This is a genomic window from Cryobacterium sp. TMT1-66-1 (genome assembly GCF_004403435.1).
Taxonomy (GTDB): Bacteria; Actinomycetota; Actinomycetes; order Actinomycetales; family Microbacteriaceae; genus Cryobacterium; species Cryobacterium flavum.
Genome location: NZ_SOGP01000005.1, coordinates 1 through 57,228 on the forward strand (window position 1 = coordinate 1; position 57,228 = coordinate 57,228).

Here is a 57,228-nt window from a genome sequence, read left to right on the forward strand (position 1 = left end):
GGCTACGATCTGGTCCCACATGAGGCCGAAAAGCACTGCGGCTTTTCGCACCTTTGGGGTACGTATAGATACATTACGGCCACCACACCCACCCGTCAAAACGCACCCCACCCGGGCGTGTCGCACCGGTCCGCACCTACCGGGCCCACCCTATGAACACGGGCCCAGTTTATAAACTGGGCCCAGGGACGGGGCCCGGGCCCCGTCCGCAATTGCACTGGTGGATGAGGGAGGTGTCGTGCCGGTTTGACCCGCGCGGGAGGAGACTGGGGAGGTGAGCCGATCCGGGAAGACGAAGCAGCAGCATCCGTTTGAGCATCGCGCGTGGATTCTGCGCCTGGGGTTTCGCCGGAGCCTGCTGCGGCCGGCCGATTCCGCCCGAAGTGACCGGGTCACCTACATCGAGCTGTTCTTCGACCTGATCTTCGTCTTTGCCCTCACCCAGCTGTCGCGCTACCTGTACGCCAACCAGTCCTGGGTCGGTGCGCTGGAATCGATCATCCTGGTGCTCGCGCTGTGGTGGCTCTGGGTATACACGACGTGGGTGACCAACTGGCTCGACCCGGCCAAGCTGCCGGTACGCGGCGTGGTGATCGGGCTGTCCCTCGTGGGTCTGGTGATCAGCACGTCGATCTACGAGTCCTTCGGCGATCAGGGGTTGGTCTTCGCCATCGCTTATGTCGTTCTGCAACTGGGCCGCACGGTGTTCATGGTGCTCGCGCTGGCCCGCCACGATCCGGCCCTGCACGCGACCTTTCTGCGTATTCTGCTCTGGCTGTCCGTGGCCAGCGTGTTCTGGATCATCGGTGGTCTCATGCCGCTGTCCGTGCGGCTGCCGGCCTGGCTGATCGCCCTGGCCATTGAGTATGGTTCAGCGAGCCTCGGATTTCGCATCCCCGGGCTGAAAGCGCCGGGCGTCGACGATTGGGATGTCTCCGGGCCGCACATCGCCGAGCGCAGCGCCCTGTTCGTGATCATCGCCGTCGGTGAGTCTTTTCTGGTGACCGGGTTTGCTTTCGTCGACCAGGAGGCATCCGCTCTGGGGATAACCGGGTTGTTTCTCGCCTTCGTCAACGGGCTGGCGATGTGGTGGCTGTATTTCGATCACGGCGAGCGAGCCGGCAGCAGGGCGATTGCGGCATCAAGCGAGCCGGGCCGCATTGCTCGGCTGGCATACACCTACGTGCATGCCATCATCATCGCGGGCATCGTGCTGACCTCGGTCGCCGACAAGTCGGTGCTGGAACACCCGGAGGATGCCATGACGCTGCCGGTGGCCGTGACCATCGCTGGCGGGCCGCTGTTCTACCTGGTGGGACTGTTGCTGTTTCGCTGGATCGTCACGCGCACCCTGCTCGTGTCGCACCTCGTGGGGATCGGGCTGCTCGCCCTGGCCGGTGCTGCGGGTGCTCTCTTGACCCCGCTCGGGTTGGGCGTCGTGACCTCGGTTATCTTGGTGATCGTCGCGGCCGGGGAGACGATCTCGCGCGTTCGCGCCGGCACGACCGACGACGACGCTGGCTGAGCGGATGCCGGGCCCACCTTGTGACCGCGGGCCCAGTATAGAAACTGGGCCCAGGGACGGGGCCCGGGCCCCGAACGTGGTGCGGACGGGGCAAGTGAGGACGTTGGACCCTACTAGTGCGGGCGCGCGAACGTAATACTGAGATGAGTTGCATCGCTGAAACGGACAGGAAAGCAATCATGGGTTCACTTACGTATGACCGCGTCGTCGTGGAGATCGATGATCGCACCCTGGCGCACCTTCAGCTCGTGATTGCGCAGAAGCTGCGCCGGAGCGAGAGTTTTCTCCTGTCCTGGCAGGACTCCGCCGCGGTCGGTTCCGGTCGCAGCTCGATCTGGATGAATCCGGCGATCCCGCTGTACTTCAAGTACGCCGGCGGACACGCGGCCAAGCTCAACCGACAGTGGATCGAAGACCTCAGCTGCTCAGCCAACAGCGCCCAGGGACTCGTCATCGTCAGTGAGGCCGGTTCCTTGCCCGCGACGACCCCAACCTCGCGGCCGAAGACCACGATCGAGGCGCGCGCGACAGCGCGCACCGACACCGTACTGGTGTAATCCGCGCTTCGCCCAGGTGCAAGCTGGATGACGAAAGCGGGCCCATGATCTTTGCGCGGGCCCGCTTTCGAACCCCTACCTAGTGCTTGGCGACCAGGGTCAGCACGTCGTAGGAGGCCACGAGCTCGTCGTTCTGGTTGGTCAGCACGGCGTCCCAGCGCACATCGCCGTACTCGTCGGTCTCGCGCGGGGTGATCTGCTTCGCGGTGAGGGCGACGCGGATGCTGTCGCCGGGCGACACCGGCGTGACGAACTTCAGGTTCTCGAGACCCGAGTTGGCCAGCACCGGCCCAGGCGCCGGATCGACGAACAGACCGGCGGCCCAGGAGACCAGCAGGTAGCCGTGCGCCACCCGGCCCGGGAAGAACGGGTTCGCGGCGGCGGCTTCCTCGTCCATGTGGGCGTAGAAGGTGTCGCCGGTGAACTGGGCGAAGGTTTCGATGTCTTCGAGGGTGACCGTGCGGTAGTCGGACACGATCTGGTCGCCGATCACGAGTTCGGCCAGGCTCTTTCGGAACGGATGCGTGTCGCCGGCTCGCGTAGACGCGCCCTGGTGCCAGATTCCGGTGATGGCCGTGAGCATCTCGGGCGAGCCCTGAATGGCGGTGCGCTGCATGTGGTGCAGCACCGCACGGATACCGCCGAGCTCTTCACCGCCGCCGGCCCGCCCGGGTCCGCCGTGCACGAGCTGCGGCACCGGCGAACCGTGCCCGGTGGAGGTGCGGGCGTCGTCGCGGTCGAGCAACAGCACCCGACCGTTGAAGGCGGAGATGCCGGTCATCAAGGCGACGGCCACTGACGGGTCGTGGGTGGCGATACTGGTCACGAGCGACCCGCCACCCCGGCGCACGAGGGCGATGGCCTCATCGAGGGTGTCGTAGCCGAGCACACTCGAGACCGGGCCGAAGGCCTCGACCTCGTGCACGGCGGCAGCGGAGGCGTCGTCGAAGCGCAGCAACAGCGGCTCGACGAAGGCGCCGTCGGGAGCGAGCGCGGTCGTGCCGTCTGCGTGGAGAACGAGCGGAGCATCCGTTTGGCCGACGACCAGCTTGCCGCCGGCCTCCTGCAGGCGGGCAACCTGCTTGAGCACCTCGAGGCGCTGCGCAGCGGAGGCGAGCGGGCCCATCGTGACTCCCTGGGCGCGCGGGTCGCCGAGGACGATGCGCTCGGTGATGCGCGCCTGCACGGCCGCGATGACGTCATCCATGGCCGCACGCGGCACGATGACGCGGCGGATAGCGGTGCACTTCTGGCCGGCCTTGACCGTCATCTCGGTGACGACCTGCTTGACGAAGGCGTCGAATTCGGGGGTGCCGGCGGCGGCATCTGTTCCGAGAATCGAGGCGTTGATCGAGTCGGTCTCGTTGGTGAAGCGCACTCCTCCGGTCTGCACGGAGTCGCTCGCGCGCAGCTTCTCGGCGGTGGAGGCCGATCCGGTGAAGGCGACGAGGTCGCCGAGGCGCACGTCGTCGAACAAACTGGGCACGCTGCCGGAGACAAGCTGCAACGACCCGGCCGGCAGCAGGCCGGAGTCGGCGAGGATGCGTACGAAGGCCTCGGCGAGGTAGCCGGAGGGCGTCGCGGGCTTCACCAGAGTCGGCACCCCGGCGAGGAAGGCCGGTGCGAACTTCTCCAACGCGCCCCAGACCGGAAAGTTGAAGGCGTTGATCTGCACGGCCACTCCGGGCAGGCGTGAGTAGATGTGGCGGGCGATGAAAGAGCCGTCCTTGGAGAGCGGCTCAACCGGCCCGTCGACGTAGACGCGGGCGTTGGGCAGCTCGCGGCGTCCCTTGGAGGAGTAGCTGAACAGCACGCCGATGCCGCCGTCGATGTCGACCCAGGAGTCCACCTTGGTGGCGCCGGTGCGGCTGGACAGGGCGTAGAGCTCCTGCTTGTGCTCGGTCAGCAGCAGCGCCATCTGCTTGAGCAGCACGGCACGCTGGTGAAAGGTGAGCTCGCCGAGCGATTTCTGGCCGACGGTGCGGGCGTACTCGAGGGCGGCGGCGAGGTCGAGGCCCCGGGTGCTGACGCGGGTGACGACCTCACCGGTCGAGGCGTCACAGACGTCGACGGCGGCGTCTGTGGAAGTCGGGGTCCACCAGGCGCCCTGAACGTAGCTGGGCAGGATGGTCATTATGGGGTCTCCTTCAGGTGCGTGCGGGGTGCGGTATCGGTGCGGGCGGGCATCAGGCCTCGTCCCAGCGGTAGAAGCCCTGGCCGGACTTGCGGCCGAGCTTTCCTTCGGCGACGAGTTTGCGCAGTAGCGCGGGCGGTTCGAAGCGGGCGCCGAGCTGCTGGTGCAGGTATTCGGCGATGCCGAGCCGCACGTCGAGCCCGACCAGGTCGGTCAGTTTCAACGGTCCAACCGGATGCTTGTAGCCCAGCATCATCGCGGCATCAATATCCGAGGCGCTCGCGACACCCTCTTCGAGCATGCGGATGGCTTCGAGGCCGAGGGCCACTCCGAGCCGGGACGAGGCGAATCCGGGCGCGTCACTGACGGTGATCGGAGTCTTGCCGAGCGCGGAAACCCAGCTCTGGGCATCCGCTACCAATTCGGGCGAGGTAGCGCTGCCGGTGACGAGTTCGACCAGGTTCGAGGCGGGCACCGGGTTGAAGAAGTGCAGGCCGAGAAAGCGGGCCGGGCGCTTGAGCTCGTCGGCGAGGTCGTCGATCGAGATCGACGAGGTGTTACTGGCGAGTGCGGCATCGGCGGGAAGGTGGGCCTCGACCTTCTGCAGGGCTTCCACCTTGAGTGCGCGTACCTCGGGAACGGCTTCGACGACGAGTTCACGGTCGCTGAACAGGCCGAAGTCGGCGCCAACGGCGAGGCGGGCCTCAAGCTCGGGGCGGGTCTCCCCGGTGGCGCCGCGGGTGATACTGGCGTCGACGGCGCGCAGCACGCGCTCGCGGGCGGCCGCAGCCTCGGTGTCGTCGCGCTCGACCAGAGCCACGTGGGCTCCCGCGAGCAGGAAGGCGTGGGCGATTCCGGCGCCCATGCGCCCGCCGCCGAGCACGCCGACGCGATCAGGAACGCCACTTTCGCCGCGGTCGCCGAGTTCGAGTTCAGAAACAGACATCAGACACGCTCCAAAATGAGGGCCGAGCCCTGGCCGACGCCGACACACATGCTGGCGAGGCCGTGCTGGGCGTTTTCCCGCTCCATGCGGGCGAGCAGGGTGACGACCAGGCGTGCACCGCTTGACCCGAGCGGATGCCCGAGCGCGATCGCGCCGCCGTCGCGGTTGACGATCTCTTCGTCGAGGCCGAGGCGGCGGATGCACGCGATCGACTGGGTGGCGAAGGCTTCGTTGAGTTCGATGGCGCCGAGGTCGGCGAGGCTCAGGCCGCTGCGCTCGAGGGCGCGCTGAGTGGCGGCGACCGGCCCGAGGCCCATGATCTCCGGGGCCAGGCCCACGTTGGCACCGACCACGATGCGAGCGCGCGGCGTGAGGCCGTACTTTTTCACGGCCTCGCCGCTCGCCACGAGAACCGCGGAGGCGCCGTCATTGAGCGAGCTCGCGTTGCCGGCTGTAACGACGGAGCCACCGGCGACGATGGGCCGCAGGGCGGCGAGGCCCTCGAGGGTGGTCTCGCGGCGCAAGCCCTCATCGACGAGGACCTCGCCCTTTTTGGTAGGCACGCCGACGATCTCATCGACGAAATGGCCCGCGTCGATCGCGGCGGCGGCGCGCTGGTGGCTGCGAAGGGCGAAGGCATCCGCTTCTTCGCGGGTGATGCCGTCGAGGCGGGCGACCTCTTCGGCGGTCTCGGACATCGAGAAGGTGGCTTTGTCGCGGGCGGCGAGTTTGGGGTTCACGAAACGCCAGCCGATGGAGGTGTCGAACTGGGCACCGGGCTTGGCCCAGGCGCGGTCGGGTTTGGCCTGCACCCAGGGGGCGCGGGTCATCGACTCGACGCCGCCGGCGATCATGAGATCGGCGTCTCCGGCGCGGATTGCCTGCGCGGCCATGGTGATCGCCGACATGCCCGAGGCACACAGCCGGTTCACGGTGATCCCCGGCACGTGGTCGGGCATCCCGGCCAACAGCCCGGCCATGCGGGCGACGTTGCGGTTGTCTTCGCCGGCCTGGGTGGCGGCGCCAAAGATGATCTCTTCGACCAGGCCCGGATCGATGCCGGCGCGGCGCACGGCCTCGCCGACGACGAGCGCGGCGAGGTCATCGGGGCGAACTGTGGCCAGCGCTCCGCCGTACCGACCTACGGGGGTGCGTGCTCCTCCAACGAGGTAGGCCTCAGCCATGTTTTCTCCTGACGACGGTGTCTGCGTGTGCGTGTGGAAACGAGTCGTAACTTACCGACCGTTCGGAAAGTAATTCTGGCAGACGGATGCTCGCTCGGCAACTCCCGAATTCTCAGTCGGTGCCGACGCGAGCGGTCACGCCGACTAAATGGTCTGCACCAGAATCGATGCCACCACGATCGACGCCGTCGTGACCGTGGTGAAGCCGCCCACGAGCATGGGAGTGATCAGCTCGTCAAAAATCGTCTTTTGCTCGTCTGCAGTGCGCCCCACGGAACGGCTGATTTCCTGGCAGAGAATGTAATCCCCCGGAAAGCCAAACATTGCCGTCAAAGCAACGGGAATGCCCTTCAGCGGGTCCCACTTGAAAATTTTCGAGGCGATCCACCCTCCGCCGATAATGCCGATTCCGCCAACGCCGAGGATCAGCAGCACGGGCCAGAATGCCTGAAGCATGTCGTTCCAGGTGACCGAGCTCATACTCGCGAGGACGACCACGATGACCGTGGCCATGGCGAGACCGAAAGCATTTGCCTGCTGCATTGCCTTGGGCGGGAAAATTCCGAGCACGTGGCCGATGATCCCGATTGCCAGCGCCCAGATTCCATAGTTGACACCGGTGATCGATCCCAGCAACGTGGCTAAACTTCCCGAAGCCAGCAACAGCATCAGGATGATGGTCGGTTCCTGAAAGCGTTCCGGCAGCAGCTGAATTTTTTTCGCTGTGGTGGTCGCGGGGCGCGCCTGCAGGTGGGTGGCAAGTGCGGTGCGCGCACCGGCGGCACTCACACGGTCGGTGCCGCCATCGGCACTTGATGCGATCGAGTCTGATGCGGAGGTCGGTTGCAGCTGTCCGCCGTCACGAAGTTTGACCGCGTACTTACGCAGAAGAATGTTCGCCAGCGGCATGCCGATGAGGCTTTGCACGCCCAGCACGAGTGCGGGGATGACGACGAGATGATTCAGGCCCAACTCGGTCAGTCGCTCAGCGGTGATGATGTAGGCAAGGATGCCCCCGGTCACCGGCCCGGCACCGGCCACGGCCGTGGCGTAACCGAGGATCGGCGACACGACCAGCAGGATCAGCCCCGCACCGAGAACGATTCCGAACAGTGCGATCAAGATCGCTTTGTATTGCGAGCGGAGCTGACTGATCGGTATCAGCGTGCCCATGTGCGTGATGACGGCCGCCACCAGAAGCGAGCCCACGGCCGCAAACGCCGAGTTCGGTATCAGGTCGGCCGGCAGGACGCCGGTCCAGATAAGCACGAGATAGCCGACGAAGATAATCAGTAGGGACGGTATCCAGGCCTTCGACAGAATGGAAATCACCTCGCCGACGGCGAGGAGCAGAATAATCACCGTAGCGACATAAATCGGTTGTTCTAACATCAATCCAGGCCTTTTCTTCTCAACACTGAGCGAAACGTTCCGACAGGCAACGGGGCGAAATCAGCTACGCGGGGAACTGGTTTCGGCCGTCCTTCCACACCTGGTCGATCATGGTGGGGAGTGAGGCGAGCTGGTCGACGGAGTCCAGGCGAGTGTTCAGAACCACGGCGTCCGCCAGGTACGACGGAGCCAATCGCCCAATGGATCCGATGGGAGTGATGAGCTCTCCGGCCACCGACGTCGTGGCTGCGAGCACCTGCTCGAGTGTCATGCCCACTCCGGCGAGCAGGGCCAGCTCCTGCAGGTTTTCGCCGTGCACGCCCACCCCGGAGTCGGTGCCCATGGCGATGCGCACACCGGCGGCGACTGCTCGCCGAATGGATTCGCGGTGAATGTCAATCACCTGGTGGGCTTTCGCGATGACCAGCGGCGAAAGTCCGCTCTGTCCCGATGCCGCCTTGCGGATGACAGCCTCCGGCGCGGCAAGGGTGGGAACGAGGTACGCGTTCTTTTCCAGAAACAGGGCGATGGCTTCGTCGTCGAGATAGATTCCGTGCTCAATGGTGCGCACGCCCATGCGCAGAGCGTTCTTGATTCCGGCAGCTCCCTGCGCGTGCGCCATGACGTATTTGCCCTGCGCTTCAGCCTCGTCCACGATGACCCGAATCTCGGCCTCGGTGAACTGCGAGTGGCGCGGGTCGTCCGTGGGCGAGAGCACACCGCCGGTCGAGCAGATCTTGATTTGGTCGGCGCCGGCCCGAAGCATGCGTCGAGTGACCTTGCGCACTTCTTCGACTCCGTCCGCGATTCCGCTTGGGCGGCCGGGGTGCGATCCCATGGTCGGGGACTCCACGCCGGACGGCTGCCAGAAGTCCGCGTGCCCGCCGGTTTGGGACATGATGCTGATGGCTAGCCGAAGGCGCGGACCCTTGATCAGTCCGCTGTCAACGGCAAGCTTGGTGCCCAGATCGGCGCCGCCAGCGTCGCGTGCCGAGGTGATTCCGGCGCGCAGGGTGGCTTCGAGATTACGCACCGATTCGTAAAACTGCAGGGAGAACGGTTCGGTGAAGGCTTGGAGTGAGCCCGGATTCGACGTTGTGGAGTGAATGTGCAGGTCGATCAGCCCGGGCAGCACGGTCTTGCCGCTGCAATCGATCACGCTGGCGTTCGCGAAGGCCGGGTCCGATCCTGCTTGCGGGCCAACCGCCGCGACAGTGGTTCCGGTGAACACGATGTCCGCCGGCTCGGGAAGGAACCGTTCGCCGTCAAAAACGTGGGCATTCTGAAAAACAGTGGTAGAGACAGTCATGAGGACCTTTCAGTGGGTGCCGGCGGGGCGACCGGGGAGCCCATCGGCTGCGTCAGTGCGGCCGATCCTCGTGCATTTCCCCCTGTTGCCTACAACTGATCGTGCCCCTAATGGGGAAGAAAACAAAATGGGCACCCACCGAACGGTGGATGCCCATCTTGTCTACAAACGAATTTTCAAGCGGATGCTAGATGCTCGCGAGTTCGCGCACGGCCGCGTCACCGGGGGTGGCGGAGGTGTAGCTCGCGTCGATCTCGGCACGGTCGAGCAGCTCGTCCATGCGGCGCTTGCGCTGCTTGGGAATGAGCGTCACGACGGTTCCGGTCTTGCCGGCGCGGCCGGTGCGTCCCGCGCGGTGGAGGTACGTCTTGTACTCGTCGGGGGCATCGGCCTGGATGACCAGGTCGATGTCGTCAACGTGGATTCCGCGAGCAGCGACATCCGTTGCGACGAGAACGTTGACCCGGCCGCTGGTGAGCATCTGCAGGTTGCGGGTGCGGCGGGCCTGGTTGAGGTCACCGTGCAGGCTGGTGGCCTTGACTCCGGCGTCTTCGAGCTGGTCAGCGAGCTGCTCGGCGTAGGCACGGGTGCGGCTGAAGATTAGCGTCTTGCCCTCGCGGTTGACGAGCTCTTCAATGATGCGGCCCTTGTCGCGGTGCTCGATGACGAGCACGCGGTGGTCGATCGTCGAGGAGGCCTGGTCTTCACCGGCAACCTCGTGCACGGCCGGGTTGGTCAGGAATTCCTTGACCAGCGAGGCAACACCCTTGTCGAGGGTCGCGGAGAAGAGGAGCTTCTGGCCGCCGGCTTTGGTCTGGCGCAGGATGCGCTGCACCGGCTCCAGGAACCCGAGGTCGCACATGTAGTCGGCCTCGTCGAGCACGGTGACGACAACTTCGGAGAGGTCAAGACGACCCTGGTCGATAAGGTCTTCGATGCGACCGGCGGTGCCGATGATGATGTCCACGCCGCGCTGGAGGGCGCTGACCTGACGGTACTGGGGAACTCCGCCGTAGATCTGGGTGGTGAAGAGGCCGACGCTGCGGGCGATGGGCTGCACGGTGCGGTCGATCTGCAGGGCGAGTTCGCGGGTCGGGGCCAGGATGAGCGCGCGGGGCTTGCGGGCCATCTTGCGGTCCTTGGCTCCGTTGTTCTCCATGAGCTTCTCGACGAGGGGAGCACCGAAGGCAATGGTCTTGCCGGATCCGGTCTTGCCACGGCCAAGCACGTCGCGCCCGGCGAGCACGTCGGGGATGGTCGCGGCCTGGATCGGGAACGGTGACGGAGCACCAAGGGCGGCGAGCTCGCGCACGATGTTCTCGCCGAGGCCCAGGTCGCCGAAGGTCACACCGACGACATCGGATGCCGTCGTCGCGATGGCTTCGAGACGCTCGAGTACGACGTCGTCGCCGCCGGCGAAGCTCGGCTTGGCGCCGTTTTCGCTGCGCTTCGGGTAGAACTTGCTGTCGCCATCGCTCGGGCGGTCGTTACCGAAGTCGCGACGGGGCGCACGCTCGGCGCGATCGCCGTAAGACGGACGCTCGGTGCGGGCCGGACGGTCGTTGTTGTAGGCCGGGCGATCTGTGCGCGGGGCACGGTCACCGTAGGACGGACGCTCCGTGCGGGCCGGACGGTCGTTGTTGTAGGCCGGGCGATCTGTGCGCGGGGCACGGTCACCGTAGGACGGACGCTCCGTGCGGGCCGGACGGTCGTTGTTGTAGGCCGGACGATCGCTGCGCGGGGCACGGTCACCATAGGACGGACGCTCCGTGCGGGCCGGACGGTCGTTGTTATAGGCCGGACGATCGTTGTTGTAGGCCGGACGATCGGTGCGCGGGGCACGGTCACCATAAGAGGGACGCTCGGTGCGCGGAGCACTGTTACGGTCGCCATAGGACGGACGGTCGTTGTTATACGACGGACGGTCTGTGCGGGGGCGGTCGTTGTTGTATGCAGGGCGCTCGTTGCGCTCGCTGTTGGTACGGCCACCGTTTTCGGGGCGAACGGAACGCGAGCCGTAAGCCGGACGCTCGCTCGAGGGGCGCTCGTTCGAACGCGCGGCGCGCTCGTCCGCGTTCCAGCGCTGCTTCTTGGGGGCTCCCTCGTCAGCGCGGTAGCCGCGGTGTCCGGGGCTCTTGCTGCCGGCGTTGTTGGAACCGCCGTGGCCCGATCCGCCCTTGGAGTATTTGGGATCGAAGTTCTTACCATTACGACCGACGGTGGAGTTGTGCGAATTGCCTTGAGGCATAAAGATATCTCTGGGTTGTGTTCAGTACATGGCAGAACAACATCGCACATGCGACGTAACTGAGAACCCGAGCAATCTGTGGTCGGGGCCGTTCACATACAGTGATTTTTCACCAGCGGATTACTGGGAAACCGGCCCAACTTGACTTACAAACCCATCCGCGGACAGCGCGGTGTCAAGAGCCGACTTGTCTACGCTACCCGATACACCCGGAAAAGTCACGCGCAAGTGTGCACATTGTCTCGCTCTATTCTGATGACATGACCATTTCGATCAGTATTGAGCAGCCCCGGCAGGCTGACGTCGAGGCCTTACTGGCCGCCGGAACCGTCTTCGCATACTCGCTCTACCCCGTGGAGAACACATTCCTACTTAGTACTGACGAACTCGAGCGTCCGGGCGTCGCCGTGTATGTGGCCCGCGATGCGCACGGGGCTGCCTGCGGCATGGCGGCTCTGGTTCCGCTGGACTCCGCCGACACGGCCGAACTGAAGCGACTGTTTGTGCACGCCGAGGCTCGGGGCCGCGGTGTGGCCGGCCGCCTGCTCGACCGCATCGAAGCGGATGCCGCTGGCCGCGGCATCCGCTCGCTCGCGTTGGAGACCGGCACGCTGCAGGACGCGGCGGTGGCGCTCTACCGTCGTCGCGGCTACGAGCAGATCGACCTGTTCGGCCCGTATGTCGGCGAAGAGCTCAGCCTCTGCTTCGCCAAGAGCCTCTGACTCAGGCGGCACCTTCGAGCACCCAGGCCGGGAACGGGTCGGCCAGTGTGTTCCAGAACATGGGGCCGGCGAGAAACTCGGCGGCGGTGAGCAGGCAGTCGTCAAGGTTGGCACTGAGCAGGCGCGCGTCGAGGTCGCGGCCGAAGAAGGCGATTTCCTGGCCGAGCGGGGACTCGGGGTCGTGGCTCGCCATGCTGGTGGGTTCGAAGGTGATGGTGGGACCGGCGCTGCTCCAGGAGCCGACGGTGGCGGGCCGCGTGGCGAGACGAAACAGTCCGCGGGAGCGCAGGATCTCGCCCGCCTCCTCGGCGCGGTCCCGAAAGAAGTCGGCCAGGCGCGCCGGGTGGAACGGTCGCACGTCCCGGTAAACGACACAGGTGAGCCCCTGCGGACTGCGCGAGAGTAGGGCGTCGCCGTTGAGTTGGCGCACCCAGCCCGGGCTGCGCTGCAGCCAGGCGAACATGTCGCGGCGCGGAACGGGCCAGCCGTCGGCACTGCCCTGGCCGTGTTCGGCGAACACGATGTGGCTGGCCGGGTTCAGTAGGCGCACGAAATCGCGAATATCGGCGGAATCGCTCATGGGCACGAGGTCGGTCTTGTTGATCACGACGATACTCGCCCACTCGATCTGTTCGATCAACAGGTCACCGACGGTGCGCTCGGGGTCGTTGTGGGCGTGGCCATAGTTCACGTCGTGTTCGTCGGGAGTCGGCGCGAGGGTTTCGCGGTGAAGGTCGGCCCAGAATCGCTCGGCGTCCAGCACGGTGATGAGGTCGCCGAGACGCACGGCGTGGCCGTTGGCCAGTCGCTCGGGTGAGTCACCGGTTTCGACGAGGGAACTGGCAATCTCGAGCGGCCCGACCGCGGTCGGTGCCTCGACGAAAACGTCGAGAGCGGATGCCTCGCCCCTGCCCGTTGGAACACTGTCGGCCGCTTCGATGAGCACAGTGCGCAGGGCGTCGGACGCCGATGTGGTCAGGGCGAACGGTTGGCGCCCGAGGTTGTGCGCCACCGACGTCTTGCCCGCGCCGGCCAGGCCGCTCACCACATTCACCCGAAGATACGTTTCTGTCTGCATGCCTGTTACTCTAATTGATATTTGTTCTCAATAAGAAATCTGAATCGGGGAAATATGAAGGTACGCAATTCGCTCAAGGCGCTCAAGGCGGTTCCGGGCTCGCAGATCGTGCGGCGACGCGGACGCACGTTCGTGATCAACAAGCTCAATCCGCGCGCCAAAGCACGCCAGGGCTAGCCGCGCGGCCCTCGCAGCGGTCGCGGCACGTGTTTGAGAAGTTGGCACTGGTTTAAACACGTGCCAACTTCCTGGAGGCGTGCCACGACGCTCAGCGCGGCCAGGCTCACCGCAGGGGGCCTCACCGAGGCCGGGCTCAGCGCGGCCGGCCACCGATCCGACGGGACAGCTCCGCGGCCGTCGCCGCCACGGTTTCGGCGAGCGCCGGCCAATCCCCGGGCGCGAACCGGTCCTGCGCGAAGGTCACCGCAATGGCGGCGGCGGGCCAGCCGGCGTGGTCGTGCACGGCGAGCGCGACGGAGGCGATGCCGGGCGTGATCTCGCCGTTTTCGGTGGCATAGGCATCCGTTTTGACGCGGTCGAGCACCGCTCGCAGCTCGAGCCTCGTGCGCGGGCCACGGCCGTCGCGCTGTTCGAGCGCCGCCTGGTTCGGATAGAGCGCGCGCAGCTGGGCGGCGGGCAGGGCCGCGAGCAGGGCGCGTCCGCTGGCGGTGAGGTGGGCGGGTAGCCGCACCCCCACGTCGGAAACGAGGGACGGGCGGTGCGCGGCGCGTTCCTCGACCAGGTAGATCACGTCACGCCCGTGCAGCACCACGAGGTGCGCGCTCTCCCCCAGCCGGTCGACGAGCTGGGCGATCAGCGGGCGTCCGAGCCGGGAGAGCGGTTCCTGCCGGCTGAACCCCGAACTCAGTTCGAAGGCGGCGATGCCGAGCCCGTAGCGGTGTTCTTCCGGCAGGTGCACGACGAACCCCTCCGCTACGAGCACGTCGAGCAGCTGGTACACGGTCGAGCGCGGCAGGCCGAGGGCGGTCGCCAGCGCTGCCGCGGGGATCGGTCCGCGCTGGGCGGCGAGATGCGTCAAAACCCGCAGGGTGCTCTGCGCGGCCGGAACCTTCGAAGCCATCACGAATCCTTTCAGAGCGGATGCTCATGTCCGGTATCCCGGACACCGTCCAGCGTATCGCCCTGTTGCCCGGGCCCGCGAGGGTGTCCAATCGAAGTATGACCCTTGCAGCCACGCCCAGAACCGACCGGACCAACCCGAGCGGGGCATCCGCGTCGAGCGTCGTTGTGGGAGTCGGAGCGCTCTCGTTCGCCGACGTGATCGCCGTCGCCCGCCACAATGCGCGCGTCACCCTCGACCCGGCGAGTCTGGAACAGGTCGGGGCGACCCGCACCATCATTGACGCCCTCGCAGCTGACACCGAGCCGCACTACGGTATCTCCACCGGCTTCGGGGCCCTCGCGACGACGTTCATCACCGCCGACCGGCGCGCCCAGCTGCAGGCGAGCCTCGTGCGCTCGCACGCGGCCGGAAGCGGGCCGGAGGTGGAACGCGAGGTCGTGCGCGCCCTTATGCTGCTGCGGCTTTCGACGTTGATGACCGGGCGCACCGGCGTGCGGCCGGCCACCGCCGAGACCTACGCGGCCGTGTTGAACGCCCAGATCACCCCGGTCGTGCACGAATATGGATCGCTCGGCTGCTCCGGCGACCTCGCCCCACTCGCCCACTGCGCCCTCGTCGTGATGGGCGAAGGCCAGGCGCGCGACGCGGCCGGCGCCCTGCTCGGCGGCGACGAAGCCCTCAAAGCTGCCGGCATCGAGCCGGTCGTGCTCGCCGAAAAAGAGGGCCTCGCCCTGATCAACGGCACCGACGGCATGCTCGGCATGCTCGTGCTCGCCCTGGACGACCTCGCCCGCCTGCTCGTGACAGCCGATATCGCGGCGGCGATGAGCGTGGAGGCACTGCTTGGAACGGATGCCGTCTTCGCGGCCGATCTGCAGCAGCTGCGGCCCCAGCTCGGCCAGGCCGACAGTGCCGCGAATCTGCGCCGCCTGCTCCACGGCTCAGGCCTGCTGGCCAGCCACGCCGGCCCGGAAGACACGTCGGTGCAGGACGCCTACTCGCTGCGCTGCGCCCCACAGGTGCACGGTGCAGCGCGCGACACCGCCGCGCATGCCGCCCTCGTGGCCGGCCGCGAACTGGCCAGCGCCATCGACAACCCCATCGTCACCGTCGGCGGGCGAGTCATGTCGAACGGTAACTTTCACGGCGCCCCGCTCGGCTATGTGCTCGACTTTCTCGCCATCGCCTCAGCGGATGTCGCGAGCATGAGTGAGCGCCGCACCGACCGTCACCTCGACGCGAGCCGCAGCAAGGGTCTGCCACCGTTTCTCGCGCACGAAGTTGGCGTCGACTCCGGACTCATGATCGCCCAGTACACCGCTGCCGGGATCGTGTCGGAGTTGAAGCGGCTGGCTGCACCGGCGTCCGTTGACTCGATTCCGTCGTCGGCCATGCAGGAGGACCACGTATCGATGGGCTGGCACGCCGCCCGCAAGTTGCGCCGCTCGCTCGACGGGCTCGGCCGGGTGCTCGCGATCGAGATCATGACCGCCGCCCGATCGCTCGACCTGAGGGCACCGCTCACTCCCGCCGCGGCAACCGGAGCGGTGCGCGACCTCGTGCGCACCGTCGCCGCCGGCCCCGGGCACGACCGCTTTCTCTCCCCCGAAATTGAGAGGGTCGTGGCGCTCGTGGCGTCGGGCGCGGTGCGCTTGGCTGCCGGCTCGGGACTGGTGTAACGCTCGACCGACCTTGTAGCGACCTTGTACGGTGAATTTGCCCCGTTGTGAGCGCAGCGGTGCCGTGCCATACTTGCGCCACGCTGGCCCGCCCGAGCCGCGTAAATCCATTACCCGAAATGGATCAGGTTCTGCAATGTTGCCACCCGCGAAGCGCCAACGCACCGTGCGGTTCGGGCGAGCGAAACCGCGGCATCGGGCCACTGTCAAGCGGATGCTGGTTCGTCGCGACGGCTCGCTCGCCGCGGTCGTTGTCACGGCCCTCGTACTCTTCGGCGCACCGATCGCGGCCAGCGCCGACGACCTGCCAGCGGGCTCGTCGGCCACGCCGACGCCCGTCGTGAGCGCCATGACGGAGCCGGTGCCCACGCCCACGCCTGAACCAACCGCGCCCGCGCCGGACCCCGTGTCGGCGCCTACTCCGGCGTCGACACCGACGCCGGAGCCCACGCCTGAACCGACCGTCGCGCCGACCCCTGAGCCCACCCCCGAACAGACCCCCGAACCGACCGCAGAGCCGACATCCACACCAACACCGACCGAGGCACCCGTTCCTGAACCCAGTGATGGTCCCATCCCGCCGGTGACCGAAACTCCGCAGCCGACCCCCGACCCAACCGTCGCCCCCAACCCGGTTACACCGATTGATACTGCTGCAACCGCGGCACAAGCCGCGGCCACGGTATCCGCTCAGGCAACGGCGCGCGCGGCCGCAGCCCAGGCACTCGCGGCGCAGCGGACGGCCGCCGAACGGGTCGCTGCCGAGCGCTCCGCCGCCCAGGAACTGACCGTTCAGCGAACCGCAGTATTGGCGACCGCGCTGACCCGCTCGCAGACCGCGCAGGTCGCCCTTGACACCGCGCGCCGCGAACTGGAATCAACACGCGCGAGCCAGTCGATCGCTCTCGGTCGGGCTTCCCTCGTGCACCGCCTTGCGCTGGAGGCGTCACAGCAATCCGCCGTCTCCCGGCGCAGCTTCGCGGTCCTCGCGCGCAAGCTGGCCCAGCAACAAAGCGGTGCCGGCGTCGCCGACGTCTTTCTCGGCGGGCATTCGCTGGGCAATGTGCTCGATCAGCTCAGCACCCTTGACCAGCTGGACCGCGTCAGCGAGAACATCGAGACGATCCAGGCGCGCGCCGAGGCCGACTCAGCGCGCGCAGAGCGGCTAAACCAGCAAGATGCCGAGACGCGCGCCGCCGCGAGCACGGTGTCGGTCGACGCCAGCCAGGCCACACTCGACGCGGCCACGAGCGACTTCGAGCGGGCCGGCCTCGACCTGATCGCCGCAGCAACGCAGGCCGCGACCGCCGCCGCGAGCCTGGCCGCCATCGACGTGCGCCCGATCGTGCGCACCGACGTCGGGCAGCTGAGCGACCAGGGCTGGGCCAACCCGGCACGCGGACCCATCACGGATGCCTACGGTCCGCGCCCGGTTCGCCCGCTCCCCGGAGTCGGCGCGTTCCACCACGGCAGCGACATCGGGGCGAGCTGCGGAGCGCCCGTCTTCGCCGCCACCGCCGGAATCGTTCGCGCAAGTGGCTCCGTGGGAAGTTACGGCAACTGGATCCTGATCGACCACGGTGAGGGGGTGCAGACAGGCTACGCCCACCTCGCCACCGGTGAAACGCTCGTCACTGTCGGTGATCCCGTCGCCGCCGGCCAACGAATCGGCCGTGTCGGCAGCACCGGTCTGTCCACCGGCTGCCACACCCACGTCGAGGTGCGGGTCGACGGCGTGCGCATCGACCCGCAGCCCTTCTTCCTACTTCGCGGCGTCGTGCTCGGAGGCTGACGGCATCTGCACGTCGTGATGGTTGCACCGCGACTGCGTCACCGGCAGCCGATCCTCGGGGGCCGCTATTGGCCATCCGCTGCGGCAGGTCACATTCAACGCACGAGATGCCAGATTCAAGGGGCCGAAGTTGGCCTCTCGCACCGAATTCAGGCGGCCCGACGCACCGAACGCCTCTCGCGCGTGCCCTCGACCAGCAGGTAGAGCACCGGCAGCACGATCAGCGTCAGCACCGTCGACGACACCAGACCACCGATGACGACGAGGGCGAGCGGCTGCGAGATGAATCCGCCGTGGCCGGTGAGGCCGATCGCCATCGGCAGCAGCGCGAAGATCGTCGCCAGGGCGGTCATCAGGATGGGCCGCAGCCGTCGGCTGGCACCGGCCACGAGGGCGTCGGGCACCGAGAGGCCGCGTCGACGGTACTGGTTGACCAGGTCAACGAGCACGATGGCGTTGGTGACCACGATTCCGATGAGCATGAGCACGCCGATCAGCGACGGCACCCCCAGCGGAATACCGGTCACGACCTGCAGTGCGATGGCCCCCGTCGCCGCGAACGGCACCGACACGAGCAGCAGCAGCGGCTGCAATAGCGAGCGGAACGTCGCCACCATCACGATGTAGACGATGAGAATCGCCACGAGCATCGCGACGCCGAGCTGCGAAAAGGCTTCGGCCTGATCGGCGCTGACCCCGCCGAGGGTTGCGGTTGCCCCGGTCGGCAGCGTCGTGTCGGCGAGCATTTGGCCCAGCTGCGCGTTCGCCGTGCCCAGGTCATCGCTCGCGGGGGTCGCCGATACGGTCGCCGTGCGCAGCCCCTTCGCCGTGGTGAGCGTGCTCGGACCGTCGACTTGTTCCACGGTCGCGAGGGTATCCAGGGCCACAGCTCCGGTGCGCGTGGGAATCTGCCGGGCCGCGAGATCGGCGGCAGTCGTCGGCGGCGATTGCGCCGACAGGTAGACGGTGAGGTTGGTCTCGTCGATCACGATCGATCCGATCGCGCTCGGCTGCATGGCCTGCGACACGAGCGTTCCAAGAGCGAATTCGCTCAGACCGGCCGTGGCGGCCGCCTCCCGATCGATGGTGACGGCCAGATACGGCAGCGAGGCGGCGAGGGTGCTCGCGCTCTCCTTGATCGCACCAAGTTTCTGTACCGCGCTGAGAATGGCGGTGGTCGCGGTCTGCAGGTCGGCATCCGTTGCGGCCGTGATATCGACGGCGATGTCGGAGGACGCCCCGAAACCGCTCGCCGCGGCGACCGAGATCTCGCCCACGTCGCCCAGTTTGGCCAGGGCCATGCGCGCGTGATTTTGCACCGTATCGGCGTTGGCGCCGTCGGCGGTGGTGATCGAATAGGTCACGGCGCTCGACGTGGGCGCCCCGCCGCGGAACGCGCTCGCGGCGCTTCCTCCGCCGATCGAGAGCTGCACGATGTCGATTCCGTCCAGGTCACGCAGCGCTTTTTCGACCGAAGCGGATGCCGCATCCTGCGCGGCCAGACTGCTGCCCACCGGCAGCGTCTGGGTCACCCGGAACGTGTCCTGCCCGGTCGACCCGAGAAAATTCACCTTCATGAACGGCACGAGCGCCGCCGTTCCGCCGAGCACGAGCACGGCGAGCAAAAGCGTCGCGACGGCGTGTTTAAGGGTGAACCGAATGACCGGCAGATAGCCCTTCTGCAGCCGCCCCGGGTTCTCGCCGGCCTCGGCCGCCGCCGACAGTCGCGTTGGCAAGTTTGGTGCCATGCCGGTCGAAGCGGATGCCGCGGCCGCGTGCCGCGAGTGCCCGCCGGTCTCCAGAATCGCCGGCTCCGGTTCGGCGGCGAGCGCGGTTTGGTCGGCCGTGACGGCCTTGGGCGCCCGCAGAAACCAGTACGCGAGCACGGGAACGATGGTGAGCGACACCAGCAGTGAGGCCAGCAGGGCGATCGTCACGGTGAGCGCGAACGGTCGAAACAGTTCGCCGGTCGACCCGCCGACAAAGGAGATCGGCAGGAAGACGGTGACCGTCGTGATGGTCGAGGCGGTGATCGCTCCGGCCACTTCGCGCACCGCGAAGACGATCGTGGCGGCGCGGTCGGCACCCGCCACGAGGTGCCGCTTGATGTTCTCGATCACCACGATGGAGTCGTCGACGACCCGGCCGATGGCGATTGTGAGCGCGCCGAGAGTGAGGATATTGAGCGAATAGCCCACGCTCTGCAACCCGATAAAGGTGATCAGGACCGAGGTCGGAATGGAGATGGCCGTGACGAGGGTGGCCCGCACCGACAACAGGAACAGTAAAATCACGATCACCGCGAAGCCGAGGCCGAGCAGGCCCTCCTGGGTGAGCGCGTCGATCGACTGCTGAATGAACGGCGCCTGGTCGAACACGACCGTGAACGTCGCGGGCGCGACCGCCGCTTCAAGCTGCGGCACAATCGCGCGCACCGCCTTCGACACGTCGACCGTGTTCGCAGCGGGAACCTTGGTGACGGCGATGGTGAGGGCGGGTTCGCCGTTCACCCGGGAGATGCTCGTGATCGGGTTTTCGACGAGCGCGACCGTGGCGACGTCGCCGATGGTCGCGGGGGCGGCATCCGCTACACCGGTGAGACCGGTGGAACCAGCGATCAACGGGAGCGCGGTGATGTCGTCGACCGAGCCGAGCTTGCCGCCGGCCTGCACCGACAGGGTCGTGTCGCCCTCGGTGATGGCGCCGGCCGGAATCAGCGACCCGTTCTGCTGCAGCGCATCGCGCAGGTTTTGGGTGCTGAAGCCGCGGGCGGCGAGTTCATCGGCGTTGGGCGTGATCGTGACGCGGCGGCCGATATCGCCGACCAGCGCGGCATCGCGCACGCCGGCCACGTCGCGAATATCGCCGAGCACGCTGCGTTTCAGCTGGTCGGCAAGCGCCACGGTATCGCTCGAGGCGACCGCGAGCGATATCACCGGAAAGTCGTCGATGCTGCCGCTGATCACCTGCGGGTCGACGTCGGCCGGCAGCACGCTCTTGATGCGGTTGATGGCCTGGTCAATGCGGGATTCTGCCTTGACCAGGTCGGTGCCGTAGGTGAAGGTGGCGCTCACCAGCGAGGAGTTGGTGCTGCTCGTCGTCGACGTCGTTTCGAGGCCGACCAGGCCCTGAATGGCCGTCTCGATCGGGGTCGATACGTCGTCGTTGACCACCTGCGGCGACGCACCCGGATAGCTCGTCGACACGAGCAGCTGCGGCAGCTGCAGCGATGGAATCAGCTCCTGTTTGAGCCCGGTCAGGGCCAGGCTGCCGAACACGGCCGCCACAATGGTGATGAGGGCGATCAACGCCCGATTTTTCATGCTCACTACCGCGAGAAAATGCACCCGCTCAGTATGCCAGTGAGCGCGGGTCAGACTACCTCGGCCAGGTACCCGGTATCAGTGAACGGATGCCGCAGCAGCGACCCCCAGGCCGCCTCAAGCGCGTCGACGGCCCGGTCGGTGTCCGAGGCGGAGTGTGAGAAGGGCAGTCGCAGGAACCGCTCGAAGGCGCCATCGAGGCCGAACCGCGGACCAGCCGGCACGAGCAGGCCGTGGCTGCGCGCGGCGAGTGCGAGCTGCGAACTCACGGGGCTGCCGAGGTTGACCCAGGCGGTGATGCCGCCGTCGACGTGCGGCACCTGCCAGTCGGGAAATATATCGGCCAGTCGGCGTTCCAGGTGGTCGCGGCCCACGCGCAGCAGCTCACGCCGTCCGGCCAGGATGGCGGGCATGTCGGCGAGCAGCCGTGTCACGATGAGCTGTTCGAGAATGGGGGTGCCAAGGTCATTGGTGCAGCGAGCGGCCACGAGCTTGCTAATGAGCGCCGGTTCGGCGCGGATCCAGCCGATGCGCATGCCGCCCCAGACAGTTTTACCCACCGAGCCGACACTCACCACTCGCGGTGCCGACCGCATGTCGGTGCAGGCCGCGAACGGCGGAAACTCGCCAGCGCGGTCAATGTCAAGTTCGGCGATGGTCTCGTCGATGATGAGGGTTGTGCAGGCGTCCGCAGCGGCGGAGGCCACCCGTTCGCGTTGCTCGGCCGGCATGCTCTGGCCGGTGGGATTGTGAAAGTCGGGCATGAGATAGCCGACGACCGGGCTGCTGCGCTGAAGGGTTTGCAGCAGGGCGGCTTCATCCCAGCCCAGTGTGCCCGGGTCGTCGCCCGGCCCGCCGGCCGACACGTTCACGGCGGCGAGACGGGCGCCGGCCGCACGCAGGGCCTCGCCCGCGTGCGGATACGTCGGTGATTCGATCAGGGCGCGGTCTCCGCGGCCGACGAGCACGCGGGCGAGCAGGGCAATGGCGTGCTGGGCGCCGAGGGTCACCATGATCTGCTCCGGCGCGGTCGGCAGGCCGCGGTCGGTATAGCGGTCGGCGATCGCAGCCCGCAACTCGGGAATGCCCACGGGGTCGAAACCGGAGTCACCCAGGTGCCGCGGCAGCTCGGCGGCGCCGTGCGCTGCGGCATCCGCCAGGCCGGGCAGCGCCGGCATCGTGGCCTTGCTGAAGTCCAGGATTCCGTCCGTTTCCGGAGTGGGGCTGGGGGCGCCGGTCCCCGGCAACCGCACGACGCTGCCCGACCCGCGCACACTGCGCAGGTAGCCCGCGTCGCGCAGCTCACGATAGGCCGCCGTCACCGTGGTTCGACTGACACCGAGGCGCTCGCTCAGATCACGTTCGGCCGGCAGCCGGCTGTCGGTGGGGATACGCCCGTCGAGGGTCAGCAAGCGGATGCGATCGCTCAAGGCTCGATACGCGCTCGCTCCGCCGCGCCACTCGCCCAACAGGGTATCGAGGCCCCGAGCACTCAGGTGATTCTCGCTCATGAGGCCACCCTAGTCAGATTGGCATCTTGATAACAGGCCAGTTATGCAATTGGATTGGCAACTATGACACGTCGAATCACGCAACTGCTTATTGGCCTCTTCCTCTACGGAATCGGCATTGCTCTGATCGTGCGTGGCGGCATCGGAGTGGCCCCCTGGGACGTGCTCACCCAGGGAATCGACAACCACACCCATCTGGGCTTCGGGCTGATCACGATTCTGACCAGTGCGGTCGTTCTGGTGCTGTGGATTCCGATCCGCCAGAAGCCGGGCTCCGGAACGCTGCTGAACGCCGTACTCGTGGGCCCGGCGGCCGACGTCGGCCTGTGGCTCATTCCGGCCGACCTCGACCTGTGGCTGCGGGTGCTCTTGTTCGCCGCCGGCCTGATGATGATTGCCGTCGCCACCGGCCTCTACATCGGGGCACACTTCGGCCCCGGCCCGCGAGACGGCCTGATGACCGGTCTGCACAAGCGCACCGGCTGGAAGATCTGGATCGTGCGTACCGGTATCGAGGTGACCGTGCTCGGCATTGGCTGGGCGCTGGGCGGCAACGTGGGAATCGGCACCGCGCTGTTCGCCGTGCTGATCGGTCCCCTCTGCCAGCGCACGCTGCCGTTGTTCGCGATCAAACGGCCCGCCACCTCCACCGCCCAGCCGATCCTCGCCCCTACTCCCTAGCCCGCCCGAGCCCGAGCCCGAGCAATCTTACGGAGCAAGGAGCGAGGCGGTTGGGTTTCCTGCGGGGTTGTGAGTTCTGAGCGAGGAGCGGGTGACCCACCCGGCGTCCCCGGAATGCCGCGCAACCACTCGAACTGCCGCTTGGCCAATCCTTGCGCCTCGTCACCAGCCGGGTCGATGCCCCGCGCCGCGGCTGCCTGGCGTCAAGGTCAAGCGGCAATGTCATGTTTCAGTGTCGGTGCCCCGGAGTACCGTTTATGGCATGGCAACGTGGCAGGAAGTTCAAGCGGATGCGCCGCAATTCGCTTCAAGGGTTCGCGCAATTTTCGACGCCGGCACCAACAAGACGATGGCCTCCCTGCGCCGGGACGGCTCCCCGCGCATCAGCGGCACCGAGCTCGTGTTCGAGCCCGAGCGCATCACCCTGGGCATGATGCCCGATTCGCAGAAGCTGCACGACGTGCTGCGCGACCGGCGGGTGGCCATCCACTCGCCCACCCTGGAACCCCCGGCAGGTCAGCCGTCGGACTGGGCCGGCGACGCGAAACTGGCCGGCGTGCTGGTAACCAAAGAGCCCAACCCGGCCGATCCGCCGGGGTCTTCGAGTTTCGAGCTGCGGGTGCACGAGGTCGTGCTCACCTACATCGATCCCGACAACACGCATCTGATCATCGAGTCCTGGCACGAGGGCCGGGGGTGGCAGCGAATCAGCCGGCTGTAGGCCCGCAGAACTCGGTGATCGTGCCCTCAAGAATCTTCGCGAGCGCCCGCACCGACTCGGCGTCGGCCCACTCGGTATCGGCGTGCAGGCCTTCGCCGGCGGCGCCGAACACGACGCAGGGAATTCCGGCTTCGAGAATGAGCCCGGCATCGGTCCAGAACGGTTCGCCACGCGTCACCGCTGGGTGCCCGAGCACCCGCCTGGCGTTGCCGGTCAGCGCCCGAACAATAGGCCAGTGCGGCTCGGCCTCGAATGCCGCCCGCGCCACCAGCCGAGTCAGCGTGAACTGAAACTTCGGCTCCTCCACTGCCAAAGCAGTGAACAGCGCGCGCAGCTCGGACTCGACCTGCTCCGGGGACTGGCCCGGCAGCATCCGTCGTTCCAGGGTCAGCACACAGCGGGCCGCGACCGTGGCCGCATCGTCGCCGCCGGCGATCTTCGACACCCGCACGGCGCCGTGGCCGAGCGTGGGGTGGGCCGGTTCCGCGTGAAGTCGCTGCCGCAGGCCGTTGAGGGCGCCGAGCGCGAGGCCCGCGTGCCAGATGGCGTCGACGCCCAGCTCGGGCTGCGAGCCGTGTGCGGCCAAGCCGGTCAGTTCGAGTTCGAACCAGGCGAAGCCGCGGTGGGCGGTAGTGAGTTCAAGGCTGCTCGGCTCGATCACCAGGGCGGCGTCGGCGCTCACTGTGCGCAGCACCTCCTCGGTGCCGATGCTGCCGAATTCCTCGTCGGCGACCAGCGTCACGATCACATCGCCGGCCAACTCGCCGGCGGATGCCCGCGCCGCCCCCACAAGAATCGCTGCGAGTCCGCTCTTGGTGTCGACGGCCCCGCGCCCGTGCACCCGGCCGTCCCGGAGCTCGCCGCTGAACGGGTCGCCGGCGTAGGTCGCGACGCCGACCGTGTCGAGGTGGGCGTTGAGCATGATCGAGCGGCCGGTTCCGGTGCCGCGCTTGACGCCGACGACCGACGGACGCCCGGGGGTCTGCTCCAGCATGGTGACCTCGAAACCCTGCTGGCGCAGCCACTGGCCGCACCAAGCCGCGATCCGGGCCTCCCCGGCGGCTCCCGGCACGAGGTCGGGGTTGACCGAATCGATGCGCACGAGCTGCTGCAAAATCGCGACCGGGTCGCTCTCGGAGGGTAAGCGGGACATCCTTCGAATCTAGGCCCTCTCGCGAGAGCGGGAAAATCGCTGCTTCCGGGGGCTGCTGCAACACTTTTTCCGCTCTCGCGGAACTGGGACGTGCGCTGGGTAGGGTGCAGCATGGGCACAACATCGCGGTGGGGGCTGATTCCGGCGGCGCTGGTGAGCGCATCCGCTGTGCTGTTGTTTGCCGTGAGGATGCCGCTTGCCGGCTACTTTGTGCTCGCCGCAGCCCTCGTGCTCGCCTTTCTGATCAACCGGGCCCTGTTTCGCGACCTGTTGCTCATTACCGTGGGTCTCGGCATCATCAGCTCGATCTCGGTCGAGGCGAACATCAGCTACCCGAACATCGCGTTGATGGGCACCGTCCTGAGTCTCTCGGTGCTCGTGCCGTACCTCCTCTCGCGGTACTACTTCAAGGATCACGCGATTCGGTTTCCGATTCGCACCGGGCAACGCTGGACCACGCTCGAGCGCGCGTACCTGCCGATCGTGGTGTTGCTCGGGTACTTGATTCTGCCGAGTTACTTCATCGGAAGCGGCGCGTACCAGAATTGGCCGGCGGTAACCACGCCCGATGAGATCGCCCGACTGTTCGTGGGCGTGGGCTTCGTGGGCATCTGGGATGAACTGTTCTTCATCTGCATCGCCTTCGCCCTGCTTCGACGGCATTTTGCCGACTGGCAGGCCAATATTCTGCAGGCGGTGATCTTCTCGTCGTTTCTCTGGGAGCTCGGATATCAGAGTTGGGGGCCGCTGCTCACCGTGCCGTTCGCGCTGCTGCAGGGCTATACGTTTGCCCGCACCCGGTCACTGACCTACGTGGTCTGTGTACACCTTCTGTTCGACGTCGTGGTGTTCCTCGTGCTCGTGCACGCTCACAATCGCGACTGGTTGAACATTTTTCTGTACTGACCCTCTTGCGCCTCTCAGGAACGCGATATATCGTGTCTTCTAGAACACGCGATATAGCGCGAGTTTACCTCTGAAAGGACAACCCAGTGTCACTGGAAAAATGGCTGGTCGCCCCCGGGCAGACCAAGATTATCGATGTCGAACTGGTGCGCAAGCTCAAGGTCGGCCTCATCGCCGGCACGGTCGACATCATCGGCCATGACGAACCCGGCGCTCGCATTGAAGTGCACGGCGTCACCGGCAAAGACCTGAAGATCTCGATGGACGGCGACCGCCTCGAGATCGACCACCCGCAGCTGCGCTGGGACAACTTCATCGAGGTCTTCGCCTCGTTCCGCGGTACCGCACGCGCCGAGGTGAGCATCTCGGTTCCCCGCGACGTCGCGCTGCGCTTCGGCGTGGTCTCGGCCGACGCCCTCGTCTCCGGCCTCCGCAATGACGCCAAACTCAGCACAGTGTCCGGCGATCTCGTCATCGACGACGTGCAGGGCGACCTCGAACTCAACGCGGTGAACGGCGAGATCTCCGTGCGCAATCACGTGGGAGCGCTGACCGTGCACACGGTATCCGGCGATATCACGGCGAGCGGCAGCATCCGTCAGTTCACGCTCGACGGGGTCTCGAGCAACGTGTTCCTCGACGTCACCGGCACGCCAGACCAGATCGTCACGAACTCGGTCAGCGGCAACCTCACCTTGCGGCTCGAGCCGGGCGTCGCCGCGCGCTACCACCTGAACACCCTCTCCGGCACGCTGCAGCTCGACGACCACACCGTGCGCACCGCGTTCGGCAAGGGCTACGAGGGCTCCACCGGCGCCCTCGACGGCAGCTGGGTCGACGTGCGCTCCAACTCGGTGTCCGGCGACATCTCGGTCGTGCGCAGCGAGATCACGAGCCCCGCATCGACCACGCAAGCGGATGCCGCAGCGCCCGCCGCGGCCCACTCTCCCACCCAATCGCCCCAGGACCCGGCATGAGTGCCATGTTCGCCCACGGCAGCCTGCGCCTATACCTGCTGAGCCTGCTGGCCGAGCGACCCCGGCACGGCTACGAGCTGATCCAGGCACTCAGCGACCGCTTCGGCGGCACCTACAGCCCGAGCGCCGGCACGATCTACCCGCGGCTGGCCAAGCTCGAGGAGGAGGGCCTCGTCACCAAGCAAGCGGATGGCCGCAAGACCGTCTACGAGATCACCGACGCCGGCCGCGCCGAACTGCTCGCCCGCGAAGGTGAACTCGGCGCAATCGAAGACGAGGTGACCGACTCGGTGCGGCGTCTGGCCGACCAGGTGCGCACCGGAGTCAACTCCGCCATGAAGACCCTGCGGGCTGACCTCGCCTCGGCCGCCCGGCAGGCGCGCGACGCGTCGTCGCCCTCGGCCCCGCGCGGCTACGACGGCACGCCGGAATCGTGGGACCCCACGGGCTCGTCCACCTGGGAGGCCCCCACGCCCCCGTCCGCGGCCCCAACGTCGCCCGACGGACCGCCCACATCACCGACCCCGACCTCCCCGAACGAGGACACGTCTGCTCGCCTGGACTCCCGCCGCGCCCTGAACGAAGCCGACATGGTGCTGAACGAGTTCCGGCAGCAGCTGCGCACGGACCTCCGAACGCAGGCCGCCCACTCCAATATCCCGTCGCAAACTGTGCCGTCGCTTCGTCGGCAGCTGGCCGACGTGCGCGCAAGCATCCTCGCCACCCTCCACCCCTAGCAGCGCCGACGACGGCCCCAGGAATCGCCCAAGAACAGAGGCGGATTTGACAGGGGCCGTCGTAGGTGTAGTGTCGTCCCTCGTGACACCCGAGGCGAACGCCCCAGTACCGGAAAGCCGTTCACCCAAGCGGTGGATCATCGGCGATCCGCTCCCAACCGAGCATTTGGACGGCCAACTGCTACCCAAACACCTCGCCCTCCCCATCTTCGCGAGCGACCCACTGTCGAGCGTGGCCTACGCGCCGCAAGAACTCCTCATGATCCTGACCCTCGGCGGGCTCGCCTTTCTGAGCTTCGCGCCCTGGGTTGCCGCGGTCGTCGTCGTGCTGCTCGTCGTTGTCGTCGCCTCCTATCGCCAGCTGATCAAGGCCTACCCCTCGGGCGGCGGCGACTACGAAGTCGCGCACAAGAACCTGGGCGAGAAGGCCGGCCTGGTCGTCGCATCCGCTCTGCTGGTGGACTACGTGATGACCGTGGTCGTGTCGGTTGCCAGTGGTGTGGACAACATCATCTCGGCGATACCCGCGCTGGCCCCCCTGCGCGTCGAACTCGCCGTCGTGTTCATTATCCTGCTCGCGGCAGCCAACCTGCGCGGCGTACGGGAGTCAAGCAAGGCCTTCGCCGTTCCGACCTACCTGTTCATCGGCAGCGTACTGCTCATGATCGTCGTCGGCCTGGTTCGCGCGCTGCTCGGCGATGCGCCGGTGGCCGAATCGGCCGGCTATGACGTGAAGGGCGAGAACCTCGCGCAGGCCGCTTTCATCTTGCTTCTGCTGCGTTCCTTCGCGAGCGGATGCTCCGCCCTCACCGGCGTCGAAGCCATCGCCAACGGCGTGCCCGCCTTCAAACACCCCAAGGTCAAGAACGCCCAGCGCACGCTCACCCTCATGGGCGGTATCGCCATCGTGCTGTTCGTCGGGCTAACGACCCTCGCGCTCATTTCCCAGGTGCACTACGCGGAGCGCGCCTGCGACCTGATCGGCTGGGCCGAGTGCGCCACAGCTCCGCAGCGCAGCCTGATCGCCCAGGTCGCCGCGGCAACGTTCGGCGACTTCTCCATCATGTTCTTCGTGCTGCAGGCGGCCACAGCGGCCGTGCTGTTGCTCGCTGCGAACACGGCTTTCAACGGCTTTCCGCTGCTCGGATCAGTGCTCGCCCGCGACTCCTATGCGCCGAAGTCGCTCAGCACCCGCGGCGACCGCCTAATCTACTCGAACGGCGTGGTGCTGCTGGCCCTCGCGGCCTGCGTGATCATGGTGGTCTACCGGGCCAACCTCACCGTACTGATCCAGCTGTACATCATCGGCGTGTTCGTCTCGTTCACGCTCGGCCAGACCGGCATGGTGCGGCACTGGCTGAAACTGCTGAAGAAGAACCCGCCGAACCGGGGCTCGATCATCCTGAGCCTGTCGATCAACGGTTTTGGTGCCGCCCTGACCGGTGTGGTGCTCATCGTCGTCACCGTCACCAAGTTCACCCACGGCGCCTGGCTCGTGTTCGTCATGATGCCGGTGCTGTTCTTTCTCATGATGGGCGTCAACCGGTACTACCGCGACGTCGCCAAGGAGATCGAGGTCGACCCGATCACCACCTTCGGCTCGCAGGGCGACCACGCCATCGTGCTCGTCGGCAAGATGCAGAAGCCGGTGCTCAAAGCACTCGACTACGCCATCGCCGCGCGGCATGTGAGCCTCGAGGCTGTGCACGTCTCGATCGACACCATTGAGACCAAAGAGCTCAAACGCGCCTGGGTGAAGCAGAACATCCAGGTTCCGCTGCGCATCGTCGCCTCGCCCTACCGCGACATCAGCTGGCCGCTGATCAACTACATTCGTGGCCGCCGCGACGATCACGGCTCCGAAGTCATCACCGTGTACACCCCCATCTACATCGTCGGCCACTGGTGGGAGGGCCTGCTGCACAACCACAAGGCTCGCCGCCTGCGCCAGAAGCTGATGCTCGTGCACGGCGTCACGATCGCCCTCGTGCCGTGGCTGCTCGACTCCTCCGAGCTCATCTACGGCCGCAGATCCCGCCCCATTCCCGGTCAGGACCGTCGCGGCGAGCCGGTACGTTCGCGCCCGGTTTCCCGCCGGCCGCTCGCACCGCCAAACGGAGCGATCGACACTGCGACCAAGTCGACCACGACCAGCGGAACCGTTCCGCCGCAGTCGCGACCCTCGGCATCCCGTCGGCGCAAGCGCAAATAACGGCTGCTACAGCTTGGCCATGATCTGGCGTGCAATGATGCGTCCGGCTCGGTTGGCGCCGACCGTGCTGGCTTGCGGGCCGTACCCGGCGAAGAAGATGCGCGAATCGGTCCAGGACGCACCGGAACCAACCGAGACTCCGCCGGCCTTTTCCCGTAGTTTGAGCGGGGCCAGGTGCCGCAGCTCCGGCCGAAAACCGGATGCCCAGACGATCGCGTCGGCCTCGGTGAAGGTTCCATCGCTCCAGCGCACCCCGGTCGGTTCGATGCTCGCAAACATGGGCCGGGCCACGAGCAGCCCACGGTCGATGCCGGCCGCGATGCGGCGGGTGACCGGCACTCCGGTGCCGCTGACGATGCTCGGGAGGGCCTTGCCGGCACGGGCCGCACGATCCTGTTGCATCACGGCCGCGACGGCGGTCACCTCGGCGAGCTCGTCGGTGTGACTGAAGTCGATCGGGCGACGTGACGCCCAGGTCAGGTCGCTGGCCACCCCCTCGAGCTCGAGCAGAAAGCCGATCGCCGACGTGCCGCCGCCCACCACGATCACCCGCTGGCCGGCGAACGCCTCACTCGAGACATAGCTCGCGGTGTGTACCTGCGTTCCCTCAAACGTGCTCGCGCCCGGGTAGTGCGGCACGAACGGCGCTCCCCAGGTGCCGGTCGCGTTGACGATCATGCGCGCTTTAGTCTTCTGGTCGCCGAAGAGGGGTGAGCTCGTGGCTACGACCAGGTCGGACTGCAGCGGTGCCACGCTGGTCACGGTGACCGGGCGCACCACGTTCAGCTCGTAGTGCTGCTCATAGTCGCGGTAGTAGTCGCTGACGACGTCGCGGGCGGGCAGATTTCGGTCGGCCGTGTCAAAGCTCAGGCCGAGGTCTTTCATGCCGGGAAGATCGTTGACGCGGTGCGCCGACCCGAGTTGCAGGGCCTGCCAGCGGTGCTGCCAGGCACCGCCGGTGCCCGGTCCGCGGTCGAAGATGATGAAGTCCCGGCCGGCCACGAGCTCGAACCGGCGCAGGTAGAAACCCACGGAGAGTCCGGCCTGGCCGGCGCCGATGATGACTATGGGCATGCTGACAGTGCCCGTCATATCGCCCCATTCCTACGGATTAGCCTTGCGAACGGCGTCCGCGGGGCGCAAGGCCCATCATGCTAAACTAAACTCTAGTTTTTACACATTCCGTTCGGCAAATCCCGAGGGTCTCGCGACTCGCTCGGCCTGGCATCGTAAGGGGGTCACGCATGGGGCGCGGCCGTCAAAAAGCAAAGCACACCAAGGTAGCTCGGGAGCTGAAGTATTTCAGCCCGGATACCAACTACAACGCGCTCGAACGCGAGCTCACCGGGCATCCGTCCGACCCGCGTCTCGACGAGGATCTCGCCAAGTGGCCGGAGTACGAAGCGGACAAGGCCAAGAAGTCCGCTGACGCTGGCACTGCTGATTCCGCTGACGATGACGACGATCCCGACGGTGACGATGACCGTTACGTCGACCACTACGCCACCGAAGACGAGAAGAAGCGCGCCTGACGCCGCCCCCGTCGTTCGCAGCATCCGCTCGCAGCATCCGCTCGCGCTGCCGCGACTCGTAGTCGCCACGATTCATTGATCACGGGTCGCGCAACCGTTCACTGCTTGCGCGCCTGGCCCGCCACGCGCGCAGTCAGACCGCTGCAGCGCGTGCACCAACCGGCCGCGCCGGGCGCTACCGGGCCCGGCGCAGCCCGCTCAAGCCCCCACTCGTGCGCTCGAACCTCCCAACCTCCCGAGGCGCTGGGGCGCGAGGTTAGCTCGCGTAGGCCCCGACAAGACGCACAGCGCCACCGTTGACGCCCTTGGCGCCCTGTTCGAATCCGGTCAGGTCGTGAGCGGCGCGCGAGACCCGACCGGTGACCCAGGCGGGAATGCCGCTCGTGGCCAGCCGGGCGATGACCGACGAAGCGGATGCCGCATCCACGACCGCAAACATGCCCACTCCGAGGTTCCAGGTTCCCTCGGCGCTTTCCAGCGTGGAGCCGGCCATGTCACCGAGAACCCGGAACACCGGGGCCGGGGACCACGTGGAGCGGTCGACCTCGACCCAAGATCCGACGGGCAGCACGCGGGCGAGGTTCGCCGCTATGCCGCCGCCGGTGACGTGACTGAGCGAGTGGATAGCGCCTGCCAGCTCTGGATCGTTGATCACGTCGAGCAGCGGCCCGGTGTACAGCCGGGTCGGCTCGAGCAGAACCTCACCGACCATGCCGCCGAGGTCGGCCGAGGTGTCGGTGTAACCGATGCCGCGCTGCGCCAGGATATGACGCACAAGCGAATAGCCGTTGGAGTGCAGGCCGCTCGAGGCCATGGCGATGACGACGTCGCCGGACACGACCTTGTCGGCGCCGAGAACCTGGTCGGCTTCGACCACGCCGGTGGCCGCGCCGGCCACGTCGTAGTCGTCAGGGCCGAGCAGGCCGGGATGTTCTGCGGTTTCGCCGCCGACGAGGGCGGTTCCGGTCTCGGAGCAGGCGCGGGCGATGCCGGCCACGATTGAGGCGATGCGCTCGGGGACGACCTTGCCGCAGGCGATGTAGTCGGTCATGAACAGCGGGCGTGCTCCGACGACGATGATGTCGTCGACGACCATGCCCACCAGGTCTTGACCGATGGTGTCGTGCTTGTCGATGGCCTGTGCGATAGCGACCTTGGTGCCGACACCATCCGTTGACGTGGCCAGGAGCGGCTGACGGAACTTGGTGAGGAACGACACGTCGAACAGCCCGGCGAAACCGCCGACACCGCCCCAGACCTCGGGGCCGTGCGTCTTAGAGACGGCCGACTTCATGAGCTCGACCGCGAGGTCACCGGCCCGGGTATCGACTCCGGCTGCTGCATATGAGGAGTTGCTCATTCTGGTCTTCCCGGGTCACCGAACGGCACCTGGCCCAGGCGGGCCAGGGCTTCTTCTTTGCGTGCGGCGGGTGCCAGCACGGCTTCCAGGTCGGAATCCGGACCGGGGTCGCATCCGTTTGCCGCTGCCGGTCGCTCCAGCAGGTTCTTGCCGAGGTGCTGCGCTTCGGGCAGCGCGATCGGGTAGACGCCGGTGAAGCAGGCGGTGCAGAGGCGCTCGCGCGGCTGCTCGGTGGCGGCGATCATGCCGTCTTCGGAGAGGTAGCCGAGGCTGTCGGCGCCGATCGACTGGCGCACCTCGTCGATCTCGAGGCCAGTCGCAATGAGTTCGGCACGGCTGGCGAAGTCGATGCCGTAGAAACACGGCCAGGTGATCGGCGGGCTCGAAATGCGCACGTGCACCTCGGCAGCGCCGGCCTCCCGCAGCATGCTGACGAGTGCACGCTGCGTGTTGCCGCGCACGATCGAGTCGTCGACCACGATGAGACGCTTGCCCTTGATCACGTTCTTGAGCGGGTTCAATTTCAAGCGGATACCACGCTGCCGGATGGTCTGCGACGGCGCGATGAAGGTACGCCCGACGTAGGAGTTCTTGACGAGGCCCTGGCCGAACGGAATGCCCGATGCCTGCGCGTAGCCGATGGCTGCCGGGGTGCCGGACTCTGGAGTGGGGATGACGAGGTCGGCCTCGACCGGGTACTCGGCGGCGAGCTTGCGGCCCATCTCGACCCGGGCCTCGTGCACGCCGCGACCCGCGATGGTGGTGTCGGGGCGGGCGAGGTAGACGTATTCGAAGACGCAGCCCTTAGGGTCGGCCTTAGCGAAGCGCTGCGTGCGCAGCCCGTTCTCGTCGATGGTGATGAGCTCACCCGGTTCGACCTCGCGCACGAAGCTGGCACCGACGATGTCGAGGGCTGCGGTCTCGGAGGCGACGACCCAGCCGCGTTCCAGGCGGCCGAGCACCAGCGGCCGCACACCCTGGGGGTCGCGGGCCGCGTAGAGGGTGGTTTCATCCATAAAGACGAGGCAATAGGCGCCGCGGAGCCGTGGCAACACCTCGAGCGCTGTGGCTTCAAGGGTGTGGTCGAGGTCGCCGGTGAGCAGCGCGGTGACCACGGCGGTGTCGGTGGTGTTGCCGCGGGCGAGTTCACCGTCAACCTGCGGGTAGCGTTCGTGCACGAGCTGCAGCAGCTCGGCGGTGTTGGTGAGGTTGCCGTTGTGGCCGAGGGCCACCGTTCCGCTCGCGGTACGCCCGAGCGTCGGCTGGGCGTTCTGCCAGCTCGACGATCCGGTCGTGGAATAGCGGGTGTGCCCGACGGCGATGTGCCCCAGCAGGGTGCTCAGCGAAGCCTCATTGAAGACCTGGGAGACGAGTCCCATGTCTTTGTAAATGAGAATCTTGGTGCCGTCGCTCGTGGCGATTCCGGCCGATTCCTGGCCGCGATGTTGCAGGGCATACAGGCCGAAGTAGCTGAGTTTCGCTACCTCTTCGCCGGGAGCCCACACTCCGAAGACACCACAAGCATCTTGTGGGCCCTTCTCATTGGGAAGAAGATCGTGATTTAACAGTCCGTCGCCACCGGGCAAGCCGCAGCCTCTTTACTTCTCGTTGAACGCTTGGGAATCATCGTTGGGGGTGCCGGAGCCAGGCTCAGCGGCACGGTCGTTGGTGCTGTGTTCGTTCGCGCCCAGTCTATCGGCGACCACCGTCATTCGCGATCGACCCACAATACGGTCGATCACCAGCGCCACAGCGGCACCGAGGGTTGTGCCGATGGCTAGGCCTCCGAGCAGCAGAAAGCCGAAAATCTGTGCCCGGTCGTACTCATCATTCTCCGGAAAGGAGACCGTGAGAATGAGGGCGAGCAGCACACCGAGGACCGCTCCGAGCAGCATGAAGTTGCGGTAGCGCGGGGCCCGGTGCACGGTCACGGTCCCCTCAGCCAGCACGGTCTCGCCGGCGCTGCCAGGTGCCGTCGCACCGCCGTTGCTGGTCGACGGGTCTTGGGGTTGTTCAGCGTTGGGCTGCTCAGTAGAACTCACCCGCTCATTGTCCCATGGGCAGATGCGAGACTGACTATATGAACACGATTGCGGTACTCGGAAGCGCCAACATGGATCTCGTCGTACGCCAGGCGCGACTCCCCCGTCCCGGCGAGACGATGTTCGGGGCCAGTTTCACGACGGTTCCGGGCGGTAAGGGGCTCAATCAGGCGGTCGCCGCCGCCCGGTTGGGAGCGGATGTGACTTTTCTGGGAGCGGTAGGGGCGGATGCCTACGGGACGCAATTGCGCGCGCTACTGGCGACCGAGGGCATCCGTTCTACCGAACTGGCCACAGCGGATGCCCCCACCGGTACCGCCCACATCTCCGTCGTGGACAGCGGCGAGAATTCGATCGTCGTGGTGTCGGGCGCCAATGCCACCGTGACCACCTTGAGTGTGGAGCAGCGCGCGATCGTGGCCGACTCAGCCTTTCTCGTCATGCAGTGCGAGCTGCCGGTTTCTGTGCTGGTCGAGGGGATCCGGGTTGCCCGCGCGGCGGGTGTGTTCACCGTGCTGACGCCGGCGCCGGTGGTGTCGCTGCCCGCCGGTTTTCTCGCCTCGGTCGACCTGGTCGTGCCGAACCAGATCGAAGCCGCCGCGCTCACCGGGGAAAGCGACCCGGTGCGTGCCGCCGAGGTGCTGAGCGCCGGGCAGACTTGGGCGATCGTGACCCTGGGCTCAGAAGGGTCGGTCGTGGCGTTTGACGGCGAGGCCCTCGGGCTCGCGCCGGCCCGCCCGGTGACGGCCGTCGATACGACGGCGGCGGGCGACACCTTCGTCGGAGCACTCGTAGCGCGCCTGGCGGTCGATTCCGGGCGCGGCACCGCCGTGACCCCCGATCAGATGATCGAGGCTGTGCGCTACGCCACGGTGGCGTCCTCAATCGCGGTGACCCGCGCCGGCGCCACCACCTCGATGCCGGTTTCGGCCGAAGTCGCGGCAATCCTCACCTGACAGCTGCGCAGCGCGCGCGAGATACCACTTTCGGCCTCATGAGACGCCGCGTACTCAGCGTCGATATTGCTCTTGAGGTGCAGCTCGACGGTTCGTGCCTGCACGTTGTCGGTGACGGTGGCCGACAGAGCGAAGTTGTACGCCGGGTCGGTCTCCGTGAGCGTGTGATCGGTGATCACGGGCGCGGTCGTGTCGGCGGCGACGTTCTTGAGGTCGCTCGGCACCTGTGCCGCGAAAACGTTGCCCGGATTGGCTGCGGCCTTACCGAGGTTCAGCTGCCGCCCGGGATTGCTAGTGTCGATGCCGTATTGGATGCCGACGTTGGGGTCGACGTCGTCTGCGCCGGCGAGGTTGTAATAGGCCGTGTTGACGCTGAAACCCGTGTTGGTCAGAATTTCGATGCCGCGCGCCGAACCGTTGGCCATTCCGCCGCTGAAGACCTCGACCAGATCACGACCCATGGTGAGGTTGGAGCCGAATGCGGCGTTGAAATCAGAGTCGGTGAGGGCGTCGTTCTGGCCGTTCTTGATCCAGAAGACGAGGTTTCCGCCGGGCGCGATGACCACGTCGGTCGGCGTGCTTGGCCAGAGCACCGCTCCGCTGTTGGTGAGGTCGGCGAGCGGATACAGGTAGTTGAGCGTGTAGTCCCCGAAGTTGATAGGTGCGGTGGTCGCGTTGTAGACCTCGATGAACTCGTACCCGTCCGCCGATCCGACGTTGGTCGTGTCGGGCGTAATCTCGGTGACCAGAAGCGGCGGCATGTCGGTGGCGGCCGTCGCCGACAGTGCCGGCGCGATGGCGCCCGCTCCTCCGATCAGTAGCACCAAGCCCAGTGCGATCAGCGACGGGCGGAAGGGACGAGTCGATCTGGGCACGGAGCAACCTTTTGTTTCATGGGGGCGGTCGCACTCAAGCTAGGGGCGGCACCCATCCCGCGTGTGTCTCCCACGTGAACGTCCGGAGCCGCGAGAGCGCAAAAAGTGCCCGATTGAATGCCTCAAACGGGCACTTTTTGCGCTCTCGCGGGCGGGTTAGAGCAGCGGGAGGTGACCTAGCAGAGTGGCTCGGGCGCCGGAGGCGTGGATGGCGCCTGTTGCTACGCCATCGGCCCAGGAGAGAGCGCCGGTGGACAGGGCCAGCCAGGTGGCGGCATCCGTTTCGATGACGTTGGGCGGAGTACCACGAGTGTGGCGGGGGCCGGCGACGCACTGCGTGGCGCCGAACGGCGGCACCCGCACTTCGAGGGTGTTGCCCTCGGCCTGTTCCGCGAGCAGTTGCAGGGTGTAGCGCACGGCTTGGGCACGGATATCCCGGCTCGCGCTGGCGCCCTCGGCGAGCGCGGCCCGCACGGCCGCCCGGCCGGCTCCGTCGTCGATGCGCGCTCGTGCCATGGTCCCAGTCTGCCGGATCAGGCGGGCCCGAGGCATCGGGTAGCCTGAAACGGTGAAAATTCTGGTCCTTGGTTCCGGTGCCCGCGAGCACGCCATCGTCACCGCGCTGCTTCGTGAGCAGCCGCGTCCGAGCGTGGAGTGCGCCCCCGGCAATGCCGGTATCGCCGCCGAGGTGCCGGTCGTGGCGCTCGACCCGAACGATCCGGTGGCCGTGACCGACTACGCGGTGCTGCACGGCGTTGAGCTCGTCGTGATCGGCCCTGAGGCCCCGCTCGTGGCCGGAGTCGCCGACGCCCTGCGCGCCCGCGGCGTCGCCGTGTTCGGGCCCGACCGGGCCGCCGCCGCGCTCGAGGGGAGCAAGACCTTTGCCAAACGCATAATGGATGAGGCCGGCGTTCCCACCGGCCGGGCCGTGCGCGCCGGCACCCTCGCCGAGGCCGAATCCGCCCTCGACGAGTTCGGTGCCCCCTACGTCGTCAAAGCCGACGGACTCGCCGCCGGCAAGGGCGTGCTCGTCACCCCGGATCGGCCGGCAGCCCTCGCGCACGCGACGTACTGGCTCGAACACGGCAGCGTGCTCATCGAAGAGTTTCTCGACGGGCAGGAGATCTCGCTCTTTCTGCTCAGCGACGGCCAGAACGTGCTGCCGCTCTCCCCCGCCCAGGACTACAAGCGTGCCCTCGACCACGATGCCGGCCCCAACACCGGCGGCATGGGCGCCTACTCCCCGCTGCCCTGGCTCGACGCCTCATTCGGCAGCGAGACCGCGTTCGTCGACGAGATCATCGAGACCGTCGCGCTTCCGACCGTGCGTCAGCTCGCCGCCGAGGGCACTCCCTTTGTCGGGCTGCTCTACTGTGGGCTCATCTTGACGGATGCCGGCATTCGCGTGATCGAATTCAACGCCCGTTTCGGAGACCCAGAGACGCAGGTCGTGCTGCCGCGCCTGGTCACGCCGCTGTCCGGCCTGCTGCTGGCCGCCGCGACCGGCGTGCTCAGCGCCCTCCCCCGGCCCGAATTCTCCGCCGACGTGGCGGTGACCGTCGTGCTGGCGAGCGAGAACTACCCGGACACCCCGCTCATCGGCCGCGAAATCACCGGGCTCGAGGCCGCCCTGGCCGTGGACGGCGTCACGATCTCGCACGCCGCAACCCGGCTTCACGATGGCAGGCTCGTCTCGACCGGCGGCCGGGTGCTCAGCGTCGTCGCCGTTGGCGACTCCTTCGCCGAGGCTCGGGCTCGGGCCTACGAGGCTCTCGGCCACGTATCCCTCGCCGGCGCCCACTTTCGCACGGATATTGCCGCCCGCGTGGCCTGACCGCTCTCCCTCATCGGCATCGGACCGGCATCGGCATCGGACCGGCATAACTCCTGCAATCTGCTGACCGGCGCCCAAACTTGCCCGTCGTTTCAGGGGTCCGATGTGTCGGGCAGATTTTCTGCAGGAGTTATGCCGGGTGGAGATGCGGGAGAATGAACGGGTGAGCCAATCTGAGCACGAGTCCCCCGCATCCGTTGCCGTCTTGGACGGGTGGCCCCGCGTCTACTCGGGCAAGGTGCGCGACCTGTATGTCGAATCCAGCGCGACAGCGGATGCCCCCTCGCTCGCGACCGCGGCCCGCGTGCTCGTGGTCGCCAGCGACCGGGTGAGCGCCTTCGACCACGTGCTCGAGCCCGGAATTCCGGGCAAGGGCGAGCTGCTCACCACCCTGAGCCTGTGGTGGTTCGACCGGCTGACCGGTGTGCCTAACCACCTCATCGCCGACCACGAGCAGGTCGGCAGCACCGTGCGCGAGCTCATCCCCGCGAGCGTCGCTGGCCGGGCCATGCTCTGCCGCACCCTCGACATGTACCCGATCGAGTGCGTCGTGCGCGGCTACCTCACCGGCAGCGGCTGGAAGGAATACCTCGAAACGCAGGCGGTGTGCGGCATATCGCTTCCGGCCGGGCTGCAGAACGGCGACCGCCTGCCCGAACCCATCTACACCCCGGCCTGGAAGGCCCCGATGGGCCAGCACGACGAGAACATCTCGTTCGAGCGCACCGTCGAACTCGTCGGGCCCACCGTTGCGGCCGAACTGCGCGACCTCTCGCTGTCCTTGTTTCAGGCCGCCGGAACGATCACCGAGAAGGCCGGCGTCATTCTCGCCGACACCAAGTTCGAGTTCGGTGCCGACCGTCACACCGGCGTGACCGTGCTCGCCGACGAGGTGCTCACCAGCGACTCCAGCCGCTATTGGGATGCCGCAGCCTGGCGAACCGGCACCACCCCCGAAACCCGCATGGCCAGTTTTGACAAGCAAATCGTGCGCAACTGGCTCGCGGCGAACTGGGACGGCGTCGGTACCCCGCCCGAGCTGCCGACTGAGATCGTGCAGCAGACCGCGGCCCGCTATCGAGAACTTCTCGAACGTCTTACCGGCGCCTGAGCGCACAGCGACACAACAAAACCGCGACGCAACACAACAGCACACCAACACCACTGCCGGCCCATCCCGTCGCAAACGGGGGGATCCGAACACTGCGAATCGCGGAATAGCCGGGGCGGCGCATCCGTTGTGCCTGCTGTGACCCTCACTGCGAAAGACCTGCTGGCCGCCGACACCGGAATGGGCGCGGTGACTCTACGCGTGGGCAACCTCGACGCAATGATCGCCTACTACCGCGACATCGTGACCTTGGAGCTGCAAAGCCAAGACGGCCCCGTCGCCGTACTCGGGCGCGGCCAGACCCCGCTCGTGATCCTGCAGCACGCCCCCGAGCTCAAGGCCGCCGAAGCACGCTCGGCCGGGCTCTACCACACAGCCATTTTGTTCGACACGCAGGCCGACCTCGCCGCCGCCGTGTACTCGATCGGCACGAAGGCCCCCGGAACGTTCACCGGCAGCGCCGATCACCTGGTCAGCCAGGCTTTCTACTTCACCGACCCCGAGGGCAACGGCATCGAGCTGTATTGGGACCGCGACCGCACCCTGTGGAGCTGGACCCACGGCCAGGTCGAAATGGCCTCGCTCTACCTCGACCCGAACGCATTTATTTCCGAGCATATGTCGGCTGAGCCGAACGAGGGCCATGCCATCGTCGGCCATATCCACCTCTCAGTGGGAGACGTCGCGAGCGCCCGGGAGTTCTATGTGAACCGGCTCGGCTTCGAGGCGACCGCGAATTTCGGGCCCTCGGCGCTGTTCGTCTCGGCTGGAAGCTACCACCACCACATGGCCATGAACACCTGGGAAAGCTCGGGCAGCGGCAAGCGTCGTCTGGCCCTCGGCCTCGGCGAGGTCAGCATCATCGTGCCCAGCACCGACGACGTGGGCGCCTTGGGCGAACGGATGGCCCACTACAAAGTCGACACCACTCACGACGGCCAGACCCTCGCTTTCGACGACCCGTGGGCCAACCGCATCCGAGTGAGCGCAGCCGACCCAGCGACCGTCTAACCCTTACCGGGCGGCGCGGGCCGCCCGACGGGTCAGGCCGTGCACTGTGGCCTGATAGTCCTTCACGTCGAGCGGGCGGCCGGGCAGCTTGCGCCGAGGCGCGTCGGCGGCACGCAGGCCGTCGAGCACGATGGAGAGCTGACGGCGCCACTGGCCGGCGTAACCGTCGCCGAGGCCGCCGAGCGACCCGACCATGGTGACGAGCACGGCGAGGTCGACCGCGTCGACGTCGCGGCGCAAGGTGCCGTCCTTCTTGGCGCGGGCCACCAGGCTCGCGATGAAGCCGTCGAACTCGGCAGCGGGCCTGGCTGATGGGTCGAGCTGTGCCATGCGTCGCAGGATCGGCGGCAATGACGGGTCGGCGACGAGCCATTCGGCGACCCGTTCGGTGTAGACAACGAGCGCCTCCCACGGGGTGGGGGCAGCCTCGATCTCCCCGCGCACCGCGTGCAGTTCTGCCAGAGCCAGGTCGTAGAGCGCCCGAACCAGGTCGTCGCGCGTCGAAAAGTTGCGGTACAGCGTGGCAACACCGACCTCGGCCTGACGCGCGATCTCCTCGAGTGAGGCGTCGATCCCGTACTGGGCAAACTGGGCGCGAGCCGACACTACGAGACGGTCCCGGTTCAGCCGGGCGTCGCGGCGGCGGGGCGCACTCGCTGCGGTTCGCTCGGGTGCAGACGGGGCTGGCACGCCATCCTGGGGCTTTCGGGTCGGCGGGGTCATGCGCTCCAGTCTAGAACTTTGACGTGCACGGTTCGCTCTGGTGTTGCGCCGACAGCCGCAACCTGCGCACAATTTGAACAAGCCGAACGGAACCCGATGACTCTCAAGAACAACACCCGTGACTTCGACCCCGAGATCGTCACCGATTTTCGAGAGAAGATGAGCTACGGGGCCTACCTCGACCTACCGACCCTGCTCGACGCCCAGAAGCCGGTCAGCGTCCCGGAACACCACGATGAGTTGCTGTTCATCATCCAGCACCAGACCACCGAGCTCTGGCTCAAGCTCGTGCTGCACGAACTGCAGGCTGCCATCGAGGCGCTGCGGCAGGACCAGCTCGCTCCGGCTCTCAAGGGCATCGCCCGGGTCAAGCACATTCAGCGCACCCTGACCGAGCAGTGGTCGGTGCTGGCGACCCTCACGCCCACCGAATACGCCCAGTTTCGGAACTTTCTCGGCTCTTCCAGTGGCTTTCAGTCGTATCAGTACCGCGCGGTCGAGTTCGCGCTCGGCAACAAGAACCGCCGCATGCTCACGGTTTTCGAAGCGGATGCCGCTGCCCACACCCTGCTGACCGCCACCTTTGAGTCCCCCAGCCTCTACGACGAGTTTCTGCGCTACCTTCACCGGGCCGGCTACGACATTCCCGCCGCTGTGCTCGAGCGCGACGTCACCGAGGCGTGGACCTTGCGCCCCGAACTCGTGCATACCTTTCGGGGAATATACGAGAACGCCTCCGAGCACTGGGCCGCCTATGAAGCCTGCGAAGAACTCGTCGACCTTGAGGACAACTTTCAACTCTGGCGGTTTCGCCACCTCAAGACGGTGCAACGCATCATCGGTATGAAGCACGGCACCGGCGGATCCAGTGGAGCGGCTTTTCTGCAGAAGGCCCTCGAACTCACTTTCTTTCCCGAGTTGTTCGCCGTGCGCACGGAGATCGGCGCGTGACCACTCACTTTCTGGTCGGCCGAGGTACCGTGCTGCCGGGCTTTCTCGACGCACACCTACACCTGGCCCTGATCGACGGGACAGTTTTGCCGAGCGGTGGAATCGCACGGGCCATCGACCTCGGTGGCTGGCTGCCTGACGGCCTCCGGACATCTATGCCCGATCTGGCATACGCGCACCAGTTCATCAACTCTCCCGGCGGCTACCCCAGCCGGGCCAGCTGGGCCGAGCCCGCCTGGAGCTGCGCGGTCGCCTCCATAGCGGATGCCACCACCGCGGTCGATTTGCAAGCCGCGGCTGGGGCATCCGTTCTGAAAATTACCCTCAACTCGGTCGCCGGCCCGGTGTTCGGCGCCGAGGTATTGGCCGCACTCGTGGGGCGGGCGCACGAACATTCCCTGCCGGTCGTGGCGCACGCCGAGGGTGCGGGTCAAGCCGATCGCGCGTTTACCGCTGGAGTGGACGCGTTCGCCCACACCCCGTTTTCGGAGCGCCTCGCCGATGATCTCGTGACCGCGATGGCCGCCCGCATGACCTGGATCAGCACCCTGGACATTCACGGCTGGGGTCGCCCCACTGCCGCGTTCGAGATTGCCAGCGACAATCTGCGTCGGTTCCACGCGGCCGGCGGGCGGGTGCTGTACGGCACCGACCTCGGCAACGGCCCGCTGCCGCTCGGGTTGAACTCGGGTGAGATCGCGGCGCTGCTCGACGCGGGGCTGACTCCCGGCGAGGTCTTGACCGCCCTCTGCTCGCCGGCACCGCTCGGCCTGATCCTGGCCGATAGCCGGGTGACCTTCATCCCGGGGGAACGGCCGCGCGATCCCCTGGACTTCACCGACTGGCTCTGCACCGCCCGCGCCCTCACCCGCCCCGAACTCGAGGTTCTCGCATGACTCCCAGCTTCACCAGCTCAACCGGCCAGGGCGCCCACCTCGCCTTCGCGCGACGGATGGACCGCATCGACGGCCTCGCCCACTACCGCGCCCGGTTCCTCGGCACCGACGCCGACCCCGCCACGGCTAATCCTCGCTCGTACCTCGACGGCAACTCGCTCGGCCGCCCGCTGCGGGCCAGCGCCGAACGCATCGCCGACTTTCTCGCCAACGACTGGGGCACCCGACTCATTCGAGGCTGGGACGAGCAGTGGATGGAACTGCCCCTGCAGATCGGCGACGACCTCGGCCGCACCTGCCTCGGCGCCGCGGCCGGCCAGGTCTTCGTCGGCGATTCCACCACCGTGCTGCTCTATAAACTGGCCCGCGCCGCCGTGGATTCGCGGCCGCGCCGCACTGAAATCGTGGTCGACAGCGACAACTTTCCCACCGATCGGTACATTCTGGAGGGCATTGCGCGCGAGCGCGGTCTCACCCTGCGCTGGATCGAATCCGACACTGAGGGTGGGGTAACCGCCGACCAGGTGCGCAGCGTGGTCGGCCCGCAGACGTCGCTCGTGCTGCTCAGCCACGTGGCCTACCGTTCCGGCTACCTCGCCGATATGCAGGCCATCACCGCCGTCGCCCACGAACACGACGCCCTCGTGCTCTGGGACCTCAGCCACTCGGTGGGGTCGGTTGCGGTCGATCTCGATGCCTGCGACGTCGACCTCGCGGTCGGCTGCTCCTACAAATACCTGAGCGGTGGGCCGGGCGCACCGGCGTTCGGCTACGTCAAGAGCGACCTGCAGGACGTGCTGACCCAGCCGATCCAGGGATGGATGGGCGCGCAGGCCATCTTCGAGATGGGGCCGGGGTATGTGCCGGCCACCGGCATCCGTCGTTTCATGAGCGGCACTCCCGCAGTCGTGGGCATGCTCGCCATGCAGGACACGATTGCCATGATCGATGAGGCCACGATCGGGTCGGTGCGGGCGAAGTCGGTGGCGCTGACCGAGTTCGCCATCACCCTCGTCGATGAGTGGCTGGCACCGATGGGCGTCACCGTGGCCTCGCCGCGGGAGCAGACGCATCGCGGCGGTCACGTGACCATCAACCATCCGCTCATGCGTCAGGTCACGAGAATTCTGTGGGATAACGATGTCATTCCCGATTTTCGCAGCCCCAACGGCCTGCGGCTCGGCCTCGCCCCGCTCAGCACGAGCTTTGTCGAAACCTACGACGGAGTCGCCGCCGTGCGTGACGTGTTGCGCGGCATTCTGCTCGGCCAGAACGGCATCTCCGAGTGACGCGCGCCGGGCCGCCCAAGCTGCGGCCTGTAGAATTGCAGTGATTTGCCACGACTATAAGCCCCAGACTGTATGCGGAGTGCCCTGTGCCAACGATCGTCGTCGAAGTAATGCCCAAGGCTGAGTTGCTTGACCCCCAGGGTAAGGCCGTCGCCGGCGCCCTCGGTCGCCTCGGTCAGACCCAGTCAGCGCTGGCCACCGTCACCGGCGTGCGCGTCGGCAAGCGCTTCGAGATTTCCATTGACGGCGAAGCGGATGCGGCCACCCTCGCGGCCGTGCGCGAGCTCGCCGACACCGTGCTGTCGAACTCCGTGATCGAGGATGTCGTCGGCATCCACGTGCAGAACGCGCCCTCGGCAGCGGTCGTCTGATGCGCATCGGCGTCGTCACCTTTCCCGGCTCGCTCGATGATCGTGACGCTGCGCGCGCGATCCGTCTGGCCGGCGCCGACGCCGTAGCCCTCTGGCACGGCGACCACGACCTGCACGGTGTCGACGCGCTCGTGCTGCCCGGCGGGTTCAGCTACGGCGACTACCTGCGGGCCGGCGCCATCGCGAGCCTCTCCCCAATCATGACCGAGGTCATCGACGCGGCCAATAAGGGCATGCCCGTGCTCGGTATCTGCAACGGATTCCAGATGCTCACCGAAGCCCACCTGCTCGACGGCGGTCTCATTCGCAACGAAGCCGGCCGCTTCATCTGCCGCGACCAGGGCCTGCGCATCGAGAACAATACGAGCGACTGGACCACCGGATTTTCGGCGAACGCCGAGATCGTCATTCCGCTGAAGAACGGCGAGGGCTCGTTCATGGCCAGCGCCGAGACCCTGAAAGCACTCGAGGGCGAGGGCCGAATCGTGGCCCGCTATATCGGCGGCAACCCGAACGGCTCGCTGAATGACATCGCCGGCGTCACCAACGCCCGCGGCAACGTCGTCGGCCTCATGCCGCACCCCGAGCACGCCGTCGAGGCCGGCTTCGGCCCCGACACCGATACCGCCATGGCGAGCGGCGTCGACGGGCTCGTCTTCTTCACCTCGGTCATCGCCCAGGCACTCGTCTCGCGCTAACGTCCTCAGAAAAGTTTCTGCGGCTGTCCTATCCACGGGCGCCCACGGCCACGACCGTGCGGGTGACCGGAGGCAAGGGTGTTGACGTCGTGCTCAGCGGCGGACCGTACGCCGAAACCAAGGAGGCTCTTACTGGCTTCTACCTGCTCGAATGCACCGACCTCGACGAGGCCATCAAGGTCGCGTCCATGATTCCGGGAGCGTGGAACGGTGCCGTCGAGATTCGTCCGGCGCTGCCGATGACCGTGAAGGTTCCCACGCTCGAGACGAGCGACACCGTCAGCCAGTGAGCACGGGCGAGTTCACGGGCGACCGCGCGGCTAAGCCCCGCGCGGTCTCGACGACTACTTCTGGCTGCACGCCACCCGGGCCGAACTGCTGCGCCGCCTCGGTCGGGAGTCCGAGGCAGCCGTTGCAGCGACTCGGGCGCGCGGCCTCACCGATTCGCCCGCGCAGCAGCGGTTGCTCGAGCATCGGCACCCGGGGCGTGCTACCCGTTGATCGCGATGGCGGCGACCGCGGCCAGGGCGAGGCCCATCCCCGCCACCTGCAACCGGCCGACGCGCTCCTTGAGTACGAGCACCGCGAGCAGCACGGTCACGGCCGGATAGAGGGAAATAAGCACCGCCACGAGCGACAGCAGGCCGCCCTGAAATGCGTAGAGCATCGTGACGACCCCGATCACGTCGAGCACCGCCACGAGAAACGCGAACCCGAGAATCGCCCGCGGCGGCCGCGCCAGCTGCCGCGCCCCGGTCGCCACCGCGATGACGATCACGGATGCCACGGTGCGCGACACCACCAGCGGCCACAGTCCGGTTCCGGTCTCGATCTCGTGGGTGAAGACGAAACTCAGGGCGAACGAGACGCCTGAACCCACGGTGAACCAGGCGACCCGGCGGGTGAATCGTGGCGCACGCGCGCCCGAAACGGTGTGGTCGGCGACTCCCGGCGGTTCCCGGCTCACCAGAATGACCGCGATGATGGCGAGGGCGATGCCGCCGTAGGAGATCGCTGAGGGGCGCTCCCCGATGATCACACCGACGATCACCGGAATTCCGGCGACGATCACGGCGGTCAGCGGCGACACCACGCTCATCGGCCCCTCAGCGAGGGCTATATAGAACCACCACATGGCCAGGGCCATCACAGCGCCCGACGCTGCGCCGAACAGCATCGACCGCCAGGAGAATTCCCCGCCGACGAACGCGGCGGCGATCGTGATGATCACCACCGAGATCGGATACGACATGAGCACAACCCGCAGCGCGGCCACCCGGCGCGACGCGATGCCGCCGAGAAAGTCGCTCATGCCGTAAGCGGCGGCCGAAACCAGGGCGAGGACGACGCCGATCATGCGTGGTGTCGGGGTGAACTGGTGCGCATGAGTTCACGCTAGCAGCGCGCCGATACGAGAGTGGCCCGGCGGGTTACGGGTGGCAGGGCACCCGTGACCCGCCGGGCCACTGTTCAGATCAGTTCAACGTTGGTCGGGTGGATGCTGCCTGCTCGGCCGGGGCGCCGGCTCCTGCCGAAGCTTCCAGGCGAACGTAGGNGCGAACGTAGGTGGCGCCATCCGTTTCGAGGGTTTCGGGCAGGATGTCCCGTTCGATCGTGGTGGCGAGCGGCTTCTCGGTCACGAAGCAGAGCAGGATGACGGCCACGATGACGAGCGGCACCATGTAGAGGAACACCGGGGTGAGCGCGTCGTTGTAGCCGCTGATGATGATCTGGCGGGCGGCCTCGGGAAGGTCACGCACCATGGCCGGGGTGAAGGAGTTGGCGGCACCGGCGCCACCGGCGGGAAGGCGCTCGGTGAGTAGTTCGGTCAGTCGGGCGGCGAACAGGCTGCCAACCACGGCGGAACCGATGGAGGCACCGATCTGGCGGAAGTAGTTGTTCGAGGCGGTCGCCGTTCCGACCTGGGAGTTTGGGAAGGAGTTCTGCACGATCAGAATGAGAATCTGCATGCTCAGGCCGAGCCCGAGGCCCATGACGGCGAGGTAGCTGCACAGGATCCAGATTGGCAGGGCCGGGGTCATGGTGGAGAGCAGCACGAGGGCGACGCCGACGATGATCGTGCCCACGATCGGCATCCACTTGTAGCGGCCGAACTTGCTGACCAGCCAGCCGGAGCCGATCGAGCTGATCAGCAGCGCGGCCATCATCGGGATCATCAGGAAGCCGGCCTCGGTGGCGTTCGCGCCGGTGACCATCTGTAGGTAGGTGGGCAGGTAGGCGAGGGCGCCGAACATTGCGATACCGGTGATGAGGCCGGCTACGGTCGTGAGGTTGAAGTTGCGGTCCTTGAACAGGTGCAGGGGCATGATCGGCTCGTTGGCGCGACGCTCGACCATGACGAAGGCCACGGCGGCGACGACGGTCGCGATGATGAGCGAGAGGACCAGCAGGGAATCCCAGTCGTAGGTCGTGCCGCCCCAGGTGGTGGTGAGCACGAGCCCGGTCGAGGCCAGGGCGAGCAGGCCCATGCCGGCGACGTCGAGCTTGGGCTTGGCATGGTCTTTCACCGGCAACCGCAGGAAGAAGACGGCGGTCACGATGGCGAGGGCGCCGAGGGGGATGTTCATCCAGAACGCCCAGCGCCAGCCGATGCCCTCGGTGAACCAGCCGCCGAGCAGCGGTCCGGCCACGGACGACAGCGCGAACACGCCGCCCATGATGCCCATGTATTTGCCGCGCTCGCGCGCCGGCACGACGTCGGCGATGATCGTCTGGGAGAGGATCATCAGCCCGCCGCCACCGAGGCCCTGAACGGCACGCCCGATGATGAGCCAGGTCATGTCGGGAGCGAGTCCGCCCACGATTGAGCCCAGGATGAAGATGCTGATTGCGCCGATGAACAGACCCTTGCGGCCGATCAGGTCGCCGAGCTTGCCGTAAACCGGCAACATAATGGTCGACGCGAGAATGTACGCGGTCGTCACCCAGAGCATGTGGTCGACGCCGTTGAGCTCGCCGACGATGGTCGGCAATACTCAGGTGGTTGTTCAGGTGCGGCTGCGACGATGGAAGCGCCCATGCCCCGCCATCACTGGAAAGTCTCGATGACCCCGCGCCTGCTGTTTCGTTCTATTGCCATTGCCGAAGCCGTCACCTGGGCGATGTTGATCGCCGGGATGCTCCTGAAGTACGTGTTCGAGGTCGGCGAGGTCGGGGTGCAGATCGGTGGTTTTCTGCACGGTCTCGTCTTCATCGCCTTTGGACTGATGGCCCTGCTCGTGGGCGTGAACCAGCACTGGGGCGTACGCCTCACTCTGATCGCCATGTTCACTGCGATCGTTCCGTTCGGCACGATTCCCCTCGACCGCGGGCTCGAGAAGAACGGCCTGCTCGACGGCGGTTGGCGGCACACCCGCACCGACGACCCCCGCGATCACACCCGGGTGAGCGCTCTATTGCGGCAAATGCTGGCCCGCCCGGTGTTGCTGACGCTGGTCATGGGCATCGCCCTGGTCGGGGTCATGGCCACCCTGCTCCGGATCGGCCCGCCCGGCGGCGCCAGCTAGCCTCCCCTCAATACGGACGGGGCCCAGGCCCCATCCAAAGAGACGGAGCGCGAAGCCGGCGGGTCAGCCGAGGGTCGCGGGCGGCTGCGGGGCGAGGCCCACGCGGGGGTGGCGGGCCGTCGCGGCCAGGGCGAGTGCGGCATCCGCTCGGGCGAGGGGAAAGGTCGTTCCGACCAGGGCCGAGAACGGATGCCGGTGCCAGGCTCCCCCGAGATAGGTCACCGCCTGCGCCAGGTCGCCCGGCGTGTAGTTGTGCACGCCGCGCACGGTGACCAGGCGGCGCACTATCGACTCCGGGTCGAGCAGCACCGGGTCATCGGGCGAGACACTGCCGACCAGCACGACCACTCCGCCGACGCCGATCAGGTCCAGCGCGGTTTGCACGGCCGGCCGGGCGCCGCTCAGCTCGAGGGCGATCGTCGGCTCGGCGGCAGCGGCATCCTGCATCGCGGCGAGTACGCTCGCCACCCCGGTCGGCGACTCGCGCGGCGCGCTCGGGTCGGCGACGGCGGCGGCCCCGAAGGCGAGCGCGAGCTGACGCCGGGCGGGGTCCGGGTCGCTGACCACCACGAGAGCACCGGCATCCGTCGCCATCGCGCAGGCCGTCACCCCGAGCATCCCCGCGCCGGTCACCAGCACGGTCGCTCCGGCCAGCGGCACAAGAGCGGACGCCGCCCCCAGCGCCGCGACCACCGTCGCGGTCGCGCAGGAGGCCGGCGCCAGAACCGTGGCCGGCACCTGTTCGTCGACGACCACGACCGCTGTTCCGGCACGCACCTGCACGTGGGTGGCGAATCCGCCGCTGAGTTCCCAGCCGCGCTGCATGCGCTCGTGGCCGTATTTAACCAGCTCGAGGCACTTGTGGGGCAGGCCGCGGCGGCAGCGCACGCAGGTTCCGCAGCTTACGGCGACCGACCAGACCACCCGCTGCCCGACCCGCAGTGGCATTCCATTTGCGGCATATGACTGATCGGTGACGGCCACGATGCGGCCGACCTGCTCGTGCCCGAGCACGAGCGGCTTCGAAGCGAGGCGGTGGCCCAAAGCCGTGTGCACGTCGGAGCCGCAAATCGTGGCCAATTCGACCTCCACCAGCACGTCGCCGGGCCGAAGCAGCACCCCGGGTACCGCCACGCACTCCAGGGGCAGGCCGACACCCGACCAGACCATGGCCTCGGCGGCGCGCGGCAACACGACCTCCCGTCCGACGCCGAGAGTGAGGGCCGGCAGCGTCACCGGTTCAGCGATTGGATCGTATTCGGGCATGGCTACTCGATCGTTTCCTCACGCAGGCCGAGCAGTTCGGCCAGGTCTGCGACGCTCGCGACGACGACGTCAGCCCCGGCATCCTCGAGGGTGTCGGTGTCGTGCGTACCGGTCAGAACGCCCACGACCAGGCCGGCGCCAGCGCTCACGCCGGAGAGCATGTCGCTCGCCGTGTCGCCGACGACGACCATGGCCGCGACGCTTGACGCGCCGGTACGGAGCAGCGCGGTGAGCGGCAGGTCGGGGTATGGGCGGCCACGGCCAGCTTCGGCCGGGCAGAGGCTCACATCGATGAGGTCGCTCCAACCGAGCGCATCGATGAGCGTGTCCTGCGTCGTACGGGAGAAGCCGGTGACGAGGGCCACTTTCACGCCAGCGTCCCGCAGCTCCTGGAACAGGTCGGCCGCGCCAGGGATCGCGGTCACCCCGACCTGTTCAACGAGTTCGCCGTAGGCCGTTTCGAACGCCGCCGTCGCAGCGACCGCCGCATCTTCGGAGTCGGTCAGCTCACGAAACACGTCGAGCTTGGACTGCCCCATGGTCTCGCGCACAAAAGCGATGGCCTCCTCGAGGTCCTCGGCGGTATCGACCAGTCCGCTGCGCTCGGCGGCGAGCACGAACGCCCGCTCGACCAGCCCGTCGTCGCTCACGGTCGTGCCGGCCATGTCGAAGACGACGAGCTCAACGTCCACGTCTTCGGTGTCGAAATCATCAAGGTCCAGCTCAAGATCAAGGGGTGCGGTGCTCATGGGGTGCCTTTCAGGGTGAGGGAGGGAATGGCGAAATTGCAGACGGTCGAGATGACGTGTTCGGCCAGACCGAGCCCGGTGGTCATGCCGATTCCGGTGGTGGCCGCTACGAGGTAGACACCGGGTTCGGGCTGGTCGATGAGAAAGTCGGCACGCCCGGAGGCATAGACGCCCTGCCACCGCTCGAGCACCCGCGGGCGCGGCACGCCGAACAGTTCGGAGGTGAGCTGCAGCAGCTGTTCGAACGCATTCTCATTCTGAAATACAGAAACGGATGCCCCACGATAGTGAGTGTCCCCCACGATCAGCGAGCCGTCCTGCAGTTGGGTATACATCTGGTTGAGGTCCAGTTCGGCCAGCAGCGGATACTCCCTCCGCAGCCGTTCGCCCAGAGTGGCTGCCGCCGGAAGGCTGGAAAATGCTACGTAGCGCAGCAGCGACCAGCCGGTCAGCACCGGCGCGGGCAGCGGCGCGCGCAGGCCGGCGTCGACGCGCAGCATGTCGAGGCCGCACCGCACAATGCCGTCGCGCTCGGCGATCTCCGGGTAGAGCTGGTCGATGTCGTGGTTGACCGCCACGATCACCGTTCCGGCGTCGATCGGCCCGCGCGTGGTCGTGACCCGGCCCGGCCGCACGGCCGTCACCGCGGTGCGGTAGCGAAACTCGACACCCCGGCTGGCCAGGTACGCGGCCAGACCGGCACCGGCTTGGCGCGGATTGACCTGCAGGTCCCAGGGCAGGTGCGCGCCGCCCACCGCGGTGCCGTCGGCGAGTGGCAGACGCTCCGACACCTCCCTGGCATCGAGCAGCACGACGTCGGGCGCGCCGACGCCGAAGACCGACTCGGCTCCGCGCTGCGCCGCCAGCTCCCGCAGCACTGCCAGTTCGTCGTCGTGCCGGGCGAGCACGACCGTGCCCGACTCGCGCAGCCAGACTCCGGCGTCCGCTTCGAGCCGCAGCCAGAGCGGGCGGGACCGCAGGGCGAATTCTCGGGCCGGCCCACTTTGCGGGGTGAAACACAGGTGTCCGAAATTGCGAACGGATGCCCCACCGATGGCCGCCGCGCGGTCCACGACGACCACGGACAGGCCCCGGTCGCTGGCGGCGAGGGCGTGCCCGAGGCCCACGATGCCGCTGCCAACGACGACCACGTCGAAGCTGGTCATCGAAACACCCGCCGCATCCACATGGCCAGTCCTTCGACCGCGACCACCGTCACGAGAATCATGAGCACGATCGTGGTGACCAGGTCGTAGCGAGACCCCTGGCCTGCGTTCAGCAGGTAGTAGCCGACCCCGCCACCTCCCACCAGGCCGAGGATGGTGGCCGCCCGAGTATTGGTGTCGAGCATGTAGAAGCTGTGTCCGATCAGGGCTTTCATTCCCTGGGGAGCCGTGGCGCCGGCGTAGACCTGCAGCCTCGTCGCGCCGGCCGCTCGGAGGGCTTGTTCCGGACCGGGTCTGACCTCTTCGAGCGAGTCGGCGAGCAGCTTGCCGAGCAGGCCCACGCCGCCGATAGCCAGGGCGATGGTGCCGGCCTGGGTACCAAGACCAGTCACGACGATGAGCACGATGGCCAGGATGATCTCCGGAATGCCGCGGATCGTCACGAGCACCAGCCGAAAGCCGGCCCGCACGCGTCTCGACGGCGCCACGTTGCGGGCGGCGAGCGAGCCGATCACGATCGAGGCGACGATCGTGAGAATCGTCGCGGCCAGGGCGATCGCGATGGTTTCGCCCATCGCCGCGAGCATTACCGGGGCGTCATAGCTTCCGAAGCTCGGCGGCCAGAACTTGGCGGCGGTCTCGGGCAAATACGACCAGACGGTGAGAAAGTCGCCCCATTTGATGTCGCAGATCCAGAGGCTGCCGATCACGATGAACGCGGCGAGCAGCCCCCAGACCGCGTTGCGCAGGCGGGCGTAGGTCCAGGGATGGTGCGAGGCATCCGCTTTCTGGCCGGTCACTCCGAGACGGCGCAGCAGCCGGTCGCCGATCCCGTGGCGGGTGGGCGCGAGGCCGAGCATGACGGTGCGCACGGCGCTCGACACGATCTCCATTACCACACAGAGTGCGAAAATGACCAGCGCGATGCCGAGTCCGAGCGAGTAGTTGAGCGATTTGAAGGCGTAGGACATCTCGAGACCGAGCCCGGCGACGCCGACGTAGCCGAGGATGACCGAACCGCGCAGGTTGATGTCGTTGCGGTGCAGCACGGTCGCTACCCACGACGGAAGCACCTGCGGCAGCACGCCGGAGAAGAATTCCTGCATTCGGGTTCCACCGGCGGCCCGAATTGCCAGCCGGGGGCCTTCATCGATCTGCTCTATCGCGTCAGCGAACATCTTGCTGATCATGCCGATCGAGTGGATGCCGATCGCCAGGATTCCGGGCAGGGTGCCGAGCGAGAACATCAGCACGAACACCATCGCGAGCACGACGTCGGGCACCGCCCGGGCCAGCACGCCGAGAAAGCGGGCGACGGCCATCCACCCACGACCGGGCGAGGTGTTCGCGGCGGCGAGCCAGGACAGCGGCACCGAGAAGAACGCGGCAAACAGGGTGCCGAGCAGCACGAGGCCCACCGTGAGCGCGGTCAGGTAGAGCAGCTCACCCGGCGCGGGAAAGCTGATGACCCCCACGCGAGCGAAGAATCGAGTGGCGTTCGACCAGCTCGCCACCATCTGCGGCAGCGAAATATCCACGCTGATCAGTGACAGAACGGATGCCGCCACCAGCGCCACGAGGGTCAGCCCGGCCGCGATTTTCTCCGGGTGAGCGCGGCGTTGCGGGGCCGGGGCGGGGGCATCCGCGTGGCCGGCTTGCGGGCGTTCGAGCGTGAGCGTCACCGGCGGTTGTCCCGCGCCGAGCTGAAGGTCGCCAGGTCGAGCTCGCCCTGTTCGTCGGGCTCGCTCGCTTCACCGGTGCCCAGCTCGGTGCCCAACTCGGTCTCGATCGCGTCGAGCTCACCGGTCGAGGTCGTGACGCGGCCGTAGATCTCCATCACGTTCTGCTTCGACAGCCCCTGCGTTATGGTGTCGAGCACCACCTGGCCGTGGCGCAGGCCGACGATGCGATCGCCCCAGGATAGGGCCAGATCAACCTGGTGCAGGCTGCACACCACGGTGAGACCACTGTCAATGGCGATCTCCCGGATCAGTGCCATGACCTGGGCGCTGGATTCCGGGTCGAGCGAGGCCACCGGTTCGTCGGCGAGCAGAATGCGCGGGTTCTGCATGAGTGCTCGCGCGATGCCGACCCGCTGCTGCTGGCCGCCCGACAGGGTGTCGGCGCGTTGGTAGGCCTGGGCGAGTAGTCCCACCCGGTCGAGATGGCCGAGCGCAGCCAGCTTGAGGTCGCGGCGGTACCCCCAGAGGCCCAGTCTTGGCCCACGCACCCGAAACAGGGCGCCGGTCAGTACATTTTCGAGCACGGTCAGCGACCCGACCAGTTCGAACTGCTGAAAGACGAAGCCGACCTGACCGCGCAGCGCACGCAGCGGCCGGCCCTTCAGGCTCGATACCGCGGCACCGAGCACGGTCACCGAGCCCGAGTCGGGCCGATCGAGGCCGTCGAGGTGTCGCAGCAGGGTGGATTTGCCCGAACCAGACAGCCCAAGCAATACGACAATTTCGCCGCGGCCGACCGTGAGCGACACGTCATTGAGGGCCGTCGTCTCGCCGAAGGTTTTGGTGATGTTGCTCACGTCGATCACCGGTTCCGCGCGCGAAGCGGAACCGGTGGTGACGCTGGACTTACTGGTTAGCCCTGGCACTGCGAGGCCGACGTCTTCACGCAGATGTCGCGAATGGTGTCGTAATACTTGTCATCGACCGGCTCGGTCGCGTAGAACGTATCGCGAAAGGCCTGGGTGTCTGCGCTCGTCACGCCCGAGGCGATGATGTCGTCGATGGTGACCTGGCCGAGCACCTCGGTGAGCTGGGTCTTCAACTCGGCCGGCAGGGTGTCAGAGACGACGATCGGTGCACCGGGAACCATGGTCTCGGCGATGACCTTGACCTTGTCGCTCTTGGCGACCTCGCTGTCCTCGGCGAAACCGACCTCACACTCCTTGCCCTCGCCGACCTTCTGCACGCTCACGTCGTGCTTGCCGGCGAACACCGGGGTCACATCGGAGACCGGGTCGACGCCGGCTTCGAGCAGGTTGTAGGAGGGGAACAGGTATCCGCTCGTCGATGACGGGTCGACGAAGCAGACCTTCTTGCCGGCGAACTCGGCGAGGGAGGTGATGGCGCTGTCTGCCGGAACGATCGCCTGCGAGTAGTAGCCGGGCACCTCGCCCTCGGTCGTCACGATCGAGGAGATCGGAGTGATGGCCGCGCCGTTGTTGGTGGCGGTGATGTAAGTGAAGCCGGAGAACGAGGCCACGTCGATCTTGCCGGCGATTGCGGCTTCGATCAGGGCGGCGTAATCGGTGGACTCGTGGTATTCCACGGTCTTGCCGGTCTCCTGTTCGATGTAGTCCATCAACGGCTGGTAGTTGGTCTGGGTGTCGACCGAGTCGGGAACCACACCGAACACCAGGGTGTTCTCATCGGCGGCGTAGCTGACGCCGTCGGTGCCAGTTCCGGCCGCGTCGGCGGTGTCCGCCGAGCAGGAGGCCAGGCTCAGGGTGAGCAGAACTGCGGCGCCGGCGGCGAGGGCCGTCTTGGCGCCGAGAGAAGTGGTGCGTGAAAAAGCGCTGTGGATTGCCACGTGAAACCTTCCTGAGTCGAGGGCGTTACGTGTAGCTACGTTAGGCAGGCCGCGCCAACAGCACGGGGGCCCGGGGTAACCGGCAGGTGAACGCGCCGTGGCAAGTGCGCGAGCGGGAATCCGCTCACCCACGCGGATGCCCGCGCCCGCTCACTCAAACGGATGCCCCGCCCGTTCAAAGCCACTCGGGTCACATGCACAGTTTCGCGGCAGCCCCGAGCGGTACCGTGTGCATGCCACACCGATCGAAGGAGATCCTAAGTGTTCACGAGCCCCTACGCTCCCGTTGAGATTCCCACGCAAAGCATTTTCGACTACCTGTTCGGGGACCTGAGCGAGGCCGAGCTGGATCGCACCGCCGTCATCGACGGTGCCAGCGGGGCCGCCATGAGCTACCGCACCCTGGTCGATCAGATCACCCGGGTGGCCGGCGCTCTCGCTGCCGACGGCGTCGGTCCCGGCACGGTCGTGGGCCTGCTCTGCCCGAACACGCCGGAATTCACGGCCATCTTCCACGGGATTCTGCGCGCCGGCGCCACGGTCACCACCATCAACTCGCTCTACACTCCCGACGACATCCAGCGCCACCTCCACGATTCCGGTGCGACCTGGCTCGTGACCGTCACCCCGCTGCTGGCCGGCGCCAAGGCGGCAGCGCACGCGGCGGGCATCTCCGACGAGAACATCGTGGTGATCGATGGTGAGCCGGGGCATCCGTCGCTGGCTGATTTACTTGCAGTGGATGCTGCCGCCCCCGCCCTCAGCATCGACCCCGCCACGCACGTGGCTGTTCTCCCCTACTCTTCGGGCACCACGGCGGCGCCGAAGGGCGTCATGCTGAGCCACCGCAACCTCGTGGCGAACGTGCAACAGGCCCGCGATCTGATCGGGGTTGTTCCAGACGACAAAGTGCTCGCGCTGCTGCCGTTTTACCACATCTACGGAATGACGGTGCTGCTGAACCTCGCCTTCAAACAGCGGGCCTCGCTGGTCACCATGGCCAAGTTCGACTTCGTCGAGTTTCTGCGCATGATCCAGGATCACCGCTGCAGCTACGTCTTTATCGCGCCGCCGATTGCGGTGGCCGTGGCGAAGCATCCGCTGGTAGCGGAGTATGACCTGTCGAGCGTGCACACCATCCTCTCGGGGGCAGCCCCGCTCGACGGTGCTCTCGCCGCGGCGGTGGCCACCCGGCTGGACTGCCGCATTCTGCAGGGCTACGGCATGACCGAGGTCAGCCCGGTGAGCCACCTGATTCCGATCGACGCGCCACACCTGTCGCGCGCGTCCGTGGGAGTGACCGTGCCGAACATGGACTGCAAGCTCGTGTCGACCGAAACCGGCGAAGAGATCGAGATTCCCGAAGACGGGGTCAGCGAGCCCGGTGAGCTGCTGGTGCGCGGCCCGAACGTGATGCTCGGCTACCTGAACAACGAGAAGGCCACCCGCGA

At 67.0% G+C, this 57,228-nt stretch carries 52 protein-coding genes (1 of these 52 only partly in view); 25 read left to right on the top strand and 27 right to left on the bottom strand.

Translation table 11 applies throughout. From position 1 onward, the window contains the following. Positions 1-274: 274 nt before the first annotated feature. Together E3T29_RS02000 and E3T29_RS02005 are read left to right on the top strand one after the other, a co-directional pair. Positions 275-1,525 (top strand): low temperature requirement protein A, encoded by a 1,251-nt coding sequence (locus tag E3T29_RS02000; protein WP_134343871.1) that lies wholly within the window; start codon positions 275-277, stop codon positions 1,523-1,525. A 179-nt stretch (positions 1,526-1,704) separates the two neighbouring features. Further along, entirely contained in the window at positions 1,705-2,082 is a 378-nt protein-coding gene (locus tag E3T29_RS02005) for an ATP-dependent DNA ligase (protein ID WP_241987592.1), read from the top strand. Between the two features lie 79 nt (positions 2,083-2,161). On the opposite strand, the gene paaZ is transcribed toward E3T29_RS02005, so the two are convergent. The 6 genes from paaZ to E3T29_RS02035 all read right to left on the bottom strand — a co-directional run bounded on the left by paaZ (position 2,162) and on the right by E3T29_RS02035 (position 11,295). Further along, entirely contained in the window at positions 2,162-4,216 is a 2,055-nt protein-coding gene (paaZ, locus tag E3T29_RS02010) for a phenylacetic acid degradation bifunctional protein PaaZ (RefSeq protein WP_134343872.1), read from the bottom strand. A 52-nt stretch (positions 4,217-4,268) separates the two neighbouring features. After that, positions 4,269-5,162 carry a 3-hydroxyacyl-CoA dehydrogenase family protein gene (locus E3T29_RS02015; protein ID WP_092338014.1) on the bottom strand — a complete coding sequence of 298 codons (894 nt, stop codon included), beginning with the start codon at positions 5,160-5,162 and terminating at the stop codon, positions 4,269-4,271. Then, entirely contained in the window at positions 5,162-6,346 is a 1,185-nt protein-coding gene (locus tag E3T29_RS02020) for a thiolase family protein (protein ID WP_134343873.1), read from the bottom strand. Before E3T29_RS02020 ends, E3T29_RS02015 begins: the two co-directional genes overlap by 1 nt. 144 nt (positions 6,347-6,490) lie before the next feature. Then, positions 6,491-7,738 (bottom strand): hypothetical protein, encoded by a 1,248-nt coding sequence (locus E3T29_RS02025; RefSeq protein ID WP_134343874.1) that lies wholly within the window; start codon positions 7,736-7,738, stop codon positions 6,491-6,493. Positions 7,739-7,802: 64 nt separating this feature from the next. After that, positions 7,803-9,047 carry an amidohydrolase family protein gene (locus tag E3T29_RS02030; protein WP_092338020.1) on the bottom strand — a complete coding sequence of 415 codons (1,245 nt, stop codon included), beginning with the start codon at positions 9,045-9,047 and terminating at the stop codon, positions 7,803-7,805. A 187-nt stretch (positions 9,048-9,234) separates the two neighbouring features. Continuing rightward, entirely contained in the window at positions 9,235-11,295 is a 2,061-nt protein-coding gene (locus E3T29_RS02035) for a DEAD/DEAH box helicase (protein WP_134343875.1), read from the bottom strand. A 260-nt stretch (positions 11,296-11,555) separates the two neighbouring features. Here E3T29_RS02035 and E3T29_RS02040 point away from each other — a divergent pair, with 260 nt between their 5' ends. Then, positions 11,556-12,017, top strand: coding sequence for a GNAT family N-acetyltransferase (locus E3T29_RS02040; protein WP_092338750.1), 462 nt, complete (start codon positions 11,556-11,558; stop codon positions 12,015-12,017). A gap of 1 nt (position 12,018) precedes the next feature. Here E3T29_RS02040 and E3T29_RS02045 read toward each other — a convergent pair whose 3' ends face one another. Continuing rightward, a complete protein-coding gene (locus E3T29_RS02045) occupies positions 12,019-13,095 on the bottom strand; it encodes a GTP-binding protein (protein ID WP_134343876.1) in 1,077 nt (358 codons plus the stop codon). Positions 13,096-13,149: 54 nt separating this feature from the next. Here E3T29_RS02045 and ykgO point away from each other — a divergent pair, with 54 nt between their 5' ends. Next, positions 13,150-13,272 carry a type B 50S ribosomal protein L36 gene (gene ykgO, locus E3T29_RS02050; protein ID WP_092338025.1) on the top strand — a complete coding sequence of 41 codons (123 nt, stop codon included), beginning with the start codon at positions 13,150-13,152 and terminating at the stop codon, positions 13,270-13,272. Between the two features lie 136 nt (positions 13,273-13,408). Here ykgO and E3T29_RS02055 read toward each other — a convergent pair whose 3' ends face one another. Further along, positions 13,409-14,176, bottom strand: coding sequence for an IclR family transcriptional regulator (locus E3T29_RS02055; protein ID WP_134343877.1), 768 nt, complete (start codon positions 14,174-14,176; stop codon positions 13,409-13,411). Between the two features lie 98 nt (positions 14,177-14,274). Between E3T29_RS02055 and hutH the strand changes: the two genes are divergently transcribed. Then, the gene (hutH, locus tag E3T29_RS02060) at positions 14,275-15,858 is read left to right on the top strand and encodes a histidine ammonia-lyase (protein WP_134343878.1); all 1,584 of its coding nucleotides are present in this window, start codon (positions 14,275-14,277) and stop codon (positions 15,856-15,858) included. Positions 15,859-15,994: 136 nt separating this feature from the next. Next, positions 15,995-17,650 (top strand): peptidoglycan DD-metalloendopeptidase family protein, encoded by a 1,656-nt coding sequence (locus tag E3T29_RS02065; protein WP_241987593.1) that lies wholly within the window; start codon positions 15,995-15,997, stop codon positions 17,648-17,650. 149 nt (positions 17,651-17,799) lie between these two features. On the opposite strand, the gene E3T29_RS02070 is transcribed toward E3T29_RS02065, so the two are convergent. After that, complete coding sequence (locus E3T29_RS02070; RefSeq protein WP_134343879.1) at positions 17,800-20,997, bottom strand: efflux RND transporter permease subunit; 3,198 nt, start codon at positions 20,995-20,997, stop codon at positions 17,800-17,802. Between the two features lie 26 nt (positions 20,998-21,023). Then, on the bottom strand, positions 21,024-22,484 hold the full coding sequence (locus E3T29_RS02075; protein ID WP_134343880.1) for a PLP-dependent aminotransferase family protein: 1,461 nt from the start codon (positions 22,482-22,484) through the stop codon (positions 21,024-21,026). Positions 22,485-22,547: 63 nt separating this feature from the next. Here E3T29_RS02075 and E3T29_RS02080 point away from each other — a divergent pair, with 63 nt between their 5' ends. Together E3T29_RS02080 and E3T29_RS02090 are read left to right on the top strand one after the other, a co-directional pair. Further along, positions 22,548-23,165: a YitT family protein gene (locus tag E3T29_RS02080; protein ID WP_134343881.1), complete on the top strand. Its 618-nt coding sequence runs from the start codon at positions 22,548-22,550 to the stop codon at positions 23,163-23,165. Between the two features lie 262 nt (positions 23,166-23,427). Further along, positions 23,428-23,886: a pyridoxamine 5-phosphate oxidase gene (locus E3T29_RS02090; protein WP_134343882.1), complete on the top strand. Its 459-nt coding sequence runs from the start codon at positions 23,428-23,430 to the stop codon at positions 23,884-23,886. Here E3T29_RS02090 and E3T29_RS02095 read toward each other — a convergent pair. Further along, positions 23,873-25,039: a M20/M25/M40 family metallo-hydrolase gene (locus E3T29_RS02095; protein ID WP_134343883.1), complete on the bottom strand. Its 1,167-nt coding sequence runs from the start codon at positions 25,037-25,039 to the stop codon at positions 23,873-23,875. The genes E3T29_RS02090 and E3T29_RS02095 overlap by 14 nt on opposite strands. Positions 25,040-25,150: 111 nt before the next feature. Between E3T29_RS02095 and E3T29_RS02100 the strand changes: the two genes are divergently transcribed. From E3T29_RS02100 to E3T29_RS02115, 4 genes are all read left to right on the top strand, one after another. Beyond that, on the top strand, positions 25,151-25,945 hold the full coding sequence (locus E3T29_RS02100) for a CPBP family intramembrane glutamic endopeptidase (protein WP_134343884.1): 795 nt from the start codon (positions 25,151-25,153) through the stop codon (positions 25,943-25,945). A gap of 86 nt (positions 25,946-26,031) precedes the next feature. After that, positions 26,032-26,922 carry a DUF4097 family beta strand repeat-containing protein gene (locus tag E3T29_RS02105; RefSeq protein ID WP_134343885.1) on the top strand — a complete coding sequence of 297 codons (891 nt, stop codon included), beginning with the start codon at positions 26,032-26,034 and terminating at the stop codon, positions 26,920-26,922. Continuing rightward, the gene (locus E3T29_RS20065; protein WP_241987594.1) at positions 26,919-27,659 is read left to right on the top strand and encodes a PadR family transcriptional regulator; all 741 of its coding nucleotides are present in this window, start codon (positions 26,919-26,921) and stop codon (positions 27,657-27,659) included. The genes E3T29_RS02105 and E3T29_RS20065 overlap by 4 nt, the downstream gene beginning before the upstream one ends. A gap of 82 nt (positions 27,660-27,741) precedes the next feature. Continuing rightward, a complete protein-coding gene (locus E3T29_RS02115) occupies positions 27,742-29,871 on the top strand; it encodes an APC family permease (RefSeq protein ID WP_134343935.1) in 2,130 nt (709 codons plus the stop codon). A 6-nt stretch (positions 29,872-29,877) separates the two neighbouring features. Here the strand turns inward: E3T29_RS02115 and E3T29_RS02120 are convergent, their stop codons facing one another. Continuing rightward, entirely contained in the window at positions 29,878-30,963 is a 1,086-nt protein-coding gene (locus E3T29_RS02120; protein WP_134343886.1) for an NAD(P)-binding domain-containing protein, read from the bottom strand. Between the two features lie 152 nt (positions 30,964-31,115). Here E3T29_RS02120 and E3T29_RS02125 point away from each other — a divergent pair, with 152 nt between their 5' ends. Beyond that, positions 31,116-31,403: a DUF3073 domain-containing protein gene (locus tag E3T29_RS02125; protein ID WP_092338049.1), complete on the top strand. Its 288-nt coding sequence runs from the start codon at positions 31,116-31,118 to the stop codon at positions 31,401-31,403. 256 nt (positions 31,404-31,659) lie between these two features. On the opposite strand, the gene purM is transcribed toward E3T29_RS02125, so the two are convergent. From purM to E3T29_RS02140, 3 genes are read right to left on the bottom strand one after another with little or no spacing between them, the layout of a single operon-like run. Beyond that, a complete protein-coding gene (purM, locus tag E3T29_RS02130; protein WP_134343887.1) occupies positions 31,660-32,763 on the bottom strand; it encodes a phosphoribosylformylglycinamidine cyclo-ligase in 1,104 nt (367 codons plus the stop codon). After that, entirely contained in the window at positions 32,760-34,349 is a 1,590-nt protein-coding gene (gene purF, locus E3T29_RS02135; RefSeq protein WP_233197286.1) for an amidophosphoribosyltransferase, read from the bottom strand. Before purF ends, purM begins: the two co-directional genes overlap by 4 nt. Before the next feature lie 12 nt (positions 34,350-34,361). Continuing rightward, positions 34,362-34,805: a hypothetical protein gene (locus E3T29_RS02140; RefSeq protein WP_134343888.1), complete on the bottom strand. Its 444-nt coding sequence runs from the start codon at positions 34,803-34,805 to the stop codon at positions 34,362-34,364. 38 nt (positions 34,806-34,843) lie between these two features. Between E3T29_RS02140 and E3T29_RS02145 the strand changes: the two genes are divergently transcribed. Next, a complete protein-coding gene (locus E3T29_RS02145; RefSeq protein ID WP_104090149.1) occupies positions 34,844-35,761 on the top strand; it encodes a ribokinase in 918 nt (305 codons plus the stop codon). Here the strand turns inward: E3T29_RS02145 and E3T29_RS02150 are convergent. Continuing rightward, complete coding sequence (locus E3T29_RS02150; protein WP_134343889.1) at positions 35,668-36,636, bottom strand: lamin tail domain-containing protein; 969 nt, start codon at positions 36,634-36,636, stop codon at positions 35,668-35,670. The two genes, E3T29_RS02145 and E3T29_RS02150, sit on opposite strands and share 94 nt — an antisense overlap. Positions 36,637-36,792: 156 nt before the next feature. After that, entirely contained in the window at positions 36,793-37,152 is a 360-nt protein-coding gene (locus E3T29_RS02155; RefSeq protein WP_134343890.1) for a sterol carrier family protein, read from the bottom strand. A gap of 52 nt (positions 37,153-37,204) precedes the next feature. Between E3T29_RS02155 and purD the strand changes: the two genes are divergently transcribed. The 3 genes from purD to E3T29_RS02170 all read left to right on the top strand — a co-directional run bounded on the left by purD (position 37,205) and on the right by E3T29_RS02170 (position 40,592). Beyond that, positions 37,205-38,470, top strand: coding sequence for a phosphoribosylamine--glycine ligase (gene purD / locus E3T29_RS02160; RefSeq protein WP_134343891.1), 1,266 nt, complete (start codon positions 37,205-37,207; stop codon positions 38,468-38,470). 145 nt (positions 38,471-38,615) lie between these two features. Continuing rightward, entirely contained in the window at positions 38,616-39,581 is a 966-nt protein-coding gene (locus E3T29_RS02165) for a phosphoribosylaminoimidazolesuccinocarboxamide synthase (protein WP_134343892.1), read from the top strand. Between the two features lie 180 nt (positions 39,582-39,761). Further along, a complete protein-coding gene (locus tag E3T29_RS02170) occupies positions 39,762-40,592 on the top strand; it encodes a VOC family protein (protein ID WP_134343936.1) in 831 nt (276 codons plus the stop codon). A 3-nt stretch (positions 40,593-40,595) separates the two neighbouring features. Here the strand turns inward: E3T29_RS02170 and E3T29_RS02175 are convergent, their stop codons facing one another. Beyond that, a complete protein-coding gene (locus tag E3T29_RS02175; RefSeq protein WP_134343893.1) occupies positions 40,596-41,315 on the bottom strand; it encodes a TetR/AcrR family transcriptional regulator in 720 nt (239 codons plus the stop codon). Between the two features lie 96 nt (positions 41,316-41,411). Here E3T29_RS02175 and kynA point away from each other — a divergent pair, with 96 nt between their 5' ends. The 6 genes from kynA (at position 41,412) to E3T29_RS02205 (ending at position 45,810) form a co-directional block, all read left to right on the top strand. Further along, positions 41,412-42,266 carry a tryptophan 2,3-dioxygenase gene (gene kynA, locus E3T29_RS02180; RefSeq protein WP_134343894.1) on the top strand — a complete coding sequence of 285 codons (855 nt, stop codon included), beginning with the start codon at positions 41,412-41,414 and terminating at the stop codon, positions 42,264-42,266. Next, a complete protein-coding gene (locus tag E3T29_RS02185; RefSeq protein WP_134343895.1) occupies positions 42,263-43,162 on the top strand; it encodes an amidohydrolase in 900 nt (299 codons plus the stop codon). The genes kynA and E3T29_RS02185 overlap by 4 nt, the downstream gene beginning before the upstream one ends. Beyond that, positions 43,159-44,451, top strand: a complete 1,293-nt coding sequence (locus tag E3T29_RS02190) for a kynureninase (protein ID WP_134343896.1) — start codon at positions 43,159-43,161, stop codon at positions 44,449-44,451. Before E3T29_RS02185 ends, E3T29_RS02190 begins: the two co-directional genes overlap by 4 nt. 86 nt (positions 44,452-44,537) lie before the next feature. After that, complete coding sequence (locus E3T29_RS02195; protein WP_092338071.1) at positions 44,538-44,822, top strand: phosphoribosylformylglycinamidine synthase subunit PurS; 285 nt, start codon at positions 44,538-44,540, stop codon at positions 44,820-44,822. Continuing rightward, positions 44,822-45,520: a phosphoribosylformylglycinamidine synthase subunit PurQ gene (gene purQ, locus E3T29_RS02200; protein WP_134343897.1), complete on the top strand. Its 699-nt coding sequence runs from the start codon at positions 44,822-44,824 to the stop codon at positions 45,518-45,520. The genes E3T29_RS02195 and purQ overlap by 1 nt, the downstream gene beginning before the upstream one ends. A gap of 56 nt (positions 45,521-45,576) precedes the next feature. Next, complete coding sequence (locus E3T29_RS02205; RefSeq protein WP_198417706.1) at positions 45,577-45,810, top strand: YciI family protein; 234 nt, start codon at positions 45,577-45,579, stop codon at positions 45,808-45,810. Here E3T29_RS02205 and E3T29_RS02210 read toward each other — a convergent pair. The 3 genes from E3T29_RS02210 to E3T29_RS02220 all read right to left on the bottom strand — a co-directional run bounded on the left by E3T29_RS02210 (position 45,800) and on the right by E3T29_RS02220 (position 48,513). Next, on the bottom strand, positions 45,800-45,994 hold the full coding sequence (locus E3T29_RS02210) for a hypothetical protein (protein WP_134343899.1): 195 nt from the start codon (positions 45,992-45,994) through the stop codon (positions 45,800-45,802). The two genes, E3T29_RS02205 and E3T29_RS02210, sit on opposite strands and share 11 nt — an antisense overlap. A gap of 16 nt (positions 45,995-46,010) precedes the next feature. Next, positions 46,011-46,877, bottom strand: coding sequence for an EamA family transporter (locus E3T29_RS02215; protein WP_134343900.1), 867 nt, complete (start codon positions 46,875-46,877; stop codon positions 46,011-46,013). Positions 46,878-46,995: 118 nt separating this feature from the next. Beyond that, positions 46,996-48,513, bottom strand: coding sequence for an MDR family MFS transporter (locus E3T29_RS02220; protein WP_370449094.1), 1,518 nt, complete (start codon positions 48,511-48,513; stop codon positions 46,996-46,998). 45 nt (positions 48,514-48,558) lie between these two features. Here E3T29_RS02220 and E3T29_RS02225 point away from each other — a divergent pair, with 45 nt between their 5' ends. Beyond that, positions 48,559-49,047 (top strand): DUF3817 domain-containing protein, encoded by a 489-nt coding sequence (locus E3T29_RS02225; RefSeq protein ID WP_241987595.1) that lies wholly within the window; start codon positions 48,559-48,561, stop codon positions 49,045-49,047. Positions 49,048-49,110: 63 nt separating this feature from the next. Here the strand turns inward: E3T29_RS02225 and E3T29_RS02230 are convergent, their stop codons facing one another. Genes E3T29_RS02230 through E3T29_RS02255 form a run of 6 tightly spaced genes read right to left on the bottom strand, consistent with a single transcriptional unit; the run spans position 49,111 to position 55,777 of the window. Next, positions 49,111-50,313, bottom strand: a complete 1,203-nt coding sequence (locus tag E3T29_RS02230; RefSeq protein ID WP_134343901.1) for an alcohol dehydrogenase catalytic domain-containing protein — start codon at positions 50,311-50,313, stop codon at positions 49,111-49,113. A gap of 2 nt (positions 50,314-50,315) precedes the next feature. Continuing rightward, positions 50,316-51,062 carry a phosphonatase-like hydrolase gene (locus E3T29_RS02235; RefSeq protein ID WP_134343902.1) on the bottom strand — a complete coding sequence of 249 codons (747 nt, stop codon included), beginning with the start codon at positions 51,060-51,062 and terminating at the stop codon, positions 50,316-50,318. Continuing rightward, the gene (locus tag E3T29_RS02240; RefSeq protein ID WP_134343903.1) at positions 51,059-52,228 is read right to left on the bottom strand and encodes a TIGR03364 family FAD-dependent oxidoreductase; all 1,170 of its coding nucleotides are present in this window, start codon (positions 52,226-52,228) and stop codon (positions 51,059-51,061) included. Before E3T29_RS02240 ends, E3T29_RS02235 begins: the two co-directional genes overlap by 4 nt. Then, positions 52,225-53,910 (bottom strand): ABC transporter permease, encoded by a 1,686-nt coding sequence (locus tag E3T29_RS02245; RefSeq protein ID WP_134343904.1) that lies wholly within the window; start codon positions 53,908-53,910, stop codon positions 52,225-52,227. The genes E3T29_RS02240 and E3T29_RS02245 overlap by 4 nt, the downstream gene beginning before the upstream one ends. After that, complete coding sequence (gene phnC, locus E3T29_RS02250) at positions 53,907-54,767, bottom strand: phosphonate ABC transporter ATP-binding protein (protein ID WP_241987596.1); 861 nt, start codon at positions 54,765-54,767, stop codon at positions 53,907-53,909. Before phnC ends, E3T29_RS02245 begins: the two co-directional genes overlap by 4 nt. Positions 54,768-54,823: 56 nt before the next feature. Next, positions 54,824-55,777: a phosphate/phosphite/phosphonate ABC transporter substrate-binding protein gene (locus E3T29_RS02255; RefSeq protein ID WP_241987597.1), complete on the bottom strand. Its 954-nt coding sequence runs from the start codon at positions 55,775-55,777 to the stop codon at positions 54,824-54,826. Positions 55,778-56,038: 261 nt separating this feature from the next. On the opposite strand from E3T29_RS02255, the gene E3T29_RS02260 reads away from it, so the two are divergent. Then, on the top strand, positions 56,039-57,228 hold the 5' portion of the coding sequence (locus tag E3T29_RS02260; RefSeq protein ID WP_134343906.1) for an AMP-binding protein. 403 nt of this gene lie beyond the right edge of the window; only the first 1,190 of its 1,593 coding nucleotides appear in the window; its start codon is at positions 56,039-56,041; its stop codon lies beyond the right edge, outside the window.

What these genes read in the sequence shown, in the direction of transcription:
- E3T29_RS02190 (WP_134343896.1), top strand. Translation starts at nt 43,159, where the DNA reads ATGACTCCCAGCTTCACCAGCTCAACCGGCCAGGGCGCCCACCTCGCC.
- E3T29_RS02055 (WP_134343877.1), bottom strand. Translation starts at nt 14,176, where the DNA reads ATGGCTTCGAAGGTTCCGGCCGCGCAGAGCACCCTGCGGGTTTTGACG.
- E3T29_RS02100 (WP_134343884.1), top strand. Translation starts at nt 25,151, where the DNA reads ATGGGCACAACATCGCGGTGGGGGCTGATTCCGGCGGCGCTGGTGAGC.
- kynA (WP_134343894.1), top strand. Translation starts at nt 41,412, where the DNA reads ATGACTCTCAAGAACAACACCCGTGACTTCGACCCCGAGATCGTCACC.
- E3T29_RS02170 (WP_134343936.1), top strand. Translation starts at nt 39,762, where the DNA reads ATGGGCGCGGTGACTCTACGCGTGGGCAACCTCGACGCAATGATCGCC.
- E3T29_RS02005 (WP_241987592.1), top strand. Translation starts at nt 1,705, where the DNA reads ATGGGTTCACTTACGTATGACCGCGTCGTCGTGGAGATCGATGATCGC.
- E3T29_RS02175 (WP_134343893.1), bottom strand. Translation starts at nt 41,315, where the DNA reads ATGACCCCGCCGACCCGAAAGCCCCAGGATGGCGTGCCAGCCCCGTCT.
- E3T29_RS02035 (WP_134343875.1), bottom strand. Translation starts at nt 11,295, where the DNA reads ATGCCTCAAGGCAATTCGCACAACTCCACCGTCGGTCGTAATGGTAAG.
- E3T29_RS02045 (WP_134343876.1), bottom strand. Translation starts at nt 13,095, where the DNA reads ATGCAGACAGAAACGTATCTTCGGGTGAATGTGGTGAGCGGCCTGGCC.
- E3T29_RS02090 (WP_134343882.1), top strand. Translation starts at nt 23,428, where the DNA reads ATGGCAACGTGGCAGGAAGTTCAAGCGGATGCGCCGCAATTCGCTTCA.
- E3T29_RS02080 (WP_134343881.1), top strand. Translation starts at nt 22,548, where the DNA reads ATGACACGTCGAATCACGCAACTGCTTATTGGCCTCTTCCTCTACGGA.
- purQ (WP_134343897.1), top strand. Translation starts at nt 44,822, where the DNA reads ATGCGCATCGGCGTCGTCACCTTTCCCGGCTCGCTCGATGATCGTGAC.
- E3T29_RS02075 (WP_134343880.1), bottom strand. Translation starts at nt 22,484, where the DNA reads ATGAGCGAGAATCACCTGAGTGCTCGGGGCCTCGATACCCTGTTGGGC.
- E3T29_RS02235 (WP_134343902.1), bottom strand. Translation starts at nt 51,062, where the DNA reads ATGAGCACCGCACCCCTTGATCTTGAGCTGGACCTTGATGATTTCGAC.
- E3T29_RS20065 (WP_241987594.1), top strand. Translation starts at nt 26,919, where the DNA reads ATGAGTGCCATGTTCGCCCACGGCAGCCTGCGCCTATACCTGCTGAGC.
- E3T29_RS02095 (WP_134343883.1), bottom strand. Translation starts at nt 25,039, where the DNA reads ATGTCCCGCTTACCCTCCGAGAGCGACCCGGTCGCGATTTTGCAGCAG.
- E3T29_RS02225 (WP_241987595.1), top strand. Translation starts at nt 48,559, where the DNA reads ATGCCCCGCCATCACTGGAAAGTCTCGATGACCCCGCGCCTGCTGTTT.
- E3T29_RS02240 (WP_134343903.1), bottom strand. Translation starts at nt 52,228, where the DNA reads ATGACCAGCTTCGACGTGGTCGTCGTTGGCAGCGGCATCGTGGGCCTC.
- ykgO (WP_092338025.1), top strand. Translation starts at nt 13,150, where the DNA reads ATGAAGGTACGCAATTCGCTCAAGGCGCTCAAGGCGGTTCCGGGCTCG.
- E3T29_RS02215 (WP_134343900.1), bottom strand. Translation starts at nt 46,877, where the DNA reads ATGATCGGCGTCGTCCTCGCCCTGGTTTCGGCCGCCGCTTACGGCATG.
- hutH (WP_134343878.1), top strand. Translation starts at nt 14,275, where the DNA reads ATGACCCTTGCAGCCACGCCCAGAACCGACCGGACCAACCCGAGCGGG.
- E3T29_RS02125 (WP_092338049.1), top strand. Translation starts at nt 31,116, where the DNA reads ATGGGGCGCGGCCGTCAAAAAGCAAAGCACACCAAGGTAGCTCGGGAG.
- E3T29_RS02230 (WP_134343901.1), bottom strand. Translation starts at nt 50,313, where the DNA reads ATGCCCGAATACGATCCAATCGCTGAACCGGTGACGCTGCCGGCCCTC.
- E3T29_RS02030 (WP_092338020.1), bottom strand. Translation starts at nt 9,047, where the DNA reads ATGACTGTCTCTACCACTGTTTTTCAGAATGCCCACGTTTTTGACGGC.
- E3T29_RS02155 (WP_134343890.1), bottom strand. Translation starts at nt 37,152, where the DNA reads ATGGCACGAGCGCGCATCGACGACGGAGCCGGCCGGGCGGCCGTGCGG.
- E3T29_RS02020 (WP_134343873.1), bottom strand. Translation starts at nt 6,346, where the DNA reads ATGGCTGAGGCCTACCTCGTTGGAGGAGCACGCACCCCCGTAGGTCGG.
- E3T29_RS02145 (WP_104090149.1), top strand. Translation starts at nt 34,844, where the DNA reads ATGAACACGATTGCGGTACTCGGAAGCGCCAACATGGATCTCGTCGTA.
- E3T29_RS02210 (WP_134343899.1), bottom strand. Translation starts at nt 45,994, where the DNA reads ATGCTCGAGCAACCGCTGCTGCGCGGGCGAATCGGTGAGGCCGCGCGC.
- E3T29_RS02040 (WP_092338750.1), top strand. Translation starts at nt 11,556, where the DNA reads ATGACCATTTCGATCAGTATTGAGCAGCCCCGGCAGGCTGACGTCGAG.
- E3T29_RS02065 (WP_241987593.1), top strand. Translation starts at nt 15,995, where the DNA reads ATGTTGCCACCCGCGAAGCGCCAACGCACCGTGCGGTTCGGGCGAGCG.
- E3T29_RS02165 (WP_134343892.1), top strand. Translation starts at nt 38,616, where the DNA reads ATGCGGGAGAATGAACGGGTGAGCCAATCTGAGCACGAGTCCCCCGCA.
- E3T29_RS02015 (WP_092338014.1), bottom strand. Translation starts at nt 5,162, where the DNA reads ATGTCTGTTTCTGAACTCGAACTCGGCGACCGCGGCGAAAGTGGCGTT.
- purM (WP_134343887.1), bottom strand. Translation starts at nt 32,763, where the DNA reads ATGAGCAACTCCTCATATGCAGCAGCCGGAGTCGATACCCGGGCCGGT.
- E3T29_RS02025 (WP_134343874.1), bottom strand. Translation starts at nt 7,738, where the DNA reads ATGTTAGAACAACCGATTTATGTCGCTACGGTGATTATTCTGCTCCTC.
- paaZ (WP_134343872.1), bottom strand. Translation starts at nt 4,216, where the DNA reads ATGACCATCCTGCCCAGCTACGTTCAGGGCGCCTGGTGGACCCCGACT.
- E3T29_RS02120 (WP_134343886.1), bottom strand. Translation starts at nt 30,963, where the DNA reads ATGACGGGCACTGTCAGCATGCCCATAGTCATCATCGGCGCCGGCCAG.